Source organism: Rhodanobacter sp. GW835-FHT13D09 (genome assembly GCF_058793995.1).
Map to the genome: position 1 here is coordinate 293659 of NZ_JBXAGL010000003.1, position 55596 is coordinate 349254.

49 protein-coding genes and 12 tRNA genes (1 of these 61 only partly in view) are annotated in these 55596 nt (G+C 66.1%); 47 read left to right on the forward strand and 14 right to left on the reverse strand.

Translation table 11 applies throughout. The annotated features are described in order from the left end of the window. The 5 genes from AC1Q5A_RS06800 to AC1Q5A_RS06820 form a co-directional block, all read left to right on the forward strand. Positions 1-1741, forward strand: the 3' portion of a protein-coding gene (locus tag AC1Q5A_RS06800) for a putative bifunctional diguanylate cyclase/phosphodiesterase (protein WP_492699551.1). The gene continues 998 nt to the left of window position 1, outside the view; the window shows 1741 of its 2739 coding nt (coding positions 999-2739); the start codon falls outside the window, past its left edge; its stop codon occupies positions 1739-1741. A 105-nt stretch (positions 1742-1846) separates the two neighbouring features. Then, on the forward strand, positions 1847-2824 hold the full coding sequence (lipA, locus tag AC1Q5A_RS06805; RefSeq protein WP_492699553.1) for a lipoyl synthase: 978 nt from the start codon (positions 1847-1849) through the stop codon (positions 2822-2824). A 59-nt stretch (positions 2825-2883) separates the two neighbouring features. Continuing rightward, a complete protein-coding gene (locus AC1Q5A_RS06810; protein WP_492699555.1) occupies positions 2884-3099 on the forward strand; it encodes a hypothetical protein in 216 nt (71 codons plus the stop codon). Positions 3100-3129: 30 nt separating this feature from the next. After that, positions 3130-3480: a carboxymuconolactone decarboxylase family protein gene (locus AC1Q5A_RS06815; protein WP_492699557.1), complete on the forward strand. Its 351-nt coding sequence runs from the start codon at positions 3130-3132 to the stop codon at positions 3478-3480. A 1-nt stretch (position 3481) separates the two neighbouring features. Then, positions 3482-4432, forward strand: coding sequence for a PLP-dependent cysteine synthase family protein (locus AC1Q5A_RS06820; protein WP_492699559.1), 951 nt, complete (start codon positions 3482-3484; stop codon positions 4430-4432). 140 nt (positions 4433-4572) lie between these two features. Here the strand turns inward: AC1Q5A_RS06820 and AC1Q5A_RS06825 are convergent, their stop codons facing one another. Further along, positions 4573-6372, reverse strand: a complete 1800-nt coding sequence (locus tag AC1Q5A_RS06825) for a M24 family metallopeptidase (protein WP_492699561.1) — start codon at positions 6370-6372, stop codon at positions 4573-4575. 209 nt (positions 6373-6581) lie between these two features. Between AC1Q5A_RS06825 and pyrG the strand changes: the two genes are divergently transcribed. The 7 genes from pyrG (at position 6582) to truD (ending at position 13025) form a co-directional block, all read left to right on the forward strand. Then, positions 6582-8252, forward strand: coding sequence for a CTP synthase (gene pyrG, locus AC1Q5A_RS06830; RefSeq protein ID WP_492699563.1), 1671 nt, complete (start codon positions 6582-6584; stop codon positions 8250-8252). Further along, positions 8249-9085 (forward strand): 3-deoxy-8-phosphooctulonate synthase, encoded by an 837-nt coding sequence (gene kdsA, locus AC1Q5A_RS06835; RefSeq protein WP_492699565.1) that lies wholly within the window; start codon positions 8249-8251, stop codon positions 9083-9085. The genes pyrG and kdsA overlap by 4 nt, the downstream gene beginning before the upstream one ends. A gap of 62 nt (positions 9086-9147) precedes the next feature. Next, complete coding sequence (gene eno, locus AC1Q5A_RS06840; protein ID WP_492699567.1) at positions 9148-10461, forward strand: phosphopyruvate hydratase; 1314 nt, start codon at positions 9148-9150, stop codon at positions 10459-10461. Positions 10462-10480: 19 nt separating this feature from the next. Next, positions 10481-10816 carry a cell division protein FtsB gene (ftsB, locus tag AC1Q5A_RS06845; RefSeq protein WP_492699569.1) on the forward strand — a complete coding sequence of 112 codons (336 nt, stop codon included), beginning with the start codon at positions 10481-10483 and terminating at the stop codon, positions 10814-10816. Next, on the forward strand, positions 10813-11511 hold the full coding sequence (gene ispD, locus AC1Q5A_RS06850) for a 2-C-methyl-D-erythritol 4-phosphate cytidylyltransferase (RefSeq protein ID WP_492699571.1): 699 nt from the start codon (positions 10813-10815) through the stop codon (positions 11509-11511). Before ftsB ends, ispD begins: the two co-directional genes overlap by 4 nt. Before the next feature lie 10 nt (positions 11512-11521). Next, positions 11522-11995: a 2-C-methyl-D-erythritol 2,4-cyclodiphosphate synthase gene (gene ispF, locus AC1Q5A_RS06855; protein WP_492699573.1), complete on the forward strand. Its 474-nt coding sequence runs from the start codon at positions 11522-11524 to the stop codon at positions 11993-11995. Between the two features lie 10 nt (positions 11996-12005). Further along, on the forward strand, positions 12006-13025 hold the full coding sequence (gene truD, locus AC1Q5A_RS06860) for a tRNA pseudouridine(13) synthase TruD (protein WP_492699575.1): 1020 nt from the start codon (positions 12006-12008) through the stop codon (positions 13023-13025). A gap of 154 nt (positions 13026-13179) precedes the next feature. On the opposite strand, the gene AC1Q5A_RS06865 is transcribed toward truD, so the two are convergent. Then, positions 13180-13725: a Smr/MutS family protein gene (locus AC1Q5A_RS06865; protein WP_492699577.1), complete on the reverse strand. Its 546-nt coding sequence runs from the start codon at positions 13723-13725 to the stop codon at positions 13180-13182. A gap of 160 nt (positions 13726-13885) precedes the next feature. Between AC1Q5A_RS06865 and surE the strand changes: the two genes are divergently transcribed. Genes surE through AC1Q5A_RS06885 form a run of 4 tightly spaced genes read left to right on the forward strand, consistent with a single transcriptional unit; the run spans position 13886 to position 17062 of the window. Then, the gene (gene surE, locus AC1Q5A_RS06870) at positions 13886-14683 is read left to right on the forward strand and encodes a 5'/3'-nucleotidase SurE (protein WP_492699579.1); all 798 of its coding nucleotides are present in this window, start codon (positions 13886-13888) and stop codon (positions 14681-14683) included. A gap of 3 nt (positions 14684-14686) precedes the next feature. Next, positions 14687-15382 (forward strand): protein-L-isoaspartate(D-aspartate) O-methyltransferase, encoded by a 696-nt coding sequence (locus AC1Q5A_RS06875; RefSeq protein WP_492699581.1) that lies wholly within the window; start codon positions 14687-14689, stop codon positions 15380-15382. Next, entirely contained in the window at positions 15382-15990 is a 609-nt protein-coding gene (locus AC1Q5A_RS06880) for a YqaA family protein (protein ID WP_492699583.1), read from the forward strand. Before AC1Q5A_RS06875 ends, AC1Q5A_RS06880 begins: the two co-directional genes overlap by 1 nt. A gap of 52 nt (positions 15991-16042) precedes the next feature. After that, a complete protein-coding gene (locus AC1Q5A_RS06885) occupies positions 16043-17062 on the forward strand; it encodes a peptidoglycan DD-metalloendopeptidase family protein (protein ID WP_492699704.1) in 1020 nt (339 codons plus the stop codon). Positions 17063-17078: 16 nt separating this feature from the next. Here AC1Q5A_RS06885 and AC1Q5A_RS06890 read toward each other — a convergent pair whose 3' ends face one another. After that, the gene (locus AC1Q5A_RS06890; RefSeq protein ID WP_492699584.1) at positions 17079-17456 is read right to left on the reverse strand and encodes an Mth938-like domain-containing protein; all 378 of its coding nucleotides are present in this window, start codon (positions 17454-17456) and stop codon (positions 17079-17081) included. Next, positions 17456-17752 (reverse strand): YhbY family RNA-binding protein, encoded by a 297-nt coding sequence (locus AC1Q5A_RS06895; protein ID WP_114340934.1) that lies wholly within the window; start codon positions 17750-17752, stop codon positions 17456-17458. Before AC1Q5A_RS06895 ends, AC1Q5A_RS06890 begins: the two co-directional genes overlap by 1 nt. A gap of 81 nt (positions 17753-17833) precedes the next feature. Here AC1Q5A_RS06895 and rlmE point away from each other — a divergent pair, with 81 nt between their 5' ends. The 11 genes from rlmE to AC1Q5A_RS06950 all read left to right on the forward strand — a co-directional run bounded on the left by rlmE (position 17834) and on the right by AC1Q5A_RS06950 (position 25907). Beyond that, positions 17834-18484: a 23S rRNA (uridine(2552)-2'-O)-methyltransferase RlmE gene (rlmE, locus tag AC1Q5A_RS06900; RefSeq protein WP_492699586.1), complete on the forward strand. Its 651-nt coding sequence runs from the start codon at positions 17834-17836 to the stop codon at positions 18482-18484. Continuing rightward, a complete protein-coding gene (gene ftsH, locus AC1Q5A_RS06905) occupies positions 18481-20439 on the forward strand; it encodes an ATP-dependent zinc metalloprotease FtsH (RefSeq protein WP_492699588.1) in 1959 nt (652 codons plus the stop codon). Before rlmE ends, ftsH begins: the two co-directional genes overlap by 4 nt. 225 nt (positions 20440-20664) lie before the next feature. Continuing rightward, positions 20665-20741 (forward strand) — tRNA-Arg (locus AC1Q5A_RS06910). A gap of 177 nt (positions 20742-20918) precedes the next feature. Next, positions 20919-20995: transfer RNA gene (locus AC1Q5A_RS06915), tRNA-Pro, on the forward strand. Positions 20996-21019: 24 nt separating this feature from the next. Beyond that, positions 21020-21096: transfer RNA gene (locus AC1Q5A_RS06920), tRNA-Arg, on the forward strand. A 13-nt stretch (positions 21097-21109) separates the two neighbouring features. Next, positions 21110-21186, forward strand: a tRNA-His gene (locus AC1Q5A_RS06925). 20 nt (positions 21187-21206) lie between these two features. Then, positions 21207-21282, forward strand: a tRNA-Lys gene (locus tag AC1Q5A_RS06930). An 814-nt stretch (positions 21283-22096) separates the two neighbouring features. Next, positions 22097-23095, forward strand: a complete 999-nt coding sequence (locus AC1Q5A_RS06935; protein ID WP_492699590.1) for a sulfate ABC transporter substrate-binding protein — start codon at positions 22097-22099, stop codon at positions 23093-23095. A gap of 2 nt (positions 23096-23097) precedes the next feature. Further along, positions 23098-23922 (forward strand): sulfate ABC transporter permease subunit CysT, encoded by an 825-nt coding sequence (gene cysT / locus AC1Q5A_RS06940; RefSeq protein ID WP_492699592.1) that lies wholly within the window; start codon positions 23098-23100, stop codon positions 23920-23922. Next, positions 23919-24782, forward strand: coding sequence for a sulfate ABC transporter permease subunit CysW (cysW, locus tag AC1Q5A_RS06945; RefSeq protein WP_492699594.1), 864 nt, complete (start codon positions 23919-23921; stop codon positions 24780-24782). The genes cysT and cysW overlap by 4 nt, the downstream gene beginning before the upstream one ends. Before the next feature lie 9 nt (positions 24783-24791). Then, on the forward strand, positions 24792-25907 hold the full coding sequence (locus tag AC1Q5A_RS06950; RefSeq protein ID WP_492699596.1) for a sulfate/molybdate ABC transporter ATP-binding protein: 1116 nt from the start codon (positions 24792-24794) through the stop codon (positions 25905-25907). Positions 25908-26196: 289 nt separating this feature from the next. On the opposite strand, the gene AC1Q5A_RS06955 is transcribed toward AC1Q5A_RS06950, so the two are convergent. Then, a complete protein-coding gene (locus AC1Q5A_RS06955) occupies positions 26197-26367 on the reverse strand; it encodes a hypothetical protein (RefSeq protein ID WP_492699598.1) in 171 nt (56 codons plus the stop codon). A gap of 110 nt (positions 26368-26477) precedes the next feature. On the opposite strand from AC1Q5A_RS06955, the gene tnpA reads away from it, so the two are divergent. Beyond that, positions 26478-26909, forward strand: a complete 432-nt coding sequence (tnpA, locus tag AC1Q5A_RS06960) for an IS200/IS605 family transposase (RefSeq protein WP_492699600.1) — start codon at positions 26478-26480, stop codon at positions 26907-26909. 455 nt (positions 26910-27364) lie between these two features. Here tnpA and AC1Q5A_RS06965 read toward each other — a convergent pair whose 3' ends face one another. Further along, positions 27365-28444: a YncE family protein gene (locus AC1Q5A_RS06965; protein WP_492699602.1), complete on the reverse strand. Its 1080-nt coding sequence runs from the start codon at positions 28442-28444 to the stop codon at positions 27365-27367. A gap of 359 nt (positions 28445-28803) precedes the next feature. Between AC1Q5A_RS06965 and AC1Q5A_RS06970 the strand changes: the two genes are divergently transcribed. The 12 genes from AC1Q5A_RS06970 (at position 28804) to AC1Q5A_RS07025 (ending at position 43236) form a co-directional block, all read left to right on the forward strand. Further along, positions 28804-31440 carry a TonB-dependent receptor gene (locus AC1Q5A_RS06970; RefSeq protein ID WP_492699706.1) on the forward strand — a complete coding sequence of 879 codons (2637 nt, stop codon included), beginning with the start codon at positions 28804-28806 and terminating at the stop codon, positions 31438-31440. A 95-nt stretch (positions 31441-31535) separates the two neighbouring features. Continuing rightward, positions 31536-32228, forward strand: a complete 693-nt coding sequence (locus AC1Q5A_RS06975) for a response regulator transcription factor (RefSeq protein ID WP_492699603.1) — start codon at positions 31536-31538, stop codon at positions 32226-32228. Then, entirely contained in the window at positions 32225-33604 is a 1380-nt protein-coding gene (locus AC1Q5A_RS06980; protein WP_492699605.1) for a sensor histidine kinase, read from the forward strand. Before AC1Q5A_RS06975 ends, AC1Q5A_RS06980 begins: the two co-directional genes overlap by 4 nt. A gap of 599 nt (positions 33605-34203) precedes the next feature. Continuing rightward, positions 34204-34288, forward strand: a tRNA-Leu gene (locus AC1Q5A_RS06985). 92 nt (positions 34289-34380) lie between these two features. After that, on the forward strand, positions 34381-35673 hold the full coding sequence (gene tig / locus AC1Q5A_RS06990) for a trigger factor (protein ID WP_492699607.1): 1293 nt from the start codon (positions 34381-34383) through the stop codon (positions 35671-35673). Positions 35674-35711: 38 nt separating this feature from the next. Next, positions 35712-36341, forward strand: coding sequence for an ATP-dependent Clp endopeptidase proteolytic subunit ClpP (gene clpP, locus AC1Q5A_RS06995; RefSeq protein ID WP_114340930.1), 630 nt, complete (start codon positions 35712-35714; stop codon positions 36339-36341). 109 nt (positions 36342-36450) lie between these two features. Further along, a complete protein-coding gene (gene clpX, locus AC1Q5A_RS07000) occupies positions 36451-37743 on the forward strand; it encodes an ATP-dependent Clp protease ATP-binding subunit ClpX (protein ID WP_492699609.1) in 1293 nt (430 codons plus the stop codon). 173 nt (positions 37744-37916) lie between these two features. Next, positions 37917-40391, forward strand: a complete 2475-nt coding sequence (gene lon / locus AC1Q5A_RS07005; protein WP_492699611.1) for an endopeptidase La — start codon at positions 37917-37919, stop codon at positions 40389-40391. A 348-nt stretch (positions 40392-40739) separates the two neighbouring features. After that, the gene (locus AC1Q5A_RS07010) at positions 40740-41012 is read left to right on the forward strand and encodes an HU family DNA-binding protein (protein WP_007511239.1); all 273 of its coding nucleotides are present in this window, start codon (positions 40740-40742) and stop codon (positions 41010-41012) included. Between the two features lie 19 nt (positions 41013-41031). Next, positions 41032-41106: transfer RNA gene (locus tag AC1Q5A_RS07015), tRNA-Val, on the forward strand. A gap of 9 nt (positions 41107-41115) precedes the next feature. Continuing rightward, positions 41116-41192 (forward strand) — tRNA-Asp (locus AC1Q5A_RS07020). Positions 41193-41334: 142 nt separating this feature from the next. After that, on the forward strand, positions 41335-43236 hold the full coding sequence (locus AC1Q5A_RS07025) for a SurA N-terminal domain-containing protein (RefSeq protein WP_492699613.1): 1902 nt from the start codon (positions 41335-41337) through the stop codon (positions 43234-43236). 75 nt (positions 43237-43311) lie between these two features. Here AC1Q5A_RS07025 and AC1Q5A_RS07030 read toward each other — a convergent pair whose 3' ends face one another. Beyond that, positions 43312-44472, reverse strand: a complete 1161-nt coding sequence (locus AC1Q5A_RS07030; protein WP_492699615.1) for a transglycosylase SLT domain-containing protein — start codon at positions 44470-44472, stop codon at positions 43312-43314. Continuing rightward, the gene (gene gloB, locus AC1Q5A_RS07035; RefSeq protein ID WP_492699617.1) at positions 44469-45233 is read right to left on the reverse strand and encodes a hydroxyacylglutathione hydrolase; all 765 of its coding nucleotides are present in this window, start codon (positions 45231-45233) and stop codon (positions 44469-44471) included. The genes AC1Q5A_RS07030 and gloB overlap by 4 nt, the downstream gene beginning before the upstream one ends. Before the next feature lie 252 nt (positions 45234-45485). Here gloB and AC1Q5A_RS07040 point away from each other — a divergent pair, with 252 nt between their 5' ends. Genes AC1Q5A_RS07040 through dnaQ form a run of 3 tightly spaced genes read left to right on the forward strand, consistent with a single transcriptional unit; the run spans position 45486 to position 47352 of the window. Then, positions 45486-46172 (forward strand): class I SAM-dependent methyltransferase, encoded by a 687-nt coding sequence (locus tag AC1Q5A_RS07040; RefSeq protein WP_492699619.1) that lies wholly within the window; start codon positions 45486-45488, stop codon positions 46170-46172. A gap of 29 nt (positions 46173-46201) precedes the next feature. Next, positions 46202-46645, forward strand: a complete 444-nt coding sequence (gene rnhA / locus AC1Q5A_RS07045) for a ribonuclease HI (protein ID WP_492699621.1) — start codon at positions 46202-46204, stop codon at positions 46643-46645. After that, positions 46642-47352, forward strand: coding sequence for a DNA polymerase III subunit epsilon (dnaQ, locus tag AC1Q5A_RS07050; protein WP_492699623.1), 711 nt, complete (start codon positions 46642-46644; stop codon positions 47350-47352). The genes rnhA and dnaQ overlap by 4 nt, the downstream gene beginning before the upstream one ends. A 16-nt stretch (positions 47353-47368) precedes the next feature. On the opposite strand, the gene AC1Q5A_RS07055 is transcribed toward dnaQ, so the two are convergent. From AC1Q5A_RS07055 to ppsA, 3 genes are all read right to left on the reverse strand, one after another. Beyond that, complete coding sequence (locus AC1Q5A_RS07055; protein ID WP_492699625.1) at positions 47369-48070, reverse strand: PP2C family protein-serine/threonine phosphatase; 702 nt, start codon at positions 48068-48070, stop codon at positions 47369-47371. Positions 48071-48302: 232 nt separating this feature from the next. Beyond that, positions 48303-48392, reverse strand: a tRNA-Ser gene (locus tag AC1Q5A_RS07060). Between the two features lie 100 nt (positions 48393-48492). Further along, positions 48493-50904 (reverse strand): phosphoenolpyruvate synthase, encoded by a 2412-nt coding sequence (ppsA, locus tag AC1Q5A_RS07065; RefSeq protein ID WP_492699627.1) that lies wholly within the window; start codon positions 50902-50904, stop codon positions 48493-48495. A gap of 231 nt (positions 50905-51135) precedes the next feature. Between ppsA and ppsR the strand changes: the two genes are divergently transcribed. Then, positions 51136-51951 carry a posphoenolpyruvate synthetase regulatory kinase/phosphorylase PpsR gene (gene ppsR / locus AC1Q5A_RS07070; RefSeq protein WP_492699629.1) on the forward strand — a complete coding sequence of 272 codons (816 nt, stop codon included), beginning with the start codon at positions 51136-51138 and terminating at the stop codon, positions 51949-51951. Positions 51952-51979: 28 nt separating this feature from the next. After that, complete coding sequence (locus AC1Q5A_RS07075; protein WP_492699631.1) at positions 51980-52438, forward strand: DUF1249 domain-containing protein; 459 nt, start codon at positions 51980-51982, stop codon at positions 52436-52438. Positions 52439-52483: 45 nt separating this feature from the next. On the opposite strand, the gene AC1Q5A_RS07080 is transcribed toward AC1Q5A_RS07075, so the two are convergent. The 3 genes from AC1Q5A_RS07080 to AC1Q5A_RS07090 all read right to left on the reverse strand — a co-directional run bounded on the left by AC1Q5A_RS07080 (position 52484) and on the right by AC1Q5A_RS07090 (position 52748). Beyond that, positions 52484-52560, reverse strand: a tRNA-Asp gene (locus AC1Q5A_RS07080). Between the two features lie 28 nt (positions 52561-52588). Continuing rightward, positions 52589-52664 (reverse strand) — tRNA-Glu (locus AC1Q5A_RS07085). An 8-nt stretch (positions 52665-52672) separates the two neighbouring features. Beyond that, positions 52673-52748 (reverse strand) — tRNA-Ala (locus AC1Q5A_RS07090). 169 nt (positions 52749-52917) lie between these two features. Here AC1Q5A_RS07090 and AC1Q5A_RS07095 point away from each other — a divergent pair. Both AC1Q5A_RS07095 and AC1Q5A_RS07100 read left to right on the forward strand, forming a co-directional pair. After that, positions 52918-54690, forward strand: a complete 1773-nt coding sequence (locus AC1Q5A_RS07095) for a cation:proton antiporter (protein ID WP_492699632.1) — start codon at positions 52918-52920, stop codon at positions 54688-54690. A 156-nt stretch (positions 54691-54846) separates the two neighbouring features. Further along, a complete protein-coding gene (locus AC1Q5A_RS07100; protein ID WP_492699634.1) occupies positions 54847-55593 on the forward strand; it encodes an FKBP-type peptidyl-prolyl cis-trans isomerase N-terminal domain-containing protein in 747 nt (248 codons plus the stop codon). Positions 55594-55596: the final 3 nt, after the last annotated feature.

The window sequence follows — 55596 nt, forward strand, 5'->3', positions numbered from 1 at the left end:
CGACATCTCCGAGCGGGTGGCGATGGAGCGCGAGCGTCGGATCGCCGCCGAGGCGCTGGCCAGCATCGCCGAAGGCGTGATCATCGCCGACGCCGGGCGGCAGGTGATCTCGACCAATGCCGCGCACACCGAACTCACCGGCTTCACCAGCCAGGCGCTGCAGGGCAAGCGCCTGGACGACAGCCGCCGCCTGCCGGACGGCAAGCCGCTGCCGCAGTCGGTCTGGGACAGCGTCAACGCCGGCCACGCCTGGATGGGCGAGGTATTGAGCACCCGCAGCGACGGCAGCAGCTACCCCGAGCACCTTAGCCTCAGCACGATCCGCGATGCCGATGGCCAGGTGGTCCACTACGTCGCGGTATTCAGCAACATCCACGAGGCCAAGACGAACCAGCTCCGGCTGGAGCACCTGGCGCGGCACGACCCGCTCACCGGCCTGGCCAACCGGGCGGAATTCGAGCGGCACTGCGCCGAGGCGATCGCGGTGGCCGAACGCGAGCGGCTGGCCGTGGTGGTGCTGTTCATCGACCTGGATGCGTTCAAGATCGTCAACGACAGCTACAGCCATGCGATCGGCGACCGCCTGCTGGTCAAGGTGGCCGAGCGGATCCGCCGGCAGCTGTCCGAGGGTGATGTGGCCGGGCGCATCGGCGGCGACGAGTTCACCGTACTGATCCCTCGGCTGAGCCTGCGCGAGGACGCGCGGACCATCGTCAACCGCCTGCTCGCCACCCTGTCCGAGCCGCTGCTGGTGGACGATTACGAGATCGTGCTGAGCGCGAGCATCGGCGTGGCCGGCTATCCGCTGGACGGCGACAGCGCGCTGGCCTTGATCGCGAACGCCGACGCGGCGATGTACGCGGCGAAGATCGAGGAGCGCAATGCGTTCCGTTTCTACACGCCGATGATGCACGCCGACACCCGTCGGCGCCTGCAACTGGCCGCCGAGCTGCGCCAGGCGCTGGCGCGCAATGAATTCCATCTCGTGTTCCAGCCCAGCGTGGAACTGCGCACGGGGCGCATCGTGGCCGCAGAGGCGCTGTTGCGCTGGCGGCATCCGGAGCGCGGCGAAGTGCTGCCGGCCGAGTTCATCCCGGTGGCGGAGAGCCTGGGCCTGATCCGCCGCATCGACGAATGGGTGATGCAGACCACCTGTGCCCAGATCCAGGCCTGGGACCTGGCCGGCGTACCGCCGATCCGCGTGGCGGTGAACATCTCGGCGCGCTGGTTCGGCCATCCGGCCTTCGTCGACGGCGTCAGCCGCACCCTGCAGTCGCGGCAGCTGGCGGCCGGCCGCCTGCTGCTGGAGATCACCGAGAGCGCGATGCTGCGGCTGGGCGACGACATCGCGCGCACCATGCAGACCCTGGACGCGCTCGGCATCGCGGTGGCGATCGACGATTTCGGCACCGGCTATTCCTCGATGGCTTACCTCAAGCTGCCGGCGGTGACCTGCCTGAAGATCGACCGCTCCTTCGTCACCGGCCTGCCGGGCGACAGCAACGACGCGGCGATCACCAGGGCGGTGCTGGCGATGGCGAAGAGTCTTGGCCTGACCACCATCGCCGAAGGCATCGAGACCGAGGCACAGCATGATTTCCTGCTGCGCAGCGGTTGCATCGAGGGGCAGGGTTACCTGTACTCCTACCCGTTGCGGCCCGAGGAGGTGCAGCATTTGCTGTGCCCGAGCCAGCCGCCGGTGCCGACGCGGTTGAAGCTGGTGCCGCCGAAGCGCAGCTGAGCCGGCGTCCGCGTACGAATCGGTCCGGGCTGCCTTGATGTGCATCAGGGCGTGCGTGCGGGCGGAGCGTGACACTGGAGGCAGTCCAGCCAGCCGCGCATGCCCATGTCCAGCAGTCATTCCGTTCCCGACGGCAGCAAGTACGTCAGTTCGCAGGGCACCCGCGCGGTCAAGGGTGGCATCCGCCCGAACGCCGCCACCGGTGCGCCGGATGTCGACCGCAAGCCGCCGTGGCTGCGGGTCAAGTTGCCGGGTGGCGCGCAGTACGAGGCGGTGCACGAGATCGTGCGCAGCCACAGGCTGAACACCGTCTGCGCCGAATCGAAGTGCCCGAACATCGCCGAGTGCTGGGGCCGCGGCACCGCCACGCTGATGCTGATGGGCTCGGTGTGCACGCGCGCGTGCAGGTTCTGCTCGGTCAGCACCGGCAACCCGCAGGGCTGGCTCGACCCGCTGGAGCCGTTGCAGGTGGCCGACGCGGTGGCGCTGATGGGGCTGAAGTACGTGGTGCTGACCTCGGTCGACCGCGACGACCTCGCCGATGGCGGCGCGGCGCACTATGCCGCCTGCGTGCGGGCGATCCACCAGCGCGCGCCGCAGGCCGCGGTGGAGGCGCTGACCCCGGATTTCGCCGGCAACCACGACGCCGTGGCGACCGTGCTCGACGCCGGCCTGGTCACCTACGCGCAGAACATCGAGACGGTGGAGCGGCTGACCCACCCGGTGCGCGATCCGCGCGCCGGCTATGCGCAGACGCTCGGCGTGCTGGCGTTCGCCAAGCGGCATGCGCCGCGGACGCTGACCAAGACCAGCCTGATGCTGGGCCTTGGCGAAACCGACGCGGAGATCGAGCGTACGCTGGATGATCTTCGCGGCGCCGGCGTCGATGTGGTCACCCTGGGCCAGTACATGCGGCCCAGTCCGCATCACCTGCCGGTGCAGCGCTTCGTCACGCCGGACGAGTTCCGCCGTTATCGCGAGCTGGCGCTCGGCAAGGGTTTCGTGGAGGCGGTCGCCGGACCGCTGGTTCGTTCGAGTTATCGCGCCGAACGTGTGCTGGAGCACAACAACCTGGGACTTTGACCCGGGCGCGACGGGCCGGTCCATCGCTTCGATGTCCACCGACATCAGGAGGTACCGTCATGTTTCCTTCCATTGCACATCGTTTCCCCCGCCGCTCGCTGGTCGGGCCGGATTCCGCCGGCGCCGTGGCTGCGCCAGGCCGCAGGTCACCCACGCCGGAAGCCGATGATGCGGCGCTGGCGCGGGAGCGGCGCATCGACGACGAGCTTGCCCAGAGTTTTCCGGCCAGCGACCCGCCCGGCTGGGTGATGGGCGCGGCGCCGGCGCGGCATTGAGTTTTCACCTGGTCGATCGAGGAGGATGGCATGGACACGACGATGTACCCGCAGTCGACTGCGGAACTGGCGCGCAAGCGTCGCGAACTGGCGCCTGCGCCGTTGGATGCGTTCAAGGCGTTCAGCGCCGCGGTGTTCGCCGATGGCGCGCTGCCGGCCGTCACCAAGCAGCTGATTGCGGTGGCGGTGGCGCATGTCACCCAGTGCCCGTACTGCATCAAGGGGCACACTGCGGGCGCCTTGAAGCAGGGCGCCAGCGAGCAGCAGATCATGGAGGCGATCTGGGTGGCCGCCGAGATGCGCGCCGGTGGCGCCTATGCGCACTCGGCGCTGGCGCTGGACGTGATGCAGCATACGCACGACGCGCACGGGGCGGGCTGAGATGGCCACGCGCTTCAGTACGGTATCGGAGAGCATCCTCGATGCGGTGGGCGACACCCCGCTGCTGGAGATCGAGGGCGTCTACGCCAAGATCGAGTTCCTCAATCCCTCCGGCTCGATCAAGGCGCGCATCGCCAAGTACATGGTGGAACGGGCGGAACGGGAAGGTTTGCTCAAGCCCGGCGACACCATCGTCGAGGCGACCAGCGGCAACACCGGCAATGCGCTGTCGATGGTGGCGGCGGTGAAGGGCTACCGCATGCTGGTGGTGATGCCCGAGGGCATGTCCAGCGAGCGCGTGGCGATCTCGCGGGCCTACGGCGCGGACGTGCTGTTCTGCGGCAACTTCCATGTCAACGAGGCGCTGGTGCGCGCACAGCGGCTCGGCCAGCAGCCCGGCTACTTCTGCCCGGGCCAGTTCGAGTCGGAGTGGAACGTGGAGGAGAACCGGGTGCTGCTCGGGCCGGAGATCCTCGCCCAGCTGCCGCCGGGTCGCGTACCGGATGCGCTGGTGCTGGGCGTGGGCACCGGCGGCACGCTGATCGGCGTGGGCCAGGCGTTCCGCGAGGTCAACCCGAACGTGCGGCTGTTCGCGATGGAGCCGTCCGAGTCGTGCACGATCCTGTGCGGCGAGATCGCCGCGCACACCATCGAGGGCATTTCCGACGGCTTCGTGCCGGGCATCTTCCAGCGTCACGCCACCCTGGTGAACGAGGTGCTGAGCGTGTCCAGCGCCGATGCGGTGCGCGAGATGAAGCGGCTGGCGCGAAGCTATGGCCTGTTCTGCGGCCCCAGCTCCGGTGCGCACCTGCTGGCGGCCAAGCGCGTGCGCGAGAACTTCCCCGAGTTGAAGACGGTGGTCACCGCGTTCTGCGACGAGGGCGAGAAGTACCTGCACGAATACTTCATGCAGCCCGCCGCCGTCGACGTGGGCGCCACGCACTTCCGCTGAAGCGCCGGGTCGATCACTCGCGGCCGGCGGTACGGAGCAGCCGCGTAGGGCGGGCACAGCCCGCCGATCTTCCTCACGACGCCGAAGAGCCAGAGCCGGCGGGCAGTGTCCGCCCTACGCAGCTGCGCCACGGAGAGGCGCTACAGCGGCGCGCAGTGGCGGTTCAGCCATTCCAGGTCGGCGTCGTCCAGCAGCGGGCTGAGCGCGGCGCGCACGCTGGCGTGGTAGTCGTCCAGCCACGCGCGCTCCTCCGGGTTGAGCAGGCCCGGTTCCAGCGCGCGGCGGTCGAACGGGCACATGGTCAGCGTCTCGAAGGCGAGGAATTCGCCGAACTCGGTGCGGTCGGCCTCGACCACCACCGCGAGGTTCTCGTGGCGGATGCCATGCCGGCCTGGCTTGTACAGGCCAGGTTCGATCGAACTGATCATGCCCGGCTCCAGCGCCACCAGTGCGCCGCCGGTGACCGGCGGGCGGATCGACTGCGGACCCTCGTGCACGTTGAGGAAGTAGCCCACGCCGTGGCCGGTGCCGTGGCCGTAATCCATGCCCGAAGCCCACAGCGGCGCGCGCGCCAGTGCATCCAGTTGCGGGCCGCTTGCGCCCCTGGGGAAGCGCGCGCGCGACAGCCCGATCATGCCCTTCAGCACCAGGGTGGCGTCGCGGCGCTGTTCCGGCGTGGTCTCGCCCAGCGCCAGCACGCGCGTGATGTCGGTGGTGCCGCCCAGGTACTGGCCGCCCGAGTCGACCAGCAGCAGGCCCTTGGCCTGCAGCGTGCTGTGCGATTCCGGCGTGGCGCGGTAATGCGGCAGCGCGCCGTTCGCCTGGTAGCCGGCGATGGTGGCGAAGCTCTCGCCGACCCAGCCGGGCTGGGCCGAACGTTCCTCGTGCAGCAGGGTGTCGACATCCAGCTCGGTCACTGTCATGCCGGCGGCGAGGCGCTGCTCCAGCCGGCGGAAGCCACGCACCAGGGCGGCGCCGTCGCGGCGCATCACGTCGCGGATATGCTCGAGCTCGGCGGCGCTCTTGACCGCCTTGAACGCGGTGCTGGGGTTGGCCGCCTCGATCCGGGTCACGTCTGGCGGGATGGCCGCGGCGATCGCGCCGACCACCCGGCTGCTGTCCAGCAGCAGGCGGTCGTCCGGACCCAGTTCCTGCAGGGTCGAAGTGACCGCCGCGTAGTCGGCGATGCCGATGCCGTCGGCGGCCAGCCGGGCGACCAGCGCGTCGCTCAGCTTGGCGCGGCTCACGAACAGGGTGACGTGGCGGTCCGCCTGCACCAGCAGGTGGGCCAGGAACACCGGGTTGCACTCCACGTCGCTGCCACGCAGGTTGGTCAGCCAGGCGATGTCGTCGAGGCTGGACAGCAGGTGGTGGGTGGCGCCCAGCTTGTGCATCGCCTTGCGCAGGCGGGCGAGCTTGTCGGCGCGCGGGATGCAGGCGTACGCCGGCTCGTGTTCGGTCACCGGTGCCTGCGGCAGGGCGGGACGATCCGCCCAGATCGCGCCGGGCAGATCCAGGTCGGTGCACAGGCGGGCGCCGCTGTCGGCGAGCCGGCGTTCGATCTGCTGCCGGGTGGTCACCGCCACGCTGTCGCCGGCCACGGCCAGCACGTCGCCTTGGTCCAGATGCTGCTGCAGCCATTCCAGGTGTTCGGGCGTATGCGGCACGCGCAGCTTCATCAGGCTGACACCGCTGCCGGCCAGTTGCTGCTCGGCCTGCGCGAAATAGCGCGAGTCGGTCCACAGCCCGGCCTGGTCGCGAGCCACGATCAGCGTGCCGGCCGAACCGGTGAAGCCGGACAGCCACTCGCGTGCGGCCCAGTGAGCGGGCAGGTATTCGGACAGATGCGGGTCGGCGCTGGGAACGAGCACGGCGGCGACGCCGTGCTGCTGCATGGCCGCGCGCAGGGCGGCGAGGCGGGCGGGGACGGGGTTGTTCATGACCGAAATGCTAACAGAGGGCGCCGGCTGCGTAGGGCGGGCGCTGCCCGCCGCGGCCTGGGCCAGCGCAGAGCATGGCGGGTGGTGCCCGCCCTACAGAGCGCTTTGCATCAGCCTGGAAATGAACCAAAACAGAGAATTCTCAGTTGCCATCTCGCAGCGCGGCGCTTCTGCGGCTAAAATGCCAATTTCCAGCACGGCTGCTTTCCATGACCCCCCTGATTTTCGTCACCGGCGGTGTGGTGTCCTCGCTTGGCAAGGGCATTGCTGCGGCGTCGCTCGCTTCCATTCTCGAAGCGCGCGGCCTCTCGGTCACCATGATGAAGCTCGATCCCTACATCAACGTGGATCCGGGCACGATGAGCCCCTTCCAGCACGGCGAGGTCTACGTGACCGACGACGGCGCCGAGACCGACCTCGACCTCGGCCACTACGAGCGCTTCGTCCGCACCCGCCTGACCGGCAAGAACTCGATCACCACCGGCAAGATCTACGAGAGCGTGATCCGCAAGGAACGCCGCGGCGACTACCTCGGCGCCACCGTGCAGGTGATCCCGCACATCACCGACGAGATCAAGCACTGCATCCACGAGGCCACCCGCGGCTTCGACGTGGCGCTGGTGGAGATCGGCGGCACGGTGGGCGACATCGAGTCACTGCCGTTCCTGGAGGCGATCCGTCAGCTGCGCATCGAGCACGGCCCGGAGAAGGTGGTGTTCATGCACCTCACCCTGGTGCCGTACATCAAGGCCGCCGGCGAGATCAAGACCAAGCCCACCCAGCATTCGGTGAAGGAGCTGCGCTCGATCGGCATCCAGCCGGACATCCTGCTGTGCCGCTGCGAGCAACCGCTGCCCGAGGGTGAGCGGCGCAAGATCGCGTTGTTCACCAACGTGCCAGAGAACGCGGTGATCAGCGCCGCCGACGTGGACATCATCTACAAGCAGCCGCTGTACCTGCACCAGCAAGGCCTGGACGACATCGTGGTCAGGCGCCTCGGCCTCGACACCAGGCCGGCGGACCTGTCCGCCTGGCAGCGCACGGTCGACGCGGTGGAGCACCCGAAGGACGAGATCGCCGTCGCTATCGTCGGCAAGTACGTCGAGCACAAGGATGCCTACAAGTCGCTGGGCGAGGCGCTGCGCCACGGCGGCATCAAGCAGCTGACGCGGGTGAACCTGGACTGGATCGACTCCGAACAGGTGGAGGCCGAAGGCGCCGCGAAGGTGCTCGGCAAGGCTGATGCGATCCTGGTGCCCGGCGGTTTCGGCAAGCGCGGCTTCGAGGGCAAGGTGCTGGCGGCGAAGTACGCGCGCGAGCACGGCGTGCCGTACTTCGGCATCTGCTACGGCATGCACGCGGCGGTGGTGGATTTCGCCCGCAACGTCGCCGGCCTCGCCGATGCCGACTCCAGCGAGAACGACCGCAACACGCCGAACCCGGTGATCGCGCTGATCACCGAATGGACCACCGCGAGCGGCGAGGTTGAGCAGCGCAGCGACCGTTCCGACCTGGGCGGCACCATGCGCCTGGGCGCGCAGGAATGCCGCCTAAAGGCCGGCACGCTGGCGCGCGAGCTGTACGGCCAGGACGTGGTGCGCGAGCGCCACCGCCACCGCTACGAGTTCAACAACCGCTACCGCCAGCCGTTCGAGGATCTGGGGCTGGTGATCTCCGGCAAGTCGATGGACGACCTGCTGGTCGAGATCGTCGAGCTGCCGCAGCAGCGGCATCCGTGGTTCCTCGGCTGCCAGGCGCACCCGGAGTTCACCTCGACCCCACGCGACGGCCATCCGCTGTTCATCGGCTTCGTGCGCGCCGCGCGCGAGTTCAAGGCCGTGCGCGGCGGCGAGAAGCTGGCGCAGGAGTCGGTGGCATGAAGTTGTGCGGATTCGAGATCGGGCTGGACCAGCCGCTGTTCCTGATCGCCGGACCGTGCGTGGTGGAGTCCGAACAGCTGCAGCTGGACACCGCCGGCACGCTGAAGGAGATCACCGGCCGGCTCGGCATCCACTTCATCTTCAAGTCCAGCTTCGACAAGGCGAACCGCTCTTCCGGCGACAGCTTCCGCGGGCCGGGCATGGAAGAAGGGTTGCGCATCCTCGGTGAGGTGAAACGGCAGATCGGCGTGCCGGTGCTCACCGACGTGCACGAATACACCCCGTTCGACGAGGTGGCTGCGGTGGTCGACGTGCTGCAGACGCCGGCCTTCCTGTGCCGGCAGACCGACTTCATCCAGAAGGTGGCGCGCGCCGGCAAGCCGGTGAACATCAAGAAGGGCCAGTTCCTGGCGCCGTGGGACATGAAGCACGTGGTGGCCAAGGCGAAGGCCGTCGGCAACGACCGCATCATGGTCTGCGAACGCGGCGCCAGCTTCGGCTACAACAATCTCGTCTCCGACATGCGCTCGCTCAGCGTGATGCGCGAAACCGGCTGCCCGGTGGTGTTCGATGCCACCCACTCGGTGCAGCTGCCGGGCGGCCAGGGCGCCAGCTCCGGCGGCCAGCGCGAGTTCGTGCCGGTACTGGCGCGCGCGGCGGTGGCCGTGGGCGTGGCCGGCCTGTTCGCCGAGACCCATCCCGACCCCAGCAAGGCGCTGTCGGATGGCCCGAACGCCTGGCCGCTGGGCAAGATGGAGGCGCTGCTGGAAACCCTGCTGGAACTGGATGTCGTGACCAAGCGGCACCGCTTCCTGGAGCAGGATGCTTCCTGAAACATGCGGGCGCATCGATGCGCCCGTTCCAACTCTTTCACTACCCGGACTACGGACACCGCATGAGCACCCAGATCACCCGCATCCACGCCCGTGAAATCCTCGACTCGCGCGGCAACCCCACGCTGGAGGCCGAAATCACCCTTGCCGGCGGCGGCTTCGGCCGCGCCGCGGTGCCCAGCGGCGCTTCCACCGGTTCGCGCGAGGCGGTGGAGCTGCGCGACGGCGACAAGTCGCGCTACGGCGGCAAGGGCGTGAAGAAGGCGGTGGCCAACGTCAACGGCGCCATCGCCAGCGCGCTGAAAGGCTTCGATGCGGCCAACCAGGGCGGCCTGGACGCCACGCTGATCAACCTCGACGGCACGCCGAACAAGGGCAAGCTGGGCGCCAACGCGCTGCTTGGCGTCTCGATGGCGGCCGCCCATGCGGTGGCCGCCCAGCGCAAGCAGGCGCTGTGGCAGTACCTGGCGGAGATCAACGGCACCACCGGCAAGCCCGGCGCACTGCCGGTGCCGATGATGAACATCATCAATGGCGGCGCGCACGCCGACAACAACGTCGACGTGCAGGAGTTCATGGTCCTGCCGGTGGGCATGCCAAGCTTCGCCGAGGCGCTGCGTGCCGGCGCCGAGATCTTCCATGCGCTGAAGAGCGTGCTGCACGGCCGCGGCCTCGGCACCTCGGTGGGCGACGAGGGCGGCTTCGCGCCGAACCTGCGCTCCAACGTCGAGGCGATCGACACCATCCTGGAAGCCATCCACAAGACCGGCTACAAGGTCGGCAGCGAGATCCTGCTCGGCCTCGACGCGGCCAGCTCGGAGTTCTACAGGAACGGCAAGTACGACCTCGCCGGCGAAGGCAAGCAGTACAGCTCGGCCGAGTTCGTCGACCTGCTCGCCGGCTGGGCGAAGCAGTACCCCATCGTCACCATCGAGGACGGCATGGCCGAAGGCGACTGGGATGGCTGGAAGCTGCTCACCGATGCGATCGGCGACCGCGTCCAGGTGGTCGGCGACGACCTGTTCGTGACCAACCCGGCGATCTTCCGCGAAGGCATCGAGAAGAAGATCGCCAACGCGATCCTGATCAAGGTGAACCAGATCGGCACGCTGTCCGAGACGCTGGAAGCGATCGCGCTGGCCGACGCGGCGAAGTACGCGGCGGTGATCTCGCACCGCTCCGGCGAAACCGAAGACACCACCATCGCCGACATCGCGGTGGCCACCACCGCGACCCAGATCAAGACCGGCTCGCTGTGCCGCAGCGACCGCGTGGCGAAGTACAACCAGCTGCTGCGCATCGAGGAGGCGCTGGGCTCCGCCGCGCGCTATGCCGGCCGCGAGGCGTTCCCCAACCTGACCCGCCTGCCGGACTGACCAGGCCCGCCGGTCGCCCATGCTGCGCTGGATCGCCCTGGTTCTGATCCTGCTCCTGATCGGACTGCAGCTGAAGCTGTGGGCCGGCAGCGGCAGCATGCGCGAAGTGGATGCCTTGCGCGTGGCGGTGAAGAAGCAGGCCGACGAGAACACCAGGCTGCTGCAGCGCAACCAGGCGGTTGGTGCCGACGTGCTGGACCTGAAGCATGGCGACCAGGCGGTCGAGGCGCGGGCGCGCACCGAGCTGGGCCTGATCAAGCCGGGCGAGGTGTTCTACCAGGTGGTCGAGCAGCCGGCCCGCGCCGGCAGTGCGTTGCCGCCACCGCCGCCCGCCAAGCCTGCCGGGTCGCCATGAGCGCGCCGGCGCTGTGGTGCGTGGTGCCGGCCGCGGGGCGTGGCACCCGGGTCGGCGGTGACTGCCCGAAGCAATACCTGCCGCTGGCCGGGCGCCCGCTGATCGCGCATACGCTGCAACGGCTCGCCGCGCATCCGCGGATCGCCGGCCTGCTGGTGACGCTGGCCGCCGGCGACGCGCACTGGCCCGGCATCGACAGGCTCGACGGCAAGCCGGTGCTGACCGCGGTCGGCGGAGTCGAGCGCTGCGATTCGGTACTGGCCGGAATCGACGCCCTGCCGGCGTCGGTGGGCGCGGACGACTTCGTGCTGGTGCACGATGCCGCGCGGCCCTGCGTGCGGCTGGCCGACATCGGCAAACTGATCGAACTGGCCGGCGCGGGCGACGGCGGCCTGCTCGGCGCACCGCTGCGCGACACGCTGAAGCGGGCGGATGTGGGCGGCCGTAGCGAACTGACCGAGCCGCGCGACCAGCGCTGGCGCGCCTTCACGCCGCAGATGTTCCGTCGTGGTCAACTGGCGATGGCGTTGCGCGAGGCAGCACGGCGCGGCGTGAATCCCAGCGACGAGGCGATGGCGATGGAGCTGGCCGGCTTCGCGCCGCTGCTGGTCGAGGGCGCCGAGGACAACATCAAGGTGACCACGGCGGCGGATTTCGCGCTGGCCGAGTTCCTGCTGGCGAGGACAATGGCGTGAGGGCAGCCCCATGAGGATCGGACAAGGTTTCGACGTGCATGCATTCGGCGAGGGCGACCACGTCACCCTGGGCGGCGTGCGCGTGCCGTATCGTCGCGGCGTGGTGGCGCATTCGGACGGCGACGTGGTGATCCATGCGTTGTGCGACGCGATCTTCGGCGCGCTGGCACTGGGCGACATCGGCCGGCACTTCCCGCCCACCGACGAGCGTTGGCGTGGTGCCGACAGCCGCCAGTTCCTGCGCCACGCGGCGATGCTGATGGCGCAGCACGGCTACACGCTGGGCAACGCCGACATCACGGTGATCGGCGAGGCGCCGAAGGTCGGGCCGCATGCGCAGGCGATGCGCGAAAACCTCGCCGCCGACCTGGACAGCGAAGTCGGCCGCGTCAGCGTGAAGGCCACCACCACCGAGCATCTCGGCTTCTGCGGGCGTGGCGAGGGCATCGCCGCGCAGGCATGCGTGCTGCTGGAGCGACGCTGAGCGCTGGCCCATGACAAACCTAGAGCTTCCTTTCGCCCATGCCATTGTCCCACCTCTGGTAGCACGTCTTCGCCTCACTCATGAAGATTTCCTCGTCGAGGAGATCCTCGGCTACGACGCCGACGGTGCGGGCGAGCACGCCTTGCTATGGGTGGAAAAGCGTCGCGCGAATACCGACTGGGTGGCGCGCGAGCTGGCGAAATTCGCCGGCGTGCCGCAGGTCGCAGTCGGCTATGCGGGCATGAAAGATCGCAACGCGGTGACCCGGCAGACTTTCTCGGTGCAACTGGCAGGCAGGCCCGACCCGGACTGGTCGGCGTTTCCGCATGCGGAGGTGAAGGTGCTGGCGGCAACGCGTCATTCGCGCAAGCTGAAGCGAGGCGCACTGCGCGGCAACCGCTTCTTGCTGGTATTGCGTAAGGTGCAAGGCGATCGCGCCGCGGCGGAAAAAGTGCTGGAGCAGATCGCCGCACGCGGCGTGCCCAATTATTTCGGCGAGCAGCGCTTCGGTCGCGAGGGCGGCAACGTGACGCAGGCGCGGGCGATGTTCGGCGGTCGTCGCGTGGACCGCGACCAGCGTTCGTTCCTGCTGTCGGCGGCCCGTTCGCACATCTTCAACGGCGTGCTGGCGGCGCGGGTCGAGCGCGGCACCTGGGACACGCCGCTGGATGGCGAGATCTGGTCGCTGGCCGGCTCGCGCTCCTGGTTCGGGCCGGAGCCGTTCAGCACGGCGCTGGCCGAGCGGCTGGCCCGCGCCGATATCCATCCGTCCGGCCCGCTGTGGGGGCAGGGCGGGCCGCCGAGCCTGGGCGAGGCCGGTGAGCTGGAACGCGGGATCGGTGAGGCGAACAACGATCTGGCCACCGGGCTGGCCGCCGCGCGGATGGACCAGGAACGCCGCCCGCTGCGGCTGCTGCCGAAGGACCTGCGCTGGCGCTGGCTGGGCGACGACGCGCTGGAGCTGTCCTTCGAGCTGCCGGCGGGCGCGTATGCCACGGTGGTGGTGCGCGAGCTGGCGTCGACTCCGTAGGAACCTCGAAAACCCTCTTTTGTTCGTCATCCCTGCGCAAGCAGGGATCCAGCGCCGCTGCTTTCGAAAGGCTTTGAAAGGCACTGGATGACCAGACGTTCGTCTGTTGAAAACCCTGCTTGCGCAGGAATGACGGGTCATCCGAGGCCCGCAGCTAGCTCTTGAGCAGGATGATGACCGCGCCGGTGCCGCCCAGCGCCGGCCGCGCCGAGGCGAACGCGATCACGTCGTCGCGCTGGCGCAGCAGGCGGTCGGTGAGGCCTTTCAGTACCGGTCCGGCGGCTTTCGAGCGCAGGCCCTTGCCGTGCACGATGCGCACGCAGCGCAGGCCGCGCTGCTTCGCCTCGGCCAGGAAGGCGACGATGCTGGCCCGCGCGGCGGCGGCGTTCATCTGGTGCAGGTCGAGGTCGTCCTGCACGCTGAACTGGCCGCGCTTGAGCTGGCGCAGCAGCTTCGGCGGATAGCCGTCGCGCAGGTAGCCCAGTTCCTCGCCGACTTCGAGCAGGGCCGGGTCGAACGCCATGTCCAGCAACTCGCCTGGCACGGCGGCTTCGTCCGCCTCCAGCATGCGCGGGTGCGGCGCAGGTTTCGCGCCGGCGGGCGGGGCCGCCACCGGATCGAGCGGGCGCACGTCGCCGATCGCCTCGCGAAACAGGCGGCTGTCCTCGGCATCGATCGGGGCGGGCGGGCGGCGCTTCATCCGGACATGCTAACCAATGGCAACGTGTGGGGTGGCGAATGCGCGTCAACGATGCGTTGACCGGTGAAACCATCGCCATGCTCCGGTAGACTTCGCGGCATGGAATGCGCGCCGCCGTGGGGCGAAGTGCGCGCCGGCAGTCAGCTTTCTACGGAGCATCATGCGAGTTCTTGTCAGCAACGACGATGGCGTGGATGCCCCGGGCATCCACGTGCTGGCCGAGCGTCTCGGCGAAGTGGCCCAGGTGACGGTGGTGGCGCCCGACCGCGACCGTTCCGGTGCCAGCAATTCACTGACGCTCGATGCGCCGTTGCGCGTGCTGCCGATGGGCAACGGCTACTACCGTGTGGCCGGCACGCCGACCGACTGCGTGCATCTGGCGCTGTCCGGCCTGCTGGACGAGGAGCCCGACATGGTCGTGTCCGGCATCAACAACTCGGCGAATCTCGGCGATGACGTGATCTATTCCGGCACGGTGTCGGCGGCGATGGAAGGGCGCTTCCTGGGGTTGCCGGCGATCGCGGTATCGCTGGTCAGCCACGACCACAAGGGCGTGCACTACGATTCCGCGGCGAAGGCGGTGCTGCTGCTGATGCAGCGGCTGCTGGTCGATCCGCTGCCGGCCGACACCATCCTCAACGTCAACGTGCCGGACCGGCCGTGGGCGGAAATCGAAGGCTTCGAAGTGACCCGGCTCGGTCGTCGCCATCGCGCCGCGCCGTGCATCGCGCAGACCGATCCGCGCGGCCAGCCGATCTGGTGGATCGGCCCGGCCGGCGAGGTGGATGACGCCGGCCCCGGCACCGATTTCAATGCTGTGCGAAGCGGTTTCGTTTCCGTGACGCCGATCCATGTCGACCTGACCCGGTTCCAGGCGCTGGAGAAAGTAAGCAGCTGGATGCGGCCACTGAGCGACGAGATGGCGTCGGGTCGGACCAGCAGTGACGAGGCGGCCTGAGCGATGACTCTTTATCCATTGCCCGCCGCGGACCTGAAAGGCGAGGGGATGACCTCGCAACGCGCGCGCGACCGGTTGGTGGCGATCCTGCAGGAAGGCGGTATCCGCGATCCGCGGGTGATCGAGGTGATCCGCAACCTGCCGCGCCATCACTTCATCGACCAGGCGCTGCATTCGCGCGCGTATGAAAACGACGCGCTGCCGATCGGCCACGGCCAGACTATCTCGCAACCGTGGGTGGTGGCGCGCATGACGGAGGCCTTGCTGGAGCATTTCGACCCGAAGCAGGGCGTGCCGCAGAAAGTGCTGGAGATCGGTACCGGTTCGGGCTACCAGGCCGCGGTGCTGGCGGCGCTGGTGCCGCAGGTGTTCACGGTGGAGCGGATCGAGGCCCTGCTGCGCCAGGCGCGCCGGCGCTTCCGCCAGCTCGGCCTGACCAACCTGCGCTCGCGCTATGACGACGGCAAGCTCGGCTGGGCGGACGAGGCGCCGTTCGACGCGATCATCCTCACCGCTGCCGGCGACACCATTCCCACCCGCATCCTCGACCAGCTCAGCGCCACCGGCGTGCTGGTGGCACCGGTCGGCTCACCCAGCCGGCAGACCCTGATCCGCATGCGTGGTGACGGGCAGGGCGATTTCATCCAGGAGGAACTGGGCGCGGTCAGTTTCGTGCCCCTGCTGGGCGGGATCGGCTGATGCGTCTGTTCGGAGCACTTTACGCGCGTGCACTGACCTGGGCACGCGAGCCGAAGGCGCTGTACTACCTGTCCGGACTGAGTTTCGTCGAGTCGTTCATCTTCCCGGTGCCGCCGGAGGTGATGCTGGCGCCGATGATGCTGGGCAAGCGGCACAAGGCGTTCTTCTTCGCCAACGTCAGCCTGCTGTTTTCGCTGCTGGGGGCGCTGGTGGGTTATGTGCTGGGGCACTGGGCATTCCATGCGTTGCGCCCGGTGCTCGACATGCTGCACCTGCTGGCGCCGATCGAACAGGGTGTGGCAAGCCTGAGCCGGCAGATGGTCGAGCATCGCTGGGGGCTGTTCGGCGTGTTGATTCTGGCCGCACTGCAGCCGGTGGTGCCGATGAAGTTCGTCACCTGGGCCTGCGGCATCATCGGCGTGCCGATCCTGCCGTTCCTGGCCTGCATCGGGCTCGGCCGCGGCAAGCGCGTGTGGCTGCTGGCGCTGTTGATCCGCCTGTTCGGCGAACGTGCCGAGCGGGTCCTGCACAAGTACATCGAATGGATCGGCTGGATCGCGCTGGTGGGTTTGGCCCTGCTGCTGGTGTGGTGGTTCTGGCTGCGTTGAGCGGGGCCGTCCCGGCGGTTGGGGCATCATGAAAAATGCCGCCCGCCTCGGTATGCTGGAACGCATGGATCGATATCTCCCAAGGTTGACCCTCCTGGCTGCGACCGCGCTGCTCGCCGCCTGCGGCACCATGCGCAGCTCGGTCGTGGTGGAGCCGGTGGCCGGCAGCGATTACGGCAACCCCCCGGCCCACCTTGCACCGGTGCCCTCGCGTACGCCGATACCCGGTGGCAGCTACGTGGTGGCCAAGGGTGACACGCTGTACTCGATCGCTTTTCGCAAGGGCGTGGATTTCCGCGATCTGGCGCAGTGGAACGGGGTCGCCGCGCCATACACCATCCGGCCGGGGCAGCGGCTGGTCTTGTCCCCACCAGCCCGGTCGACGCCGCACACGGCGACCGGGCCTGGTCACGTGGCCAGCGCCCCGTCTGCCGCGGCTGCACCCGGTCGGGCGGCCAGTTCCAGGGCCGTCCCCGCTGCGGGCGCGCCGGTGTTCGAATCGGTGACGGCGCCCGCTGCGTCCGCCAGCAGCGGGCCGGCCACCATGCCGGTGACTGCCACCACGACCCCGAGCCACGCCGCCACGACCCCGGTCGCTGCCGCAGCCACTGCCGTGGTGCCGGTTGCCGGCGTGCCGACCGCACCGCCGGCGACCATGTCGCCGCCGGCACCGGCCGCCGCGGGTGTTTCGCGCGTGGTCAGCGGCGTGCAATGGCGCTGGCCCGCCGATGGCACCGTGGTCGGCCAGTTCCGCAGTGGCGACGCGATTCCCGGGATCGGGATCGCCGGCAAGTCCGGCGATCCGGTACGCGCCGCCGCCGATGGCGTGGTGGTGTATAGCGGCAATGGCCTGGTCGGCTATGGCGAACTGGTGATCATCAAGCACAACGACAGCTTCCTGTCTGCCTACGGCCACAACCGCAAGCGCCTGGTCAAGGAAGGCCAGCGGGTCAGCATGGGGCAGCAGATCGCCGAGATGGGTTCGACCGGCACCACCCGCGACGAGCTGGAATTCCAGATCCGCAAGGACGGCAATCCGGTCGATCCGCTGGGTTACCTGCCGTCGCGTTGACGGTGGCGAAGACCGCTCAGGCCGGCGGCAGGATGAAACCGGCGATCACCCGGCGCCCTTCGCCGGCGAGCAGGTTGTAGGTGCGTGCGGCGGCGGCGTTGTCCATCACCTCGATGCCGATACCCTTGCGCAGGAAACCTGCCATGAACGCCGCCGCCGGGAAAACCTGGCGCTCGCCGGTGCCGAGGATCACCAGTTCCGGGCGCAGTGCCAGCAGGGTCTCGACATGGCCGGCGTCCAGCGCGTCGGCGGCGGTCACCGGCCAGTGCTCGATCGCCTGGTCGGGTGTCAGCAGGAAGCTCGCCGTCAGCTCCCGATCGATCACGGTGACGCCGCGTGCGCCGGCGCGGCGTATGTAGAGGTAGCCCTCGGGGCGTTCGAGCGACAGGTCCATCAGCGTGGCAGGGCGATCTTCGGCTCGTCGGTGTTGCGGCGGAACAGCACCACGACATGGCCGATCTGGTGGATCGGCTCGGCCCCGGTGCCGGCCGTCAGCACGTCGATCTGGGCCTGTCGTTCATCCTTGTCGCCGCCGGAGAGCTTCACCTTGACCAGTTCGTGGATGTCCAGCGCCAGGCCCAGTTCCTTCACCACGGCTTCGCTGGCGCCCTTGTTGCCGAGCAGGATGACCGGGCTCAGGTCATGGGCGAGGCTGCGCAGGTAGCGGATCTGCGAGGGGGAAAGGGCCATGCGGCGGTGCTCGATTCGCGGTAAATGAACGGCAAAGGGTATCATGCGCCAACCCGTTCCCCAATCGGCGACCGTGACGACATGGCCCGCAGCAAGAGCAGCGCAGTCTGGCTGCGCGAACACTTCAATGACGAATATGTGAAGAAAGCCCAGGCCGAGGGCTTGCGTTCCCGTGCGGTGTACAAGCTGGAGGAACTGCTCGAGCGCGACCGCCTGCTCAAGCCCGGCATCAACGTGGTCGACCTCGGCGCGGCGCCGGGCAGCTGGTCGCAACTGGTGCGCAACCGGATGGGCGACAGCGGCAAGGTGTTCGCGCTGGACATCCTGCCGATGCAGAGCATCGCCGGGGTGGATTTCCTGCAGGGCGATTTCCGCGAGGAAACCGTGCTGCATGCGCTGGAATCCCGCCTGGAAGGGCTGAAGGTGGATCTTGTGCTGTGCGATATGGCCCCCAATATGAGCGGAGTGGCACTGGCTGACCAGATCCGTGCGATGGATCTGGCTGAACTGGCGCTGGATTTCAGTCGGCAGTGGCTCAAGCCGGGCGGGTCGTTCCTGATCAAATTGTTCCAGGGCGTCGGTTTCGACGATTACTTGCGCAGCTTGCGTGCGGACTTCACCCGCGTAACCATGCGTAAACCTAAGGCCTCACGTGCGCGTTCACGTGAGGTATACGCGCTGGCGCTGGGCCGCAAACCCGCCGCGGCGTCACCGGGCGAGAACCGTGCATGAATGAAACAGCGAAAAACGTGTTGCTCTGGGTGATCATCGCGGTGGTCCTGTTCACCGTGTTCCAGAGTTTCAACCCGCGCGGCGCGGCTTCGTCCGAGCTGCCTTACAGCTCATTCGTGCAGAGTGTCGACAACGGCAACGTCGCCACCGCCACGATCAGCGCCGACCAGCCGGCGACCATCAGCGGCAAGCTCAAGGACGGCAGCCCGTTCCGCACGGTCGCGCCGATGCTCGGCTTCTCCACCAACGCGGTGGTCAAGCAGATGCAGGACAAGGGTGTCGAGGTCCGCCAGGATCCGTCCGAGGGCTTCTCGCTGATCGGCCTGCTGATCAGCTGGCTGCCGGTGCTGCTGATCGTGGGCGTATTCATCTGGTTCATGCGCCAGATGCAGTCCGGCGGCGGCGGCCGTGGCGCGATGAGCTTCGGCCGTTCGCGTGCCAAGCTGCAGGGCGAGGACCAGATCAAGGTCAACTTCAGCGACGTCGCCGGCTGCGACGAGGCGAAGGAGGAGGTCGGCGAGCTGGTCGAGTTCCTGCGCGATCCGGGCCGCTTCCAGAAGCTCGGCGGCAAGATTCCGCGCGGCGTGCTGATGGTGGGCCCGCCCGGCACCGGCAAGACCCTGCTGGCCAAGGCGATTGCCGGCGAGGCGAAGGTGCCGTTCTTCTCGATCTCCGGTTCCGACTTCGTCGAAATGTTCGTGGGCGTGGGCGCCAGCCGCGTGCGCGACATGTTCGAGCAGGCCAAGAAGCACGCGCCGTGCATCATCTTCATCGACGAGATCGACGCGGTCGGCCGCCATCGCGGCGCCGGTCTGGGCGGCGGCCATGACGAGCGCGAGCAGACCCTGAACCAGCTGCTGGTCGAAATGGACGGCTTCGAGGGCACCGAGGGCATCATCGTGATCGCCGCGACCAACCGTCCCGACGTGCTGGATCCGGCGCTGCTGCGCCCGGGCCGCTTCGATCGCCAGGTCGTGGTGGGTCTGCCCGACGTGCGTGGCCGCGAGCAGATCCTCCGGGTGCACATGCGCAAGGTGCCGATCGCCAGCGACGTCGACGCGATGACCATTGCGCGCGGCACGCCCGGTTTCTCCGGCGCCGACCTGGCCAACCTGGTCAACGAGGCAGCACTGTTCGCCGCGCGCGAGAACGCCCGTGAGGTGCGCATGAGTCACCTGGACAAGGCGCGCGACAAGATCCTGATGGGTACCGAGCGCCGCTCGATGGCGATGAGCGAGGGCGAGAAGAAGCTCACCGCCTACCACGAGGCCGGCCATGCCATCGTCGGCCGCCTGGTGCCCGAGCACGACCCGGTCTACAAGGTCACGATCATCCCGCGTGGGCGCGCGCTGGGCGTCACCATGTACCTGCCCGAGGGCGACAAGTACAGCATCAACCGCGTGGCGATCCAGTCGCAGCTGTGCTCGCTGTACGGCGGCCGGGTGGCCGAGGAATTGATCTTCGGCGCCGACAAGGTCACCACCGGCGCCTCCAACGACATCGAGCGGGCCACCAAGATGGCGCGCAACATGGCGACCAAGTGGGGCCTCTCCGACGAGCTCGGCCCGATCACCTACGGCGAGGACGAGGACGAGGTGTTCCTGGGCCGATCGGTGACCCAGCACAAGAGCATCTCCAACGAGACCGCGAGCAAGATCGACGAAGTGGTGCGCGGCATCCTCGACCGCGCCTATGCGCGCAGCAAGGAGTTGCTGACCGCGAATCTCGACAAGCTGCATGCCATGGCCGAAGCCTTGCTGCAGTATGAGACGATCGACGCGCACCAGATCGACGACATCATGGCCGGTCGGGTGCCCGGCCCGCCGGCGGACTGGACCAAGAATGCATCGACCGGTACGCAGCCGCCGCCTCCGCCGCCGAAGGGTGGCGCCGGCTCGGCCGTGGGCAAGGTGGGTGATCCGGCGCCGCAGAGTCGCACCGGCCTGGATGGCTGATCCCGACGCGGAAGACCAGGCCGTTGCCTGATGCAACGATGGAAGGGGGCGGCCACGGGTCGCCCCCTTCGCATGAGCAGTCGGCATCGGTGCGGCGCGATGCGATTCGATGAAGAAATTTTTCAAAAAGGGTTGACGCAAGCGGGTGGAGCCTGAATAATTCCGCTCCTTGCTTCACCGCCTCGATGCCCAGACATCCCGGTTGCGAGGCAAAGGTTTTTCAGTGCGCCCGTAGCTCAGTTGGATAGAGTACCTGGCTACGAACTAGGTGGTCGGGAGTTCGAATCTCTCCGGGCGCACCATTTTTATTCGGCGAGACGGGGTGCTTGCGCCCCGTTTTGTTTTCGACGAAGGCAATGGATTCCCTGCGTCGAAAACGATGCTTCGGTGTCACAAGGTGTGCATTGATACGGATTGACTGGGCAAGGTGTCACCCGTAACATTTCAAGGCTCCGGCGGGTCATGTCGGGGTTCGAAAACGGGGTATAGCTCAGTCTGGTAGAGCGTTGCGTTTGGGACGCAAAAGTCGGGGGTTCGAATCCCTCTACCCCGACCAGCGACACGTTCTGCTGCAGCGACTGCGCCTGTAGCTCAACCGGATAGAGCATCGGCCTTCTAAGCCGACGGTTGCAGGTTCGAGTCCTGTCTGGCGCACCAGTATCAAACGATGGTGGATGTAGCTCAGCTGGTTAGAGTCCCGGATTGTGATTCCGGTTGTCGTGGGTTCGAATCCCATCATCCACCCCAGTTTCAAACCCAGGTTTCCTGGGCCGTTAGCTCAGTTGGTAGAGCAGTTGACTCTTAATCAATTGGTCGAAGGTTCGAATCCTTCACGGCCCACCAATAAAAACAGGCACTTAGGTCACCTAAGTGCCTGTTGTTATTTGTTGGGGACCGGTCATGTCTCCGGTATGTCTCCCCCGCGGCCCGGCCATGGCTTCCCACATGGCTTCCCATGGCTCTTCATGTCTCCCCCAGGACTTTTCCCCCTGGCTCCCCCATGTCTCCGCCAGGGCTCTCCCGTGGGGCGCTTTGCTATCCTGACCCGAGCCCAAGCGCATCCCTGCAGTTGCCAGGGACGTACGCGATGCGTGCCAGCCTGGCCCACGTAGCGCCGGATGGTCCTGAATCATGTTTCCGCTGGACTGTGGGCCCTTCTTCGCCCTAGTGGGGCCCTACAGGCGCCCGTTGGACATCTGGACCACGATCCGTGGAGAGGCGCCCATGGCGCGCATAGACGGTCTGGGATGGCTTAAGGCTTACCCTGGGATGACTACCTGCGCGAGCGCCTCAGGGCCGCACGGGACGAGGACGCGGCCGCTGACCAGGCTGCCAGGGTTGCGTCTGAATTCTTCGTGGCGAACCCCAGCCACGGTTTTGGGCACCGGTTCGCTGCTGCGAGGCAACCTGTGGGAGTGCACCGCCATGCCGGAAATCCGCACGGCGGCCAGCTGGCTTGCGCAGGCGCTGTCCGGGCTGGAGAGCACTGCAGATCTGAATTCCTCGACGCAAGGCTGACTCGATAACGGAAATATGACGTTTGGACGTCCAAGCCGATACCTCATTACGATATATCCACATGCCAACTTGCGATTTCACAGCGCGCTTTACCCACCGCTAGCTTTATCGTTCCACTCGAAACGGGGAGACCAAGACGATGAACTTACGCATCGCGCTCGTGGCGCTTGTGGGCACACTGCTGACGACGTCCGTCCTGGCCAAGAACGTCACCTTGCTCAATGTGTCCTACGACCCGACCCGTGAGCTCTACAAGTCCGTAAACGCCGCGTTCGCTGCGCAATGGAAGGCCGAGCATGGCGACACCGTGACGATCCAGATGTCTCATGGCGGCTCGGGGAAGCAGGCGCGTTCCGTGGTGGACGGCCTCCCCGCCGACGTTGTGACCCTGGCACTGGCGTACGACATCGACGCCGTGGCTGATCACGGTCTGCTCGACAAGAATTGGCAGCAACGCCTGCCCGACAATGCTTCGCCGTACACCTCCACCATCGTGTTCCTCGTTCGCAAGGACAATCCGAAGGGCATCCACGACTGGAACGATCTCATCAAGCCAGGCGTGCAGGTGGTCACACCCAATCCGAAGACCTCGGGCGGTGCCCGCTGGAACTTCCTGGCCGCCTGGGGCTATGCGCTCAAACAGCCCGGTGGCAACGAGGCGAAGGCACGGGCTTTCGTCAAAACACTGTTCGAGCACGTGCCCGTGCTGGACACCGGTGCGCGCGGTGCGACCAACACGTTCGCCCAGCGCGGTATTGGTGACGTGCTCTTGGCGTGGGAGAACGAAGCTCTTCTCGCCAAGCGCGAACCAGGGGGCGACCAGTTCGAGATCGTGGTGCCCTCGATCAGCATCCTGGCCGAGCCGCCGGTGGCGGTAGTGGACAAGAACGTCGACGCGCATGGCACCCGTGCCGTTGCCGAGGCGTATCTGAAATTCCTGTATTCGCCACAGGCGCAGGAGATCGAGGCGCGCAACTTCTACCGTCCGCGTTCCCAGGCCATCGCCGCGAAGTACGCAGCCCAGTTCCCGAAGGTAAAGACGTTCACCCTGGCGGATGAGTTCGGCACCTGGCGCAAGGCACAAGCGAAGTTCTTCGCGGACGGCGGTGTGTTCGACCAGATCGGGCCGGGCCACTGAGCATGCGCCGTCGCGTGCTTCCAGGCTTCGGCCTCAGCCTCGGGTACGCGTTGGCGTACCTGGGGCTGATCGTGCTGCTGCCCCTGGCCGCGTTGGTATGGAAGGCCAGCGGCACCGGTCTGCAGGGCATGGTGCATCTGCTCGCCGCTCCGCGCACGCTCGCTGCACTCAAGCTCAGCTTCGGGGGCGCGCTGGCGGCCGCGCTGATCAACGTGGTGGTCGGCTTGCTTGTTGGCTGGGCACTGGTGCGCTATCGATTCCCAGGGCGGCGCCTGCTGGATGCGCTGATCGACCTGCCGTTCGCCTTGCCCACCGCCGTTGCCGGCATTGCGCTGACCGCGCTCTATGCGCCGAACGGCTGGCTTGGGCGCTGGCTGGAGCCCCTGGGCATCAAGGTCGCCTACACCCCGTGGGGCGTGCTTCTGGCCATGGTGTTCGTCGGGTTTCCGTTCGTGGTGCGCACGCTGGAGCCGGTGCTCCAGTCCCTGGAGCGTGATGTGGAGGAGGCTGCCGAAAGTCTGGGTGCGACGCGCTGGCAGACCTTTACGCGGGTGATCCTGCCACTGCTGATACCAACGCTTCTCACCGGCTTTGCCCTGGCACTGGCGAGAGCGGTCGGCGAATACGGCTCGGTGATCTTCATCGCCGGAAACATTCCTATGCGCTCGGAAATTGTACCGCTGCTAATCGTGCAGAAACTCGAGGAATTCGACTACGCCGGCGCCGCTGCGCTGGGCGTGGTGATGCTGGCGTTTTCATTCCTGCTTTTGGTGCTGGTTGCGCTACTGCAGCGTTGGAGCCGGCGCTGGGCGGAGCGCGCCGCATGAATGCTCCGCGTCATAGCCCCCGGAGGGGCACAGGTCGTCGGCTCGGCCATGCGCTCATTATTGTGTCCGCAAGCCTATTTCTGGGCGTCTTCCTACTTCTGCCGCTTGCCTCGGTGTTCGTCGAGGCCTTTCGCCAAGGCGTGCACGCCTATCTGACCAGCCTGCACCAGCCAGAGGCGTTGGCAGCCATCCGGCTAACCCTGCTGGTGGCGGTAATCGCGGTGCCGCTCAACCTGGTGTTCGGCGTCGCCGCGGCCTGGGCGATGACCCGCTTCGAGTTCCGCGGCAAGGCGGCACTGGGCGCACTGATCGATTTGCCGTTCTCGGTCTCGCCGGTGATCTCGGGCCTGATCTATGTGCTGTTGTTCGGTGCTCAGGGCTGGTTTGGTCCGTGGCTGGTTGCACACGGCATTCGGGTGATCTTCGCCGTGCCGGGCCTGGTGCTGGCCACCGTGTTCATCACGCTACCCTTCGTGGCGCGCGAGCTGATTCCGCTGATGCAGGCGCAAGGCAGCGAGGAGGAAGAGGCCGCTCGCGTCCTAGGTGCCAACGGGTGGCAGCTGTTCTTACGCGTGACATTGCCGAACATCCGTTGGGCACTGCTGTACGGCGTATTGCTCTGCAATGCCCGCGCGATGGGCGAGTTCGGCGCGGTATCGGTGGTCTCGGGTCATATCCGTGGCCTCACCACCACGCTGCCGCTGGAAGTGGAGATGCGCTACAACGAATACGACTATGTTGGTGCCTTCGCGGTCGCCTCTTTGCTGGCTCTGCTGGCCCTGCTCACCTTGGCCCTGAAGGCCCTGCTCGAATGGCGTTACCGGGGCGAACTCGCCGCGCATGCGCCGGGCGGCCACTGAGACCACGCCATGTCGCTAGTCATCGATAACCTCAGCCGCCGCTTTGCCGATTTCGCCGCACTCGACGACGTCAGCCTGCACTTGGCGCCCGGGGAATTTCTGGCCCTGCTCGGTCCATCCGGCTCGGGCAAGACCACACTCCTTCGCATCCTTGCCGGCCTCGACTATCCGGATGAGGGCAATGTGCGCCAGGGGAATCGCGACTTTCTGGCGGCAGGAGCCCGCGATCGCAATGTCGGACTGGTATTCCAGCATTACGCGCTGTTCCGTCACTTGACTGTGCGTGAAAATGTCGCCTTCGGCCTTCGGGTCAGGCCGCGCCGTACACGGCCGTCCAAGGCGCAGATCCGTGAACGCGTGGAGCGCCTGCTCAAACGCGTCCAGCTCGAGGATTTCGGCGATCGCTACCCCACCCAGCTCTCGGGTGGCCAGCGCCAACGGGTCGCTCTGGCGCGGGCCTTGGCCGTGGAGCCCGAACTGCTCTTGCTGGATGAGCCGTTCGGTGCGCTGGACGCGCAGGTTCGCGTGGCGCTCCGCCGCTGGCTGCGCGAATTGCACGAGGAACTGGGTCTCACCACGGTGTTCGTCACCCATGATCAGGAAGAGGCGCTGGAGCTGGCCGACCGCATCGCTGTAATGAATCGGGGACGCATCGAACAAGTCGGGACGCCGCAGGCCATCTATCAGGACCCGGCCACCCCTTTCGTGTGCGAGTTCATCGGACGGACCAATCGCATCCCGCTGAATCGCGTCCGCGAGGGTTGGGCTGCCGGTGACTGGCCGTTGGCGATGGATCCCTGGGGCGGGCGTTATCAGCACGCAGTGGCTTACGTGCGGCCGGAGCATCTGGTTTTGGTCGTGCCGGAGGGGCAACCGGCATGGAGCGCGCGGTTGCGGCACGTCTATCCAGCGGGAAGCGTGACCCACCTCGATCTGCAGGTTGCCGAGATCGATCTCAGCCTGGAGGTCGACGTCGCCAGCGAAGACATTGCTCGTTGGGGCTGGCAATCCGGCGCCATCTTGCGTGTCGCACCCCAACAACTGGTTGCGTTTCCGATCGAGAGCGACGCGGGCACTACGGTAGTCCGCGATCGCTGGACCTGGCGCCCACCCGACCTCTGTTGAAGCGCAAGACCTCCCCATGAACCGCGATCCGGCCAAGCGCCGGATCGCGCGGGACGGCGTGCACCTGCGTCGGCCCGTCGACGGCTGCAGCTTCACGCTGCGGCGTGGCAGGTGCCACCAGAAAAGGGAAACCCCATGAAAAGACGACACTGATGGCCGCCTTGGCGATGGCGACCCCGGCCGTGGCAAACGCTACCGGCGCTGCGGCGGGCAGCCACGACTTCACGAGCAACTGGCCGACTCACTATGTGTTCGACGATGGCACCGATCTGGGCCTCACGCTCAAGTATCAGTACGACGTCGATCGCTTCTCCATGGTGTCACGCACGATCCAGTCCTTAACGTGCGACGGTGTGGGCTCGGCGATCAGTCGGTGGCCGTCCCACTGGATGAAGTCGAGGCTCTTTACCAGGGCAGTGGTGAGCTGGACCTTGATGGTCTCGCGCTTGGCTGCGGACACCTTCTTAATACCTGAGGAAATCCCCCGGCTCTGCCGGGGGACTCCGAGGGTTTGACCTATACAGCGGTCGTTGTGAATCTGGAATCTCGACCAAGAGATGAGGATTCACGATGAAAGAGTATCAGAGTCTTAGTCACACCCGTTGGGACTGCATGTATCACGTGGTGTACATCCCGAAGCGTCGCAAGAAGCGGATTTTTGGGCAGCTTCGACGGCATTTGGGCGAGATATTTCATGAGCTGGCGGAGCAACGGGGCTGTCAGATTGTGGAAGGCCACCTGATGACGGATCACGTGCATATGTGCATCAGTATTCCGCCGAAGTATTCGGTCGCGAGTGTGGTGGGTTACCTGAAAGGGAAGAGTGCGATCACCATCGCGCGGCGGTTCGGAGGACGCAAGCGGAACTTCACCGGGGAAGTGTTCTGGGCACGGGGCTACTTCGTATCGACGGTGGGGTTGGACGAAGCGATGGTGCGTGCATACATCAGAAACCAGGAGCAGGAAGACGAGCGATACGACCAGATGAAACTGGGCGTATGACCAGCCGCCTTGGGCGGCTCCAGATTTGAGGCACCTTTGAGGTGCTCACCCATAAAGCCCCCGGCTCGGCCGGGGGATACTTACTTGTTAGGGGGCAGGCCATGGCTCCCCTATGGCTCCCCACATGGCTTCCCACGGGGCTTCCCGTGGCTCTTCATGGCTCCCCCCGGGATTTTCCCCTTGGCCTCCATGTCGCCCCTATGTCGCCCCTGTTGGGCGCTTCGCTAACCTGACCCGAGCCCAAGCGCGCCCCTGCAGCTGCCAGGGACGCGCGCGATGAGGGCCTGGGCGATCTGCCCGACCACCTTTGGCTGCGGCGCCGACGTCCCCCCCGCTTTGAGTAGCGGGACGGTTTAGAGTCCGGGGGGTGGGTCACTGGAAGGCTTGGGTTACGCATTCGCTTCCACCCAACCCTCCTCGTCACTATTCACGCGGTTGCGAGGCAGCTGGCCCGTCTACTTGCTTCCGAACACTTCAACGCAGCCGTTGGCGCACCCTTTTATGCCGCTGTTGGCAGCCACTGGCACGAACACTTGGCCGCTGCGTGGATCGGCTGCCACCGAGTGGGCTCCGTTTCCGCTCGGCAGGTTGCGCAGCCAAGCGTTGTGCCGAGCATCGACGACGCCCACCACCGGCCCGCCGGTATTGGCGACGGCGGCCAAGTAGTAGTAGCCCGAGCCGTTGTCATACCAGACTTCGTCCGAGCCGCCGACCTGAGGAATCCGTGCAACGAGCTTGCGTGCATGCAGATCGACGATCAGCGAGCGTGGCGCGAAGCCGGCGGCGATGGCGTCGTCGCTGCATCCGACCAGCAGTTGGTTGTTCGGCCCCAGGGCCAAGCCGGCCGGCATGCACTGCTGCACGTGGATCGTGTCCACCAGGCGATGCATCCTGGGGTCGATCACGGCGATGCCGCCGTCAGCCTTGCGATGGTCCAGCACCGGGATGGAAAGGTAGACCAATCCGTCGCCCGGGTTCCATACCGGCTGCTCCAGTCCGTCGGTGGCCTGCGGGAACGACAGCTTGCCGACGATGCGATGTCCGGGCGCGGTGGAGACGAAACTGATGAAGGGTGGGGCGTCGTCGTTGTTGGCGGCAATCACTACCTGTTCGTGCGGATCGTAGGCGAGCTCATCGACTCGGCTCTTACCGCCCGTGTCGATAGTGGCAACGATCTTGTGCGAACGGATGTCCACAACCTGAAGCTTGCTGTCGCCATCACCAGCCCAGAATTGGTCGTCTCCGACATCGACCAGGCCATTGGGGCCGCCGCGTGAAAAACCGACGACACGTCCGGCGAAGTGATCGGTGTGAGCGTTGATCAGATCCACCGCGCGGTTGGATCGGTCGGTAAAGCCGTAAATGCCTTGCGCAGCCGAAAACGCACTGATGTCGAAGCGCTTGAGCGGTTGCCCTGGTATGGCAATGGTCGTGATCAGATGCAACGTTGCGGAATGCGGGGTTTGTATAGCTTGAGCTATCAATGAAGTGGCCGAAGCGGCCAAGACGAGCGTGGCAAAAAACAGCTTTCGCATGGTGGTTGTCCTGAGGTTCGATGAAAGGAAAATCTGTTGTTCGGAGGGGCACGTCTTGCGCAGAGGTGCCCTGCATTGGGGCGATCCTGAACCGTGCCGTCAGGATGAGACGCCAACCTTAGACTCTGCTGATCAAGCAGTACCTTCGGACGTTGCCATGCGTTTCCTGCTGTTTTGCATGGTGGCGAAAATGATCCCGTTCGTTCCTTACGGATCGGTATGCGATCGGCAATCTCCATGTCACTTCGCGCGCCTAGGTTTGAAGAAATCAGTCATGCGCTCGCCTGCGGGCCAGCGAACGACACGCACTTTCTTCAATCGGGACGCCGTCGATGCACAATACGAAGTTACACAAGGCCATGCTCAGCGTCACCGCCCTCGCAGGCATCGGGGCGTTTGGCGTACCTACGCATGTTTTTGCCTTTGCGCTGGCCGCTTCGGGCAAACCGACCGCCGTCAGCGATGCGAAGCCGGATACGACCGGAGGCAAGAACGCCACTGCGGAAACGCGTAAACCCGTCAAGAACCTGCAAGGTGTGCATGTCGTGGCCCCGCGCACGTCCGCCGAGGTTGCGCGCTACACACAGCAGTACGCCCCCAACCTGATCAACATCCGCACGGAAGAGCAGATTCGGGCGCTGCCGGACGCCAGCGTCGCCGAAGCCGTCCGCCGCATTCCCGGCATCTCACTGGAAACGGACGAAGGCGAGGGGCGCTATGTCAACATCCGCGGCTTCGATGCGGACCTGAACAGCACCACCTACGCCGGCGTCCGTCTGCTGCCGACCAACAACGCCTCGCCGTTCGGCGGCTACCGCGGCGTCGCGCTGGATTCCATCCCGGTCGGCTTCATCGGCGCGGTCAAGGTCACCAAATCGAACCTGCCCAGCCAGGATGCCGAAGCGCTGGGTGGCACGATCGAGGTGCTGCCGAAGACCGCTCCTGCGGAACAGGGCAGTTTCTTCGAGGGGAATGCCGGCGTGGGTTACGAGCCGCTGCGCGGTACGCCCGTCACCGATTTCTCGCTGACCGGCGGCGGCCGCTACGGCCCGTTCTCCATCATGCTGACCGCATCCAGCCACATCGATTCGCGCGGCATCGACGACCTCGAACCCGCCTATTTCGACGATACGGCGCATCCCTACCAGGCAGTGAGTGACATCGAGCAGCGCGACTACGAGTTGCATCGTCGCCGCCACGGCTACGCCATCGACGTCGGCTACCAGCCGGATGGCGATGACCAGTGGTACCTGCGTGCCTTCGACGCCGGCTACACCGAACGCTACAAGCGCCAGTTCATGGACATCCTGCCGGACGGCAACACCACGATGCAGGCGGACGGTAGCCTGCTGGATACCCTGACCGTCCCGGGCACCATCACCAAGTCGTTACGCGACGAGCAGGAAACCTCACGCGAGCGGTTCTACATGCTCGGCGGCGAGAACACCCTGGACATCCTGGGCGGCACCACGATCGACTACCACGCCGCCTATGTCGAGGGCACTTACAAGAAGCCCTTCGACTACAACTCCACGTTCACCTACAACCCGCCTTCCGCCGCCGCCGCGACGATCTCCTACGGCAACAGCGGGCCGGGGCACGTTCCGCTTTACACGATATCGGGCGCACCGGGCTATCTCGATCCGGCCAACTACACGCTGAGCAGTCTTGGCAACAGCACGGCCTACAATTTCGATCGCGAAATGTCGTACGCCGTCAATTCGAAGACACCCGTTGAATGGGGCAGCCTGACCGACCAAGATCTTAAGTTCGGACTGAGCGCACGGCAGCGTCATAAGCGGACGACTGCGCAGCCGTACACGCTCACGCCTACTGCGCTTCCGCTCACCGCAGTCTCCTCTGGCGTCTACGAGACTTACTACGACGGCCACTACCAGAACGGCGTGGATATCGCCCCCGGCGCATTGCAGCACATCTTCGGCCAGGGCGTGATCGCCCCCGGCGACGTGATCAGCAACGAGCAGCAGTACCTCGACGCGCACGAAGACATCTACGCTGCCTACGGTGAATACTCCGGCACCTTGGGCAACCTGGGGATACTCGGCGGCATCCGCTTCGAGGAGACGCGCGACCGCAGCAACGCATTCTCGGCCGGCAACGATGCTGCCGGCAATCCGTTCGCCTATCCGATCAGCACCACTCACAGCTACCACAACTTCTTCCCCAGCCTGCAGTTCCGCTACGAACTCTCGTCCGACCTGATCCTGCGCGCCGCCTATTCCTCGACAGTCGCCCGGCCCGGCTTCAACCAGGCTAATCCGGCGTTGGCGATCGACGTGGGCTCGGGCATCGTCACCACCGGCAATCCGTCCCTGAAACCCTCTACGGCGAACAGCTTCGACTTCGACATCGAGAAATACCTGCCGGAGGGCGGCATCCTGTCCGCAGGCGTCTTCGACAAGGAAATCTCCGACTACATCGTCCCGATCGAGACGACGCAGACACTTCCCAACAACAACCTGTATCCGGGCAACCCGCAGCCGTTCCGCATCTTCACCTTCAAGAACATCAGCTCCTCCTACGCACGCGGCCTGGAGCTGAACTGGCGGCAGCCGTTCCGCAACCTGCCGGGCTGGCTAGCCGGACTGGGTGCGGCGGCGAACTACACCTGGGTCGATTCGCGCATCCAGATCCGGCCCGGCGAGTATTCGCTGCTGCCGTCGACCTCGCGTAACACCTGGAACGCCATGCTGTTCTACAAGCGCGCCGGGCTCTCGCTGAACCTTGCGGCCTACTCGGTGTCGGCCGATCTGTTCGGCATCGGTACCGGCCGTTCCAGTGACATCTACAACGCCAGCCGCACCTCGATGGATTTCAGCGCGAGCTACCAGTTCCCGGAGAACTGGTCCATCTACTTCCAGGCCAGGAACCTGCTCAACACGCCGCATGCGTTCTATCAGGGCAGCCCGGACCGGCCGATCCAGCGAGAGTTCTATGGGCGGACCTATCTCACGGGAGTCCGTTTCGAGTTCTGACCGCAAGCGGCACACAGGCCGACGCCGTCATCGGATTGACACGTGTTTCTGGGGTAGTGCCATCGGATCGAGCGGTGCCGCCGAGGTAGCCACGCATGGACATCTTGCTGATCGAGGACGATGCCGAGACCCGCGGCTACGTGGCCGGGGGGCTGCGCGAGCTTGGCCATGCCATCGACCAGGCCGGCGACGGCCTGGTCGGCCTGCGCCGCGCACGCGAAGGGCACTATCAAGTGCTGGTGGTCGACCGCATGCTGCCCCGCATGGACGGACTCAGCCTGCTGCAGGCGCTGCGCGAGGCCGGCATCAGCACGCCGGTGCTGATGCTGACGGCGCTCGGCGAAGTGGATGCGCGGGTCGAAGGCATCGAGGCGGGCGCCGACGACTACCTCGCCAAACCGTTCGCGTTCGCCGAACTGGTCGCGCGCGTCGGCGCATTGGCGCGCCGCCGGCCGCTGGCCAGCCCCGCTGTGGTCCAGCTGCGTGTGGCGGACCTGGAAATGGACCTGCTCGAGCGCGAGGTGCGCCGCGGCGGCAAGCTGATCGAGCTTCAGCCCCGCGAATTCCGTCTGCTCGAATACCTGATGCGCCATGCCGGCGAACTGGTGACACGGACAATGCTGCTGGAGCAGGTGTGGGAATACCACTTCGATCCGCAGACCAGCGTGGTGGAGACCCATATCAGCCGCCTGCGCGGCAAGATCGACCGTGGGTTCGCCGGAGGCGAGTTGCTCGGCACGCTGCGCGGCGCCGGCTACGTGCTGCGCACGGCACCGGAGCACCCATGACCGGCGCCGGTCCCGCGCCGACCCGCGCGCACCTGCTGCGCAGTTCAGCCTTCCGGCTCGCCGCCCTGCAGGCAGGTCTGTTCGCGCTGATCGCTCTGGTGCTGTTCGCGATCACCTGGTGGTCGGTGCGCGGTTACGTCGAAGCGCAGGTGCAGCGCGCGATCGGCGACGAATTCAGGGAGATCACCGCGATGCCGGCCGGTGGTCGCGCCGCGGCGATCGCCGGCATGGTCGCACAGGCGCCGCAGGGGCCGCTCTACTACGGATTGTTCAACAGCGACGGGCAACGCATGGCGGGCGACCTGCCGCACGCGCCGGTCCGTGCCGGCTGGAGCACGCTGACGAAGGACATGCCATCCGGTCGTGAGTTGCACATGCTGGTTCGCGCAGCCCGGCTCGACGACGGTCGGGTGCTGGTGGTGGGACGCGACCGGCGCAGCGCTGACAAGCTGGACGCGCTGCTGCAGGAGGCCTTCCTGTGGGCCGGCGTCGCATCGGTGTTCCTGGCGCTGCTGGGTGGCGTATTCACCGCACGCAGTTACCTGCGACGCGTCGAGGCGGTCGCCACGGCCGCCGCGCGCATCGCCGCCGGCGATCTCGGCGCGCGCGTCTCAGGCAGCGGCCGCGGCGACGAGTTCGATCGCCTGGCGCAGGCGCTGAACGGCATGCTGGAGCGCATACAGACCCTGATGGAAGGCATGCGGCAGGTTTCCAACGATATTGCGCATGACCTGCGCACGCCACTGGCTCACCTGCGTCAGCGCCTGGAGTTGGCCACCCGCACCGCGGCGGATACCGCTGCTTTCCGCGCGGCGGCCGAGCGTGCACTGGCCGATGTCGATGATGTGCTGGCGACGTTCGCCGCTCTGCTGCGGATCGCCCAGATCGAAAGCCGCCAGCGCCGCGCCGGCTTCGCCACGGTGGATCTGTCTGGGCTGCTCGACAGCCTCGCCGGCGACTATGCGCCGCTGCTGGAGGACCAGGGACGGGCGCTGCGCTCGAACCTCGCCCGCGGCGTCCGCATCCTCGGCGACCGTGCGCTGCTTACGCAGATGCTCGCCAACTTGATCGAGAACGTTCTACGCCACACGCCGCCGGGTACGCCGGTCGCGCTCACCCTGGATCGGCAACCAGACGGCTGCCGCATCACCCTCGACGACGCCGGCCCAGGCATTCCCGTGGAGGCGCGCGGCCGTGTGACCGGCCGATTCGTGCGGCTCGACGCCGCGCGGAGCACACCCGGCAGCGGGCTGGGGCTGGCGCTGGTCGCCGCCGTGGCCGATCTGCATGGTGCCACGCTCGCGTTCGGCAATGCCGCCCCCGGCCTGCGCGTGCAACTGGATTTCCCGTTGTCGGGTGAACCCGGCGGGGGCTAGGGGCATCTCGGAGTGACTAGGGCAGCGGTGAGCTGGACCTTGATGGTCTCGCGCTTGGCTGCGGACACCTTCTTAATAGGGGCGTTTTCGAACCGGAGGAGGGCTGGGAAGGAGCGCGACAACCGTATCTCGACCGCTGTTTCATGGCTCCGGTATGGCTCTCCCCAGTTGTGTGTCTTGCCACCTCTTGGCCCTTTGAGCAGGGTGGCAAAATGGCGTGGTTGAGCCATTTCTGCCCATGGAGTGAGCCACGCCAAGCCCCAAATAATTTGTTGTTTTTTCTCTTAATCAATTGGTCGAAGGTTCGAATCCTTCACGGCCCACCAATCTGGCAAAACGCCGGTCGCATGCGATCGGCGTTTTGCTTTTTGTGCCGCGCGGCACGAGGGCAACCTGCTGCAGTCCAGAGCTGTGCGGCGACCGCGGCCATGCGCTTGTGCTGCACCGTGGGGCGACCGTAAAATGGTCCGCTTTCGTATAAGGGAATCATCGACTTAGACGGGCGCGACCGACAGGGCCGGGCTTCTGCCGGATTCTTCCGGCGGGTGGCAATCGGGTTGGGAATCCTGTAGTTACGTACGTCTGGTGGGGATGGCGAGGCGAAAGTGGCGGAATTGGTAGACGCACCAGATTTAGGTTCTGGCGGTTAACCCCGTGGGGGTTCGAGTCCCCCCTTTCGCACCATGTCCCGCTGGTTTCCTTAGTTTTTGCAGGCGACCGTTGTCGCCAGGGCCCCTGTAGCGGGCCCACAACATCAGGTAGTACCAGGAGACGTCATGCAGGTTTCGGTTGAGAACATCGGCACGCTCGAGCGCAAGCTCACGGTGAAGTTTCCGGCGGAGCGGTTCGAGACGCAGGTGAGCGCGCGCATCGCGGAGATGGGCCGCACGGTCCGTCTGAAGGGCTTCCGCCCGGGCAAGGTGCCGACGACGGTGATCAAGCAGCGTTTCGGCGACCAGGTGCGCGGCGAGGTGTTGTCCGAGCTGATCGGCACCACCCTGCGCGAGGCGGTGCAGCAGGAGAAGCTGCAGCCGATCGCGAATCCGGCCATCGACACCACCGGCAAGCCGGAGAACGGCGAGATCGCCTACACCGCGACGTTCGAGATCATGCCGGAGTTCCCCGAGATCGATGTCGCCGGCCTCGAGATCACCCGCCCGGTGGCGGTGGTGACCGATGCCGACATCGACAAGATGCTGGAAACCCTGCGCCAGCAGCGCCGCAGCTTCGACGAGGTGCATCGCGCTTCGGCCGAGGGTGATTTCGTGATGTTCGAGTACTCGGCCGAAGCCGGCGACTACCGCTTCCCGGCCGAGGGCCTGGAGCGTGCCGGGAGCGTGCTGGGTTCGGGCACCCTGTTCAAGGCGCTCGACGAAGCCCTGGCCGGCCGCAAGGCCGGCGACGATTTCGATGCCGAGATCGCCTTCCCGGAGGATTTCCGCAACGAACAGCTGGCGGGCAAGACCGCCAAGGCCGGCTTCCGGATCATCAAGGTGCAGGAACCGACGCTGCCGGCGGTGGATGCCGACTTCGCCAAGCTGTTCGGCATTGCCGACGGCGATCTGGAGGCGTTCCGCAAGGAAGTCCGTGCGAACCTCGAGCGGGAGTTGAAGGCGGCGCTGATGGGCCGCCTGAAGTCCGAGGTCGCCGAAAAGCTGGCCGACGCGCACGCCGCGCTGGACGTGCCGCGGCAGATGGTGCAGTCCGAGGCGCGCAACCTGGCCGCCGGCAGCGTGCCGCAGGGCCAGCAGCCGCCCCCGCAGCTGATCGATGCGGCGATGCCGATCGCGCGCAAGCGGGTGATCGCCGGCCTGCTGATGGGCGAAATCGCCCGCAATCGCGAGATCAAGATCGACCGCAAGCGCGTGGCCGAGCAGCTGGCGGCGATCGCCTCGACCTACGAGGAGCCCGAGAAGGTCATTGAACTCTACAACGGCGACCCCCAACTGATGTCCGGGCTGCAGAATCGCGTAATGGAAGACCAGGTGGCGGAGTGGGTGGCGGAGCATGCCAGGACCACCCAGCAGGACCTGAGCTTCGACGACGTGATGCGCCCGGTCAACGCCTGAGCGATTCCGCCAGGCCCATCAAGCGGAGAGCTGCAAACATGGCCATGGATCCGATCCAGAACCTCAATTTGGTACCGATGGTCGTCGAGCAGACCGCTCGCGGCGAGCGCTCTTATGACATCTACTCGCGCCTGCTGAAGGAGCGGGTGATCTTCCTGGTGGGCGAGGTCAACGACCAGGTCGCCAACCTGATCGTTGCGCAGATGCTGTTCCTGGAGTCGGAGAACCCGGACAAGGACATCAACTTCTACATCAACAGCCCGGGTGGCGCGGTCACCGCCGGCCTGGCGATCTACGACACCATGCAGTTCATCAAGCCGAACGTCAGCACCATGTGCATCGGCCAGGCCTGCAGCATGGGCTCGTTCCTGTTGATGGCCGGCGCCAAGGGCAAGCGTTTCGCCCTGCCGAACTCGCGCATCATGATCCACCAGCCTTCCGGCGGCGCGCAGGGCCAGGCCACCGACATCGAGATCCAGGCGCGCGAGATCCTGTATATCCGCGAACGCCTGAACAAGCTGTATGTCCAGCACACCGGACAGCCGCTGGAGAAGATCGAGCAGGACATGGAGCGTGACCGCTTCATGAGCCCGGTCGACGCCAAGGCTTACGGGTTGATCGACGAGGTGCTCGACAAACGGGCCGGCGAAACGGTGAAATCGGCCTGATTTCCGGGCCGGACCCCAGGGTTGCGGGAAGGGCTCCGCGTCTGCCTGCAGACGCGGAGCCCTGTGCTATTCTCGCCACGCACACAGATTTACCAGCGGGATCGAAAGTATGAGCGACGACCGGCAGGGGCGTTCCAGCGACAGCGGCAAGATTCTCTATTGCTCGTTCTGCGGCAAGAGCCAGCATGAAGTGCGCAAGCTGATCGCGGGTCCGTCCGTGTTCATCTGCGACGAGTGCGTGGAGCTGTGCAACGACATCATCCGTGAGGAGCTGGAGGAAAAGGCGGCTTCCGGCCGTACCCAGCTGCCCAAGCCCAAGGAGATCCGCGAATCGCTGGACCAGTACGTGGTGGGCCAGACCCGCGCCAAGAAGGCGCTGGCGGTGGCGGTATACAACCATTACAAGCGGATCGAGTCGCGCCAGAAGAGCGACGACATCGAACTGGGCAAATCCAATATCCTGCTGATCGGCCCGACCGGTTCGGGCAAGACGCTGCTGGCGGAAACGCTGGCGCGCCTGCTCAACGTGCCGTTCACGATCGCCGACGCCACCACGCTGACCGAAGCCGGCTACGTGGGCGAGGACGTCGAGAACATTATCCAGAAGCTGCTGCAGAAATGTGACTACGACGTCGAAAAGGCGCAGTCAGGCATCGTCTACATCGACGAGATCGACAAGATCTCGCGCAAGAGCGAGAACCCGTCGATCACCCGCGACGTATCCGGCGAAGGCGTGCAGCAGGCGCTGCTGAAACTGATCGAGGGCACGCTGGCCTCGGTGCCGCCGCAAGGCGGGCGCAAGCATCCGCAGCAGGAATTCCTGCAGGTCGACACCAAGAACATCCTGTTCATCTGCGGTGGCGCGTTCGCCGGCCTGGAAAAGGTCATCCAGCAGCGTTCCGAGAACACCAGCATCGGTTTTTCGGCCGAGGTGCGCAGCAAGGAGCGCACCGAGAACCTGGGCAAGGTGCTGGCCGACGTGGAACCGGCCGACCTGGTGCGCTTCGGGCTGATCCCGGAATTCGTCGGGCGCCTGCCGGTGGTGGCCACGCTGGACGAACTGGACGAGACGGCGTTGGTGAAGATCCTCACCGAACCGAAGAACGCGGTCACCAAGCAGTTCAAGCGGCTGTTCGAGATGGAGGAGGTGGAGCTGGAATTCCGCCCCGAGGCGCTGCAGGCGATCGCCCGCAAGGCGCTGAAGCGCAAGACCGGCGCACGCGGCCTGCGCACCATCCTGGAGCAGGTGCTGCTGGACACGATGTATGAGCTGCCTTCGCTGGAACACGTCAGCAAGGTGGTGGTGGATGACGCGGTCATCGAAGGCCAGGCCGAGCCCTATCTGATCTATCGCGGCAGCCTGCAGCAGCGTGTTGCCGGCGATAGCGGCGACGCGGCCTGACCGTTCGCTCCGACTGTCGCGACGACGGCTCCGGCGGATTCGCCGGGGCCGTTTTGTTTTCGGCGGCCTGCATGCCTTGAGTCGGCATCCGGCCGCCTCCACTTGACGAGTTGAGACGCCCGGCGCAGTGTCGGGACGCACCCAGATCCGAATTCCGAGGGACCCTTTTCCCCATGGCCAAGAACGCCCCCCTTCCTGTCGTGCTGGACGCTCTGCCGGTGTTGCCGTTGCGCGACGTGGTGGTCTATCCGCACATGGTCATCCCGCTGTTTGTCGGTCGTGACAAGTCCATGCGCGCACTGGAGCGCGCGATGGAGGGCGAGCGCCAGATCCTGCTGGTCGCGCAGAAAAGCCCGGACATCGACGACCCGGAGGCCTCCGACCTCCACCATGTCGGCACGCTGGCCGGTGTGCTGCAGCTGCTGAAACTCCCCGACGGCACGGTCAAGGTGCTGGTCGAGGGCCAGTCGCGCGTGGCGATCGAGGATTTCCAGGAAGAAGGCGGCATGCTGACCGCCCGTTCGCGCGTGATCGAGCCGGTCTACAACACCAAGGAACGTGAGCTCGACGTGGTCTCGCGCACGCTGATCTCGCTGTTCGAACAGCTGGTCAAGCAGAGCCGCAAGCTGCCGCCGGAGGTGCTGGCCAGCCTGTCCGGGATCGACGATCCCTCACGCGTGGCCGATTCCATCGCCGCGCACCTGTCCGTGCGCATGGCCGACAAGCAGAAGGTGCTGGAGACCGCCGACGTCGGCCAGCGGCTGGAATTGCTGATCGGCCTGGTCGACGGGGAGATGGATCTGCAGCAGGTGGAGAAGCGCATCCGCGGCCGGGTCAAGTCGCAGATGGAGAAGAGCCAGCGCGAGTACTACCTCAACGAGCAGATGAAGGCGATCCAGAAGGAGCTGGGCGACAGCGAGGATGGCCCGAACGAGATCGAGGAGCTGCAGAAGAAGATCGAGAGTTCCGGCATGCCCAAGGCCGTGCTGACCAAGGCGCGGCAGGAGTTCGGCAAGCTCAAGCAGATGTCGCCGATGTCGGCCGAGGCCACCGTGGTGCGCAATTACCTCGACTGGCTGATCGGCGTGCCGTGGAAGAAGCGCAGCAAGGTGCGCAAGGACCTGCAACTGGCCCAGGAAGTGCTCGACGCCGATCACTTCGGCCTGGAAAAGGTCAAGGACCGCATCCTCGAGTACCTGGCCGTGCAGCAGCGCGTATCCGTGATGAAGGGGCCGATCCTGTGCCTGGTCGGCCCGCCCGGCGTGGGCAAGACCTCGCTGGGGCAGTCGATCGCCAAGGCCACCAACCGGAAATTCGTGCGCATGAGCCTGGGTGGCGTGCGCGACGAGGCCGAGATCCGCGGGCATCGGCGCACCTACATCGGCTCGATGCCCGGGCGCATCGTGCAGAACATCAACAAGGTTGGCACCAGGAATCCGCTGTTCGTGCTGGACGAGATCGACAAGATGTCGATGGACTTCCGCGGCGATCCGTCGTCCGCGCTGCTGGAGGTGCTCGACCCGGAGCAGAACCACGCATTCAACGACCACTACCTCGAGGTCGACCTGGACCTGTCCGAGGTGATGTGGATCGCCACCGCGAATTCGCTGAACATCCCCGGTCCGTTGCTGGATCGCATGGAGGTCATCCGCATCCCCGGCTATACCGAGGACGAGAAGCTCGGCATCGCGCAGAAGTACCTGCTGAAGAAGCAGCTCAAGGCGAATGGTCTCAAGCCGGAGGAACTCAGCGTCACCGGCGACGCCCTGCGCGACATCGTGCGCTACTACACGCGCGAGTCGGGCGTGCGCAACCTGGAGCGCGAGATTTCCAAGATCTGCCGCAAGGTGGTCAAGGAGTTGGCCCTGGGCCAGGTGAAGCAGGGCAAGACGAAGGCGGCGTCGGCTAGGGTGGGCAAAGCCAAGGCGAAGGCCGTTCCCGGCAGCGTCAAGGTGGATTCGGCCAACCTCGACCATTACCTGGGCGTGCGCCGTTTCGATTTCGGCCGCAAGGAGCTGCAGAACGAAGTGGGCCTGGTCACCGGGCTGGCCTGGACCCAGGTCGGCGGCGAGCTGCTCAGCATCGAGGCCTCGGTGGTGGCAGGCAAGGGCCGGCTGGTGCATACTGGCCAGCTCGGCGACGTCATGAAGGAGTCGATCCAGGCCGCGCTGTCGGTGGTGCGCGCGCGCGCCGACCGGCTGGGCATCGACCCTGAGTTCCACCAGAAATTCGACATCCACGTGCACGTGCCCGAGGGCGCCACGCCGAAGGACGGCCCCAGCGCCGGCATCGGCATGTGCACCGCGCTGGTGTCCGCACTGACCAAGGTACCGGTGCGCTCCGAGGTGGCGATGACCGGTGAGATCACCCTGCGCGGACGCGTGCTGCCGATCGGCGGTCTCAAGGAAAAACTGCTGGCGGCGCATCGCGGTGGCATCACTGCGGTGATCATTCCGGAGGACAACAAGAAGGACCTGGCCGACATGCCGGCCAACATCACCTCGTCGCTGGAGATCCATCCGGTGCGCTGGATCGATGAAGTGCTGGACATAGCGCTGGAGCATCCGCTGCGGCCGAATCCGGCCCAGGCGGAGACACCGGCCGCGGTGACTGGCGAATCGTCGGAAGCGCATTCGCTCACGCATTGACCCGGTTGGGTCGTTGCTGGCCGTACCCGCATGAACCTGTCCTGCTCCGGCAGGGCAGGTTCTGCCGTTTTCGCCGCGGGTCGGCGAAGTTCCGACCTAGTCTTCCGTTACCCGTTTTGCAAGCGGTTTCGCATGCCGCGAATCTTCCGGAAACGTTGCTGTGGCTTGTGTTGCGGATTCCGGCAGGGCACTGGTATAAAGGCTGTACCGCAATCTCGGCGTTACTTCATTCAGCGCAGCGATGCGGGGTTGCGTTACGGCGTTAGTCACGAGCCAGCCATCCATGCCGTCGTTGTCTCGTCCTCGCGGACGACTGCGTCAGGCGAAATCGAACAAGGGAGTTTTTCAATGAATAAAACCGATCTGATCAATGCCATCGCCGAGAAGGCCGAGCTGACCAAGGCCGATGCGGGCCGCGCGCTCGAAGCCTTTTTCGAGACCGTGCAGAAGTCGTTGAAGAAGGGCGAGGATGTCTCGGTGGTTGGTTTCGGCACGTTCACTGTGCGCAAGCGCGCCGCACGTACCGGCCGCAATCCGCGCACCAATGAAGCGATCAAGATCAAGGCCTCGAAAGTGCCTGCGTTCAAGGCTGGCAAGACTCTCAAGGATGCCCTAAACTAAGCGGCTAACGCTTGGTTTCGGGTGCTTAGCTCAGCGGTAGAGCGCCGCCCTTACAAGGCGACGGTCGTAGGTTCGATCCCTACAGCACCCACCAGAAAAATGCGGAGTGGTAGTTCAGTCGGTTAGAATGCTGGCCTGTCACGCCGGAGGTCGCGGGTTCGAGTCCCGTCCACTCCGCCACAGTTCGCAAGGGCGCCCGAGTGGCGCCCTCGTCATTTGAGCGGCGCGTGTCCGTATCCTGTATCGGACGGAGGCAGGCCGGCGCGGTGGCACCGCGCGCCACGCGCTTCATGCGGCTTCACCATCTTGCGGGAAGATTTCAATGCTGCAGGCAATGCGAAACAAGATGCACGGCTGGCCGTCCATCATTGTTCTGGGGCTCGCTGTTCTGGCGATGTCGCTGTTCGGCATGGAGAGCTACTTCACGTCGCGCGACAGCTCGTACGTGGCGAAGGTCGGCAAGCACGATATCGACCAGCGCGCTTTCCAGGATCGGGTCAACCAGCTGCGGCAGCAGGCCAGCGCCGAGCAGGGCGAGCATTTCGATTCCAGCATTTTCGAGAAGCCCGAGACCAAGCATCGCATCCTGGACGGGATGATCGACGAGCAATTGCTGCTGCAGGCCAATACCGATTGGGGACTGCGGGTATCGGACCTGGCCATGCGTGACTACATTGCCGCGATCCCGGCGTTCCAGCTCAACGGCCAGTTCGACGGCACCAGCTACCGCGCCTGGCTGACCAGCCAGCGCAAGACGCCGGGGATGTTCGAGGACGAGGTCCGCTCGTCGCTGGCCGTCCAGTTGCTGCCGTCGGCGATCAACGACAGCACCATCGTCGGCAACGCGCAGATCGACCGCTTCCTTGGCTTGCTGACCCAGCGTCGTGACCTGCGCTACTTCCAGTTGCCGCGCCCCGCACTGGCCGACAGCGCGGTCGGCGATGCCGAGATCGCGGCCTGGTACAAGGCGCACCAGGCCGACTACATGAACCCCGAGCAGGTCTCGGTGAAGTACATCGAGGTCAACGGCGCCGAGCTGCCGCTGGCGGCCGCGCCGGACGATGTGGAACTGAAGAAGCGCTATGCGAACGAAAAGCAGCGTTTCGTGCAGCCGGAACAGCGGCTCGCCTCGCACATTCTGGTCGACGTGCCGGCCAATGCCACGCCGGAGCAGCAGAAGGCCGCGTTGGCCAAGGCCGAAAAGATCGCGGCGGAAGTCAATCCGGGCAACTTCGCCAAGCTGGCCGAACAGGATTCGCAGGATCTGGGCTCGCGGCGCCAGGGCGGCGACCTTGGCTGGCTGGAAAAAGGCGTGACCAGCGCGGCCTTCGACTCCGCGTTGTTCGCCTTGCAGAAGGGGCAGATTTCCAAGCCGGTGCTGTCGACGGACGGCTATCACATCATCTGGCTGCGCGACCTCCGCAGCGGTGAATCCAAGCCGTTCGAGGAAGTGCGCGAACAGCTGGTGAAGGAAGCCACCGCGGCCGAGCGCGACCGCACGTACAACGAAGTCGCGGGCAAGATGTCCGACAACACCTACCAGAATCCGACCTCGCTGGAACCGGCCTCGGTGGCGTTGAAGCTGCCGATCAAGGCCACTGCGTTGTTCTCGCGCAAGGGCGGCGAAGGCCTGGCGGCGAATTCCAAGGTGATCGCCGCGGCCTTCAGCGACGACGTGCTGGTACAGGGCAACAATTCCAATCTGATCGATCTGGGCAACAATCACTCGGTGGTGATCCACGTCGACCAGCACGTGCCGGCGGTGGTCAAGCCGCTGGCCGAGGTCCGCAACGACGTGCGGCAGAAGATCATCGACGAGCGCATCGCCGGCGTCGAGCAGAAGCAGGCGGATGAAGCGCTGGCGCGTTTGCGCAAGGGCGTATCGATGGAGGACGTGGCGAAGTCGCTGAATGCCAGCGTCACCACGGCCAACGAAGTGGTTCGCCAGGGCCAGATGCCGGCGCCGCTGCTGACGCAGGCGTTCCTGCTGCCGCATCCAGCGGCGGGCAAGCCGCAGTACGCCGTGGTGGACATGCAGGACGGCAGCTATGTGCTGCTGGCCGTGGACAAGGTGCAGGACGGTGACCTGTCCAAGGTGCCGGCGGAACAGCGCGACGCCCTGCGCCAGCAGATGACCCAGGCCTATGGCTACGAGGCGACGCGCGAGCTGATCGGCCAGCTGAGGGCCAAGACCGAGATCAAGGTCAACGAGAAGCTGATGTAGGCATGCCGCGTCGTCGGCATAGCGGAACGAAGGGGCGGCCATGGCCGCCCCTTCGTTCGAGCGCGCGGCGCAGGATCAGTTCGTCGCGCTGACCTGCAACACCTGGCCGGGCTTGAGCGCCTGCCCCTGCAACCGGTTCCAGCGCTGCAACTGGCCGACGCCCACAGCATAGTCGCGTGCGATCTGCCACAGGCTGTCGCCGCGCTTGACGGTATGGGTCCTTGGCGCCGTTTGTGTGCCCGCGGGGCCTTGGCCGCCGCTGGAGACGTCGCCGGCCTGCGCCGGCATGGCCTCGCGGAATTGCTTGGCATGGCTGGCGGGCAGCAGCAGGTAGGAGGCAGCGCCGGCGTCGATCGTGTTGCCGCGGAACGCGGGGTTGAGCTGCTTCAGCGCATCCGCCGGCATGCCGGCGTGGTCGGCGGCCTGCGTGATCGGCATGGAATGCGGAATGACCGTCTTCACCAGATGTTCCTGCTCAGGCAGGCTCGGCAGGCTCACATTGAAGCGTGCCGGCTCGCGCACCACGCAGGCGATGGCCAGCAGCTTGGCCAGGTGCTCGCGGGTGACCTTGCGCACCGGCCAATCCGGAATCACCGGCCGCTCCGCCGGCATGCCGTGGCTGCGAACGATCCCGCGCACGCTGAATTCCCCGACGTTATAGGCATAGTCCGCCACGCGCCAGTCGTGGAACTGGTCGTGGTACCGCTCCAGTAATTTCATCACCGCATGGGTAGCAGCAGGAACGTCCAGGCGGCCGTCATACCGGCCGTCGACGCGCAAGCCCATGGCGCCGGCCGTCACCGGCATCAACTGCCACATGCCGGCCGAACGGTGCCGCTTGCCGGTTGGAGCCGGATGGAAATGGCTTTCCACCCAGGGCAGCAGCACGAATTCACCGGCGACGTCGTACTGGTCGGCTACCTGTTGCACATAGGCCAGGTGCGGCAAGGCGGCCCGCAATTGGCTCTCGAACTGCTTCGGGTTGCGCGTATAGCGCGAGGCCCAGGCCATGATTGCGGGGTCGGCATCGCAGTCGGCCATGGCGAAGCTGCCGCGCAGTCGCTCCCAGACGTCGGCCTGCGCTGCCGGTGCGGGCACGGACTTGGCGGTCGGTTCGCCGCTGACGGCTGTTGCTGGCGAGCTTTCAACCGCAGGCTGCTTCGGCGAAGGCATGCTGGCGCACGCGCCAAGCAGGATCGTCAGCAGCGGCGGCAGGCATCGCAGAGGCTTTCTCATCCGTGGAATCCATCCTTGGCGGAGCGTACCGCGGCGAACCGGGCGACCCGGTCATCGCCGCTGGCATGCCGTCGGCACCATTCGGCGACTTCGCTGCCGTCGACACGCAGAAACGGATTCGTGGCCAGCTCGTCGGCGAGGCGCACCGGCAGGGTGGGACGGTGTTCCGCACGCAGGCGAGCGACCTCCCGCAGCCGTCGCCGCAGCTCGGGATTGGCCGGCTCGACGGTGCTGGCGAAGCGGCCATTCGCCTCGGTGTACTCATGGCCGCCACAGACCAGGGTCTCGCCTGGCAACTGCGACAGGCGATCCAGCGAGGTGAGCATCTGCGCCGGCGTGCCTTCGAACAGGCGGCCGCAGCCCAGGCTGAACAGGGTGTCTCCGCACAGCAGCAGACCGGCGCCGGCGTAGGCGATGTGACTGAGGGTGTGGCCGGGGATGGTCATCACCTCGAAGCGCACGGAAGGCGCGGCCAGTTCGACCCGGTCGCCGTCGCGCACCCGCACGGTCGCCTCGCCGATGCGTTCGTCGACGGGGGCGTATACCGGCACGTCGTGGTGCGCGCGCAGCGCCGGAACGCCGCCAATATGGTCGTGGTGATGATGGGTCAGCAGGATCGCCCGCAATTGCAGCCTGCGCTCGGTCAGCGCGCGCTCGACCACGGCGGCATCGCCCGGATCGACGACGACGGCGTTGCCGGCTTCGTCGTGCAACAGCCAGATGTAGTTGTCGGCCAGGGCCGGTAACGGGACAAGGTGCAAGGCGGGCTCCGCTGCGTTCGAGGAACATCCGGACGGAATCCGGGATGCCGGTTCCGGGGTCAACGACAGACGCAGCCGTCCTGGGCGCGCATGAGGCGGTCGACTATAAGGTGGTGCCGTGGCTGGCTCGTTAGAAGAACGTTAACCAACCGTGCAGCCATTCAGCGGCGTGCGACAGTTCCGTTCCGCCTGCGACCTGCTGCCGCATCCCGCCAGCCGCTACACTCTCGCTACAGACGAAAGGCCGGTTGCATGCATCATCGCGATGACGACATCTACGCCAGTGCGCCCTTGCGTCGGTTGCTGGATGAACAGCGGCGCGCATTGATGCCGGAACTGCAGCGCTGCTATGGCACGCATGCGCTGCTGCTGGGCGCGTTCGCCGACGACCTGCCGCCAGCGTTGCCGATGCTCGGTTGCTGGACCGCACTGCAGCTGGCACATGGCCGTTACCGTGGCGACCTGCTGGCGGCGGCGGACGAGCCGCTGCCGTTCGTCGACGACGCGTTCGAGCTGATCTTGCTGCGGCACGCACTGGAGCAGGCGCCCGATGCATCGGCCATGTTCGACGAGGCGGTCCGCGTGCTGGCGCCAGGCGGTGTGCTGGTGCTGACCGGCGTGCATCCGGTCGGCGGCTGGTCGCCCTGGTTCCATTGGCGCACGCGCGGTAGCCGGTTCGCCCTGCAGATGCCGTGGCGTCTCGGGCACTGGCTGCGACAGGCCGGGTTGGAGGTCGAACAGGTGCAGCGGGTGGGCCGCATGTGGCCGGGTCTCGCAGCACACACGGCGGCCCCGGTCAGTCCCTGGGGCGGTGGCTATGTGCTGATGGCGCGCAAGCGGCGTCGCATGGCCACGCCGTTGCGGATCAGGCCGGTGCCGGTGGCCGTGCCGGCCGGCAACCGGTTGTCGCCGGGCACCCGACGCAGTTCGGCGGTGTGATTTTCCATGGAATACCTGGATAACGATGAATGAGTGAAGTGGAAGCGTTTACCGATGGCGCCTGCCTGGGCAATCCAGGTCCGGGCGGTTGGGCCGCACTGTTGCGTGCGATGGGCAGCGAGCGCATGGTATCCGGCGGTGAGCCGGCCACCACCAACAACCGCATGGAGCTGATGGCGGCGATCGGCGCGCTCGAGGCATTGAAACGGCCGTGCCGGGTGACCCTCACCACCGACTCGCGCTACGTGATGCAGGGCATCGAGCAATGGATGCCGAAATGGCGTGCTAACGGCTGGCGTACCGCCGACAGGAAGCCGGTGAAGAACCAGGATCTATGGCAGCGCCTGTCCGATGCAGTCGGCGCCCACCAGGTGCGCTGGCAGTGGGTGAAGGGCCACAACGGCCATATCGAGAACGAACGGGTCGACCAGGCCGCGCGCGATCAGGCCGAGCTGATGAAGGGCAGGGCATGAGGCAGATCGTTCTCGATACCGAAACCACCGGCCTGGAAGTGCGCCAGGGCCATCGACTGGTGGAAGTCGCCTGCGTCGAACTGGTCGAGCGCAGGCTCACCGGCCGGCACTACCAGACCTATCTGAACCCGGATCGGGCGATCGACGAAGGTGCCCGCCTGGTGACCGGTATCGAGGATGAGTTCCTGCTCGACAAGCCGCGCTTTGCCGAGGTGGCGGAGGAGTTCCTGGCCTTCATCGACGGCGCGGAACTGATCATCCACAACGCCAGCTTCGACATCGGCTTCCTCGATGCCGAACTGGCGCGACTGGGCAAGGACGCAGGCCGGATCGGCGACCGCTGCAGCGTGCTGGATACCCTGGCCATGGCGCGTGAGCGCTATCCCGGCCAGCGCAACAGCCTCGACGCGCTGTGCAAGCGGCTCGGCGTGGACAACTCGCGGCGCGACCTGCATGGTGGCCTGATCGACGCCCAGTTGCTGGCCGACGTTTACCTGGCGATGACCTCGGGGCAGGTGGCCTTCGACCTCGGCTTCGAAAGGGCGGCCGAGCAGCGCGACGTGGTAGTGACGGCACCTGTGGTGCTGCATGCCCGGCCGCGGGTGCTGCGTGCCTCGGCGGACGAGTTGGCAGCGCACGAGCAACGTCTGGACGCGCTGGACAAGAGCAGTGCGGATGGGCAGAGCGCGTGGCGGCGACTGGGTTGAGCGCGCAGCGCCAGGCTCAGCGGGAACGCACGATCAGCACGGTGATGTTGTCGTCGCCGCCACCGTCGAGCGCGTCCAGCAGCAACTGGTCCACGCATTCCTGAGCAGCCAGCTCGGAGCGTGCGATCGTGCGCGCGATTGTCGTGTCATTGACGTTTTCGGTGAGCCCGTCGCTGCATAGCAGGAAGGTCGTACCTGGCTCCAGCTGGCCGCGGGCCATGCCGATGTGCAACTGTTCGGCAGTGGTCACGCCGAGCGCCTGGGTCAGCACGTTGCGCTGGGGATGCTGCGATGCCTGTGCCGGGTCGAGCCGGCCGGCCTCGACCAGCGCCTGTACCAGCGAGTGGTCGTGGCTGATCTGCCGCAAGCCCTGTTTCCACAGGTAGATCCGGCTGTCACCGACCCAGGCGACTTCGTAGCCGCCGTCGCTCGTCCGCAGCGCGGCAATCGTGGTGCCCATCGGCAGCACGTCGATGCTGTGCCGGCTCTGTGCCAGCAGCCGCCCGGCGGCGGCGTGTATCGCTTCGATCAGGCTCTGTCCGCGGCCGACCAGCTCGACCACGGTGTCGCGCACCAGGGCCGATGCGACTTCGCCGTGCTGGTGCCCGCCCATGCCGTCCGCGACCAGAAACAGGCCGAGCGAGGCGTCGGCGTAGTAGGTGTCCTCATTGCGCGTTCGACGCAGGCCGACGTGGGTGCCGTGTCCGAGTTCGATCATGGGAGGCCGGGCAGGATGGATGTGGGAGAGCATGACGGATGTTGGAGGCGGGTGCAAAAGCACCCACGCAAGAAGCAGCCGTGACACGTGCGCACCGCGCAGCCGCTGCGGCCGCTCAATCCGTATCAAAGGGGTGACTGATCAGCCGGTAATTTTACTGGTATTTTTACGGTTGCAGCAAAAGAGCCTGAAAATGAAAAGACCTCGCATCGCTGCGAGGCCTTGGTACTACTGGCGGAGAGGGTGGGATTCGAACCCACGGTACGCTTACACGTACGCCTGATTTCGAGTCAGGTACATTCGACCACTCTGCCACCTCTCCGAAGGGGTGCGCGTGGCCCGCGCGAGCCGGCAAGTCTACGCGGTGCTTCCGGTCATGACAAGCAGGGCGGACGCCTGCCTGTCGCGACCGGATGGATGGCTCAGCCGGCCTTCTTCTTGGCCAGCCGCAGCCAGGTGTCGACCACGGTGTCGGGATTGAGCGAAACCGACTCGATGCCCTGGTCCATCAGCCACTCGGCCAGGTCGGGATGGTCGCTGGGGCCTTGGCCGCAGATGCCGACGTACTTGCCCTTGGCGCGGGCGGTCTTGATCACCATGGCAAGCAGTTTCTTCACCGCCGGATCGCGTTCGTCGAACAGACCGGCGACGATGGAGGAGTCGCGGTCCAGGCCCAGGGTGAGCTGGGTGAGGTCGTTCGAGCCGATCGAGAAGCCATCGAAGATCTCGAGGAATTCGTCGGCGAGCAGGGCGTTCGACGGCACCTCGCACATCATGATGACCTTGAGCCCGTGCTCGCCCTGCTTCAGGCCGTTCTTCGCCAGCACCTCGACTACCTTGCGGCCTTCGCCCAGGGTGCGCACGAAGGGGATCATCACCCACACGTTGTCCAGGCCCATCACTTCGCGCACGCGCTTGACCGCCTGGCACTCCAGACCGAACGCCTCGGCGAAACTCGGGTCGACGTAACGGCTGGCGCCACGGAAGCCGATCATCGGGTTCTCTTCGTGTGGCTCGTAGCGCGAGCCGCCGATCAGGCCGGCGTACTCGTTCGACTTGAAATCGGACAGGCGCACGATCACCGGCTTCGGATAGACCGAGGCGGCGATGGTGGCGATGCCTTCGGCGAGGCGGTCGACGTAGAACGACACCGGGTCGGCGTAGCCGGCCATGCGTTCGTCGATGCGGGCCTTGGTCTCGGCGTCCTGCTTTGCATATTCCAGCAGTGCCTTCGGGTGCACGCCGATGTGGCTGGCGATGATCATCTCCAGGCGGGCCAGGCCGATGCCGGCGTTCGGCAGCATGCCGAAGTCAAATGCGCGCTCGGGGTTGGCCACGTTCATCATGATCTTCAGCGGCGCCTCGGGCATTGCGCCGAGGTCGGCGGTGATCCGCTCGAACTTCAGCCGGCCCTCGTAGATCGTGCCGGTGTCGCCTTCGGCGCAGGACACGGTGACCTCGGTGCCATCCGGGATCAGCTCCAGCGCGTTGCCGGTGCCGACCACGGCCGGCACGCCCAGCTCGCGCGCGATGATCGCCGCATGGCAGGTACGGCCGCCGCGGTTGGTGACGATCGCCGAGGCGCGCTTCATCACCGGCTCCCAGTCGGGGTCGGTCATGTCGGCCACCAGCACGTCGCCGGGTTGCACCTTGTTCATGTCGGCCAGCGAACGGATCACGCGTGCCTTGCCGGCGCCGATTTTCTGGCCGATGGAGCGGCCTTCGGCCAGCACCTTGCCTTTTTCGCCGAGGTGGAAGCGCTCGAGCTGGGTGGCATGCGCGCGCGACTTCACCGTTTCCGGGCGTGCCTGCACGATGTACAGCTTGCCGGTGTGGCCATCCTTCGCCCACTCGATGTCCATCGGGCGGCCATAGTGCTGCTCGATGACCAGTGCCTGCTTCGCCAGCTCCTGCACGTCCGCATCGCTGATGCAGAAGCGGTCGCGCAGTTCGGCCGGAGTGTCTTCGGTTCTCACCCGCTCGCCCGGCGCGTTGGAATAGACCATGCGCAACTGCTTGGCGCCGAGGCTGCGGCGGAGCAGGGCGGGCTTGCCGGCCTTCAGCGTGGGCTTGAACACGTAGAACTCGTCCGGGTTGACCGCGCCCTGCACGACCATCTCGCCGAGGCCGTAGCTGCCGGTGACGAACACCACGTCGCGGAAGCCTGACTCGGTGTCCAGCGTGAACAGCACGCCAGCGGCGCCCACGTCCGAGCGCACCATCAGCTGCACGCCGGCGGAGAGGAATACATCCTCGTGCTTGAAGCCCTGGTGCACGCGGTAGGCGATGGCGCGGTCGTTGTACAGCGAGGCGAAGACTTCCTTCACCTTGTGCAGCACGTCGTCGATGCCGACCACGTTGAGGAAGGTTTCCTGCTGGCCGGCGAAGCTGGCGTCGGGCAGATCTTCGGCAGTTGCGGAGGAGCGCACCGCCACGGCGATGTCGGGATACTTCTGCGATCGTCCCTGATCGCCGGACTCTTCAACAGGAGCCGCGTCCTTGCACAGCCTGGCGTAGGCCTCGCGGATCGCCTGTTCGAGCTCGGCGGGCAGGGCGGTGTCGACGATCCAGCCACGGATTTCCTTGCCGGCCGCCACCAGGGTGTCGACGTCGTCGACGTCGAGCGTGGCCAGCCGGTCCTGGATGCGCTTGGCCAGTCCGCTCTTTTCCAGGTACTGCTGGAAAGCGCTGGCGGTAGTAGCGAAGCCTCCGGGCACGGAGACACCGAGTTTGGCCAGGTTGCCGATCATCTCGCCGAGCGAGGCATTCTTGCCGCCGACCTTGCCAAGGTCGGTCATGCGCAGTTGGTCGAGCCAAAGCACCAGGTCGTTCAAGGGTGTCTCCTCAGGGAAGCTCTGTGGGTAGTGGAATGGGCGACAAGCAAAGGCCCGGAGCGGGATGCAAAGGACTGGTATTGTCCGCTGCGGATGGTGCGGAGCACAAGAAGACCATTCGAGGCCGATGTCATTCCAACCGCATACCAGTCAGCCGGGAGTCAATCGGCGACAGCTTTTCGCGCTTGCGCTAAGGTGCCGCCAAACGCCATGACGCGACCAGGACGCGGTATGTATCGAACGATTTTTTTCATCTCGGACTCTACCGGCATCACTGCGGAGACGATCGGCAACAGCATCCTCGCGCAGTTCGAGGGCATGCAGTTCGACAAGCACCGGCTGCCGTTCACCGACAACACGCACAAGGCGGAGACGGCCGCGTTGCGGATCAAGACCAACTACGCGCAGACCGGGCAGCGGCCGATCGTGGTCAATACCATGGCCGACCGTGCGCTGTGCGAGATCGTCGCCGCCAGCGGCGCGCTGATGCTGGACGTATTCGCGCCGTTCATCGGTCCGCTGGAGGATGAGTTGGGGACCAGGCGCACCGGCCTGGTGAATCGCTCGCACGGCCTGGTAGATTTCGACAAGTACGAAGCGCGCATCAATGCCACCAACTACGCTCTCACGCACGATGACGGCATCGATGTGAACTACGCCGAGGCCGACCTGATCCTGGTCGGCGTGTCGCGCTCGGGCAAGACGCCGACCTGCCTCTACATGGCCTTGCATTACGGCGTCAGCGCCGCCAACTATCCGCTGACCGACGAGGACCTCGAGAAACTCGAACTGCCGTCGCGCCTGCGCCCGTACCGGGATCGCCTGTACGGCCTGACCATCGACCCGCAGCGGCTGGCGCAGATCCGCGAGCAGCGGCGTGCGGGCAGTCGCTACGCGACCTTGCAGCAGTGCCGCTGGGAACTGGATCAGGCCGACCGGCTGATGCGCCAGGCCGGCATTCCCAGCCTCAACACCACACACGTGTCGATCGAGGAAATCGCCAGCAAGATCTTCGACCGCTTCGGTATCGAGCGGACCATGTTCTGATTGCCGACCGGAGTTGCGCACACCCGCCATGAGTGCCGTACTGGACAACCGCCGCCGCCTGTTGCCGGGACGCTTCGAGTTCCTGATGGGCCTGTATGCAGAGAACTACCACCGCCTGGCACGCCTGTTCGCACCGCAACAGCTGGCGCCGGGGCACTACGTCTCGGTGGTGGACGACGGACTCGACGTGCACCTGCATGTGCAGGAATGCCATCCGTACACGCTGGAGCTGGAGCTCACCTATGGCTTCGTCGATGCGCATACCGGGCAGCGCGCGCCGTCGGCGCAGTTGCGCATGTACACCGACGCGCACGTGGCCGAGGCCCTGCATTGCCATCCGGGCCGGCACCTGTGGCAGGTGCTGGGACCCTTCCCGCCGGCGCATAGCGTGTTCCAGCATCGCCTGCGCATGAACGGGTTCCTGTCGCGCTGGCTGGAGTACCTGGCCGAGCAGGGGCATTCCGTCGGCACGCTGGAGCACAGGTAAACCACAGCAAAAAGCCCGCACCAGGCGGGCTTCTTGTCTGAATAGTGGCGGAGTGGACGGGACTCGAACCCGCGACCTCCGGCGTGACAGGCCAGCATTCTAACCGACTGAACTACCACTCCGCATTTCATCCAGCGTTGCGAGCCAACTTGGCGTCCCCACGGGGATTCGAACCCCGGTCGCCACCGTGAAAGGGTGATGTCCTAGGCCTCTAGACGATGGGGACGGATAAGTTGGTGGAGCCAGGCGGGATCGAACCGCCGACCTCCTGCATGCCATGCAGGCGCTCTCCCAGCTGAGCTATGGCCCCGCCGCTGGAAGCCCGAAAGAATAGGTCCGAGCCGGATATCCGTCAAGCTTTTTTTCTGCGCCGATTGCAGGGGCGTCGAAGGTCTTCCGCGACAACCGCCATTCGTGCGGCGGATGCCGACGGCGGTTCGTTTAAGCTGCAGCGAGACGCAGCCGGAAGGGTTGGGCAGATGCACGAGATCGGCTTCATCAGGGACCTTGCCGTGGTGATGCTGGTGGCCGGCGCCACCACGATCGTGTTCCAGCGGCTGCGCCAGCCGGTGCTGCTCGGCTACATCCTCGCCGGCGTGCTGATCGGGCCGCATACGCCCGGCATGCTGGTGGCCGACCCGCGTGCCATCGACGACATCTCCAACCTGGGCGTGGTGCTGCTGATGTTCACGCTGGGCCTCGAGTTCAGTGTGCGCAAGCTGCGCGAGGTCGGCATCGGCGTACTGGCGGTGGCCGTGGGCGAGGTCGGCCTGATGCTGTGGGTCGGCATCGGGGTCGGCCAGCTGTTCGGCTGGAAGGGCATGGATGCGTTGTTCCTTGGCGCGATCATCTCGTTGTCGTCGACCATGGTGGCCACCCGCACCCTGGTCGAGAACGGCCAGCAACAGCAGTCGTTCGCAAAATCGGTGGTGGGTCTGCTGGTGGCCGAGGATCTGCTGGCCATCGTCATGTTGACCCTGCTCACGGCCATCGCGATCGGTGGCTCGACGCTGGCCGAAACCGCGTTCACGCTGATTGGCCATCTTGGGTTGTTCGTGGTCGTGGCGATGATTCTCGGCCTGCTGCTGTTGCCGCGGCTGGTGGATTACGTGGCCGGTTTCGGGCGCGGCGAAACCTTGCTGGTCAGCGTCCTCGGCATCTGTTTCGGGGCCAGCCTGCTGGCGGCCTGGATGGGTTTCAGCATGGCGCTGGGCGCGTTCCTCGCCGGAGCGGTGGTGGCCGAGTCGCGCAGCGTGGGCCGCGTGCTGCCACTGGTGGAGCCGCTGCGCGACATGTTCGCCGCGCTGTTCTTCGTGGCGATCGGCCTGAAGATCGATCCCGCGATGCTGTGGCAGTACGCGCTGCCGGCGCTGGCGATCGCAGCGCTGGTGATCGTCGGCAAGACGCTGGCGTGCGGCCTGGGCGTTTTCCTGGTCGGGCATGAGGCGCGCACGTCGTTCCGCGCGGGCCTCAGCATGGCGCAGATCGGCGAGTTCTCGTTCGTGATCGCCACGCTGGGCCTCTCGCTCGGCGTGATCAGCGATTTCCTCTATCCGATCGCCGTGGCGGTCTCGGTGGTGTGCATGGCGGCTTCGCCGTATCTGAACCGCTCGGCCGACAGGCTGGCCGACCGCCTGCGCCGGATCACTCCGCGTTCGGTGCGGCTGCTGGCGGCCAGTTACAGCGGCTGGCTGGAAAATCTGATGCCGGTCAACGAGAACAGTGCATTGGCCGCGGTCTTCCGGCGACTGTTGTGGCATATCGCGGTCAACGTGCTGCTGGTGGTGACGCTGTTCGTGATCGGCGCCTATCTCAACGCGCACAACTGGAGCTGGTTCACCCGGTTCGGCATCGACCGCGACCTGCGCCATACGCTGATATGGGCCTGTGCGTTGTTCCTTTCGCTGCCGATGCTGATTGCGGTTTACCGCAAGGCGGAGGCGCTCGGCATGTTGCTGGCCGAGATCGGCATACGCGAGCGGTTGGCTGGTTCGTACACACAAGGTATCCGCAACGTGCTGGCGCGGGTGATTCCGCTGGCGACCCTGCTGGCGCTGGGCTTGCTGGTGAGTGCGCTCGGCTCGGCCATCCTGCCGCCGCGCGGCATCGCAGTCACCCTGGTGGTGCTCGGGGTGGTGCTGGCCGTGGTGTCGTGGCGGGGCCTGGTGCGGATCCATGCGCGGTTGCAGGCGGCGCTGAAGGAAACCCTGGAGAAACCGGAACCTCCCCCAGGCGGTTCCGGGCCAACGTGAACCTTCCCGGGCAGGGCGCTGAACCTTTGCCGCCATTCATGGTCGTAGCCCAAGATCGTTGCCAAGTCCCGGCAAGCGCCGCACAATGCGGGGCCTGCCTCCATCGGGGAGGCCCGGTCGGCAACGCCGGCATATCCATACTTGAGGGAGTTACGAATGAAGCACTTTCTGCGTCCCACGCTGACAGCGGTCGCGATGGCCGTTGCGCTGGGCATGACGGCAGGCGTCGCCGCCCAGACCGCCGGCGCCGCTGGCACGGTTGACAAGGCCAAGGCCAGCTACGTTGTGGGTTGGGAGATTGCTTCCCAGGTTCCGCCGATCATGCGCGACGAACTGGATCCGACCGCGGTGGCGAATGCGGTGAAGGCGGCTCTGTCCGGCCAGAAGCCGACCATGAGCGAGACCGAGGCCAAGCAGGTGCATGACGCCTTCATGGCCAAGATCCAGGCCAAGTACCAGGCCGAGATGACCAAGCTCGCCGCCAAGAACAAAGCCGAGGGCGATGCCTTCCTGGCCAAGAACAAGACCGCTGCGGGTGTGAAGACCACGGCGTCGGGCCTGCAGTACCAGGTGCTCAGCCAGGGCACGGGCGCCCGCCCGGGTCCGAACGACACGGTCGAGATCAACTACACCGGCAGCTTCGTCGACGGCCAGGTGTTCGACGCCTCCGCCAAGCACAACCCGCCGGGTGCCGCCAAGATCCCGCTGGCCGGCGTGATTCCGGGCTTCCGCGAGGGCCTGCAACTGATGCAGGTGGGTGGCCACTACAAGCTGTTCATCCCGGCCGCGCTGGCCTATGGCGCCGAGCCGCAGCCGCCGATGCCGCCGAATGCCACGCTGATCTTCGACGTCAGCCTGGTCAAGACCGGCCCGACGCCGGCCGGCGCTCCGGCCGAGAAGTAATCC

Coding starts and splice junctions, on each gene's coding strand:
- AC1Q5A_RS06875 (WP_492699581.1), top strand. CDS start 14,687: ATGACTCTTTATCCATTGCCCGCCGCGGACCTGAAAGGCGAGGGGATG.
- AC1Q5A_RS07025 (WP_492699613.1), top strand. CDS start 41,335: ATGCTGCAGGCAATGCGAAACAAGATGCACGGCTGGCCGTCCATCATT.
- AC1Q5A_RS07100 (WP_492699634.1), top strand. CDS start 54,847: ATGAAGCACTTTCTGCGTCCCACGCTGACAGCGGTCGCGATGGCCGTT.
- AC1Q5A_RS06820 (WP_492699559.1), top strand. CDS start 3,482: ATGGCCACGCGCTTCAGTACGGTATCGGAGAGCATCCTCGATGCGGTG.
- AC1Q5A_RS06865 (WP_492699577.1), bottom strand. CDS start 13,725: ATGAAGCGCCGCCCGCCCGCCCCGATCGATGCCGAGGACAGCCGCCTG.
- AC1Q5A_RS07055 (WP_492699625.1), bottom strand. CDS start 48,070: ATGATCGAACTCGGACACGGCACCCACGTCGGCCTGCGTCGAACGCGC.
- AC1Q5A_RS06885 (WP_492699704.1), top strand. CDS start 16,043: ATGCTGGAACGCATGGATCGATATCTCCCAAGGTTGACCCTCCTGGCT.
- AC1Q5A_RS06975 (WP_492699603.1), top strand. CDS start 31,536: ATGGACATCTTGCTGATCGAGGACGATGCCGAGACCCGCGGCTACGTG.
- ispF (WP_492699573.1), top strand. CDS start 11,522: ATGAGGATCGGACAAGGTTTCGACGTGCATGCATTCGGCGAGGGCGAC.
- pyrG (WP_492699563.1), top strand. CDS start 6,582: ATGACCCCCCTGATTTTCGTCACCGGCGGTGTGGTGTCCTCGCTTGGC.
- AC1Q5A_RS06880 (WP_492699583.1), top strand. CDS start 15,382: ATGCGTCTGTTCGGAGCACTTTACGCGCGTGCACTGACCTGGGCACGC.
- AC1Q5A_RS07030 (WP_492699615.1), bottom strand. CDS start 44,472: ATGAGAAAGCCTCTGCGATGCCTGCCGCCGCTGCTGACGATCCTGCTT.
- AC1Q5A_RS07040 (WP_492699619.1), top strand. CDS start 45,486: ATGCATCATCGCGATGACGACATCTACGCCAGTGCGCCCTTGCGTCGG.
- AC1Q5A_RS07095 (WP_492699632.1), top strand. CDS start 52,918: ATGCACGAGATCGGCTTCATCAGGGACCTTGCCGTGGTGATGCTGGTG.
- cysT (WP_492699592.1), top strand. CDS start 23,098: ATGCGCCGTCGCGTGCTTCCAGGCTTCGGCCTCAGCCTCGGGTACGCG.
- tnpA (WP_492699600.1), top strand. CDS start 26,478: ATGAAAGAGTATCAGAGTCTTAGTCACACCCGTTGGGACTGCATGTAT.
- AC1Q5A_RS06970 (WP_492699706.1), top strand. CDS start 28,804: ATGCTCAGCGTCACCGCCCTCGCAGGCATCGGGGCGTTTGGCGTACCT.
- rnhA (WP_492699621.1), top strand. CDS start 46,202: ATGAGTGAAGTGGAAGCGTTTACCGATGGCGCCTGCCTGGGCAATCCA.
- surE (WP_492699579.1), top strand. CDS start 13,886: ATGCGAGTTCTTGTCAGCAACGACGATGGCGTGGATGCCCCGGGCATC.
- AC1Q5A_RS07075 (WP_492699631.1), top strand. CDS start 51,980: ATGAGTGCCGTACTGGACAACCGCCGCCGCCTGTTGCCGGGACGCTTC.
- lon (WP_492699611.1), top strand. CDS start 37,917: ATGGCCAAGAACGCCCCCCTTCCTGTCGTGCTGGACGCTCTGCCGGTG.
- ftsB (WP_492699569.1), top strand. CDS start 10,481: ATGCTGCGCTGGATCGCCCTGGTTCTGATCCTGCTCCTGATCGGACTG.
- lipA (WP_492699553.1), top strand. CDS start 1,847: ATGTCCAGCAGTCATTCCGTTCCCGACGGCAGCAAGTACGTCAGTTCG.
- cysW (WP_492699594.1), top strand. CDS start 23,919: ATGAATGCTCCGCGTCATAGCCCCCGGAGGGGCACAGGTCGTCGGCTC.
- AC1Q5A_RS06980 (WP_492699605.1), top strand. CDS start 32,225: ATGACCGGCGCCGGTCCCGCGCCGACCCGCGCGCACCTGCTGCGCAGT.
- ftsH (WP_492699588.1), top strand. CDS start 18,481: ATGAATGAAACAGCGAAAAACGTGTTGCTCTGGGTGATCATCGCGGTG.
- kdsA (WP_492699565.1), top strand. CDS start 8,249: ATGAAGTTGTGCGGATTCGAGATCGGGCTGGACCAGCCGCTGTTCCTG.
- ppsR (WP_492699629.1), top strand. CDS start 51,136: ATGTATCGAACGATTTTTTTCATCTCGGACTCTACCGGCATCACTGCG.
- clpX (WP_492699609.1), top strand. CDS start 36,451: ATGAGCGACGACCGGCAGGGGCGTTCCAGCGACAGCGGCAAGATTCTC.
- eno (WP_492699567.1), top strand. CDS start 9,148: ATGAGCACCCAGATCACCCGCATCCACGCCCGTGAAATCCTCGACTCG.
- AC1Q5A_RS07010 (WP_007511239.1), top strand. CDS start 40,740: ATGAATAAAACCGATCTGATCAATGCCATCGCCGAGAAGGCCGAGCTG.
- AC1Q5A_RS06895 (WP_114340934.1), bottom strand. CDS start 17,752: ATGGCCCTTTCCCCCTCGCAGATCCGCTACCTGCGCAGCCTCGCCCAT.
- ispD (WP_492699571.1), top strand. CDS start 10,813: ATGAGCGCGCCGGCGCTGTGGTGCGTGGTGCCGGCCGCGGGGCGTGGC.
- AC1Q5A_RS06810 (WP_492699555.1), top strand. CDS start 2,884: ATGTTTCCTTCCATTGCACATCGTTTCCCCCGCCGCTCGCTGGTCGGG.
- truD (WP_492699575.1), top strand. CDS start 12,006: ATGACAAACCTAGAGCTTCCTTTCGCCCATGCCATTGTCCCACCTCTG.
- tig (WP_492699607.1), top strand. CDS start 34,381: ATGCAGGTTTCGGTTGAGAACATCGGCACGCTCGAGCGCAAGCTCACG.
- AC1Q5A_RS06935 (WP_492699590.1), top strand. CDS start 22,097: ATGAACTTACGCATCGCGCTCGTGGCGCTTGTGGGCACACTGCTGACG.
- clpP (WP_114340930.1), top strand. CDS start 35,712: ATGGCCATGGATCCGATCCAGAACCTCAATTTGGTACCGATGGTCGTC.
- AC1Q5A_RS06965 (WP_492699602.1), bottom strand. CDS start 28,444: ATGCGAAAGCTGTTTTTTGCCACGCTCGTCTTGGCCGCTTCGGCCACT.
- AC1Q5A_RS06815 (WP_492699557.1), top strand. CDS start 3,130: ATGGACACGACGATGTACCCGCAGTCGACTGCGGAACTGGCGCGCAAG.
- rlmE (WP_492699586.1), top strand. CDS start 17,834: ATGGCCCGCAGCAAGAGCAGCGCAGTCTGGCTGCGCGAACACTTCAAT.
- AC1Q5A_RS06890 (WP_492699584.1), bottom strand. CDS start 17,456: ATGGACCTGTCGCTCGAACGCCCCGAGGGCTACCTCTACATACGCCGC.
- dnaQ (WP_492699623.1), top strand. CDS start 46,642: ATGAGGCAGATCGTTCTCGATACCGAAACCACCGGCCTGGAAGTGCGC.
- AC1Q5A_RS06825 (WP_492699561.1), bottom strand. CDS start 6,372: ATGAACAACCCCGTCCCCGCCCGCCTCGCCGCCCTGCGCGCGGCCATG.
- AC1Q5A_RS06950 (WP_492699596.1), top strand. CDS start 24,792: ATGTCGCTAGTCATCGATAACCTCAGCCGCCGCTTTGCCGATTTCGCC.